General features: G+C 66.2%; 54 protein-coding genes, 7 tRNA genes and 1 pseudogene (1 of these 62 running past the window's edge). 23 read left to right on the top strand and 39 right to left on the bottom strand.

All coding sequences use genetic code 11. The annotated features are described in order from the left end of the window. The 3 genes in view from AC5P5W_RS14240 to AC5P5W_RS14230 are tightly spaced (each overlapping or abutting the next) and all read left to right on the top strand, a layout consistent with a single transcriptional unit that may run on beyond the window. A protein-coding gene (locus AC5P5W_RS14240) for a TonB-dependent receptor domain-containing protein (protein WP_197574758.1) crosses the window boundary here: on the top strand, positions 1-402 show its final stretch. The gene continues 2,070 nt to the left of window position 1, outside the view; 402 of the gene's 2,472 nt are visible here — the last part of the coding sequence; its start codon lies beyond the left edge, outside the window; the stop codon is at positions 400-402. Continuing rightward, a complete protein-coding gene (locus tag AC5P5W_RS14235) occupies positions 389-1,189 on the top strand; it encodes a ChaN family lipoprotein (RefSeq protein ID WP_197574759.1) in 801 nt (266 codons plus the stop codon). Before AC5P5W_RS14240 ends, AC5P5W_RS14235 begins: the two co-directional genes overlap by 14 nt. Continuing rightward, positions 1,182-1,895, top strand: coding sequence for an energy transducer TonB family protein (locus AC5P5W_RS14230; protein ID WP_142234909.1), 714 nt, complete (start codon positions 1,182-1,184; stop codon positions 1,893-1,895). Before AC5P5W_RS14235 ends, AC5P5W_RS14230 begins: the two co-directional genes overlap by 8 nt. On the opposite strand, the gene AC5P5W_RS14225 is transcribed toward AC5P5W_RS14230, so the two are convergent. From AC5P5W_RS14225 to AC5P5W_RS14190, 8 genes are all read right to left on the bottom strand, one after another. Next, positions 1,892-2,326, bottom strand: coding sequence for a Rid family hydrolase (locus tag AC5P5W_RS14225; RefSeq protein ID WP_197574760.1), 435 nt, complete (start codon positions 2,324-2,326; stop codon positions 1,892-1,894). The two genes, AC5P5W_RS14230 and AC5P5W_RS14225, sit on opposite strands and share 4 nt — an antisense overlap. A gap of 185 nt (positions 2,327-2,511) precedes the next feature. Further along, the gene (locus tag AC5P5W_RS14220) at positions 2,512-3,414 is read right to left on the bottom strand and encodes a cation diffusion facilitator family transporter (protein WP_032957286.1); all 903 of its coding nucleotides are present in this window, start codon (positions 3,412-3,414) and stop codon (positions 2,512-2,514) included. 28 nt (positions 3,415-3,442) lie between these two features. Then, a complete protein-coding gene (locus AC5P5W_RS14215; RefSeq protein ID WP_049440967.1) occupies positions 3,443-5,731 on the bottom strand; it encodes an Orn/Lys/Arg family decarboxylase in 2,289 nt (762 codons plus the stop codon). 20 nt (positions 5,732-5,751) lie between these two features. Further along, the gene (adiC, locus tag AC5P5W_RS14210; RefSeq protein ID WP_021204506.1) at positions 5,752-7,104 is read right to left on the bottom strand and encodes an arginine/agmatine antiporter; all 1,353 of its coding nucleotides are present in this window, start codon (positions 7,102-7,104) and stop codon (positions 5,752-5,754) included. Positions 7,105-7,180: 76 nt separating this feature from the next. After that, positions 7,181-8,614, bottom strand: a complete 1,434-nt coding sequence (locus tag AC5P5W_RS14205) for a DcaP family trimeric outer membrane transporter (protein WP_014647527.1) — start codon at positions 8,612-8,614, stop codon at positions 7,181-7,183. Positions 8,615-9,139: 525 nt separating this feature from the next. After that, on the bottom strand, positions 9,140-9,982 hold the full coding sequence (gene dsbG, locus AC5P5W_RS14200) for a thiol:disulfide interchange protein DsbG (protein ID WP_032957294.1): 843 nt from the start codon (positions 9,980-9,982) through the stop codon (positions 9,140-9,142). A gap of 30 nt (positions 9,983-10,012) precedes the next feature. After that, positions 10,013-10,816, bottom strand: coding sequence for a redoxin family protein (locus AC5P5W_RS14195; protein WP_041863574.1), 804 nt, complete (start codon positions 10,814-10,816; stop codon positions 10,013-10,015). An 81-nt stretch (positions 10,817-10,897) separates the two neighbouring features. Continuing rightward, a complete protein-coding gene (locus AC5P5W_RS14190; RefSeq protein ID WP_032957296.1) occupies positions 10,898-11,965 on the bottom strand; it encodes a GlxA family transcriptional regulator in 1,068 nt (355 codons plus the stop codon). A gap of 186 nt (positions 11,966-12,151) precedes the next feature. On the opposite strand from AC5P5W_RS14190, the gene AC5P5W_RS14185 reads away from it, so the two are divergent. The 7 genes from AC5P5W_RS14185 (at position 12,152) to AC5P5W_RS14155 (ending at position 13,464) form a co-directional block, all read left to right on the top strand. Continuing rightward, a complete protein-coding gene (locus AC5P5W_RS14185; RefSeq protein WP_134966268.1) occupies positions 12,152-12,550 on the top strand; it encodes a heavy metal-responsive transcriptional regulator in 399 nt (132 codons plus the stop codon). Positions 12,551-12,628: 78 nt separating this feature from the next. Continuing rightward, positions 12,629-12,704 (top strand) — tRNA-Ala (locus tag AC5P5W_RS14180). Between the two features lie 54 nt (positions 12,705-12,758). Further along, a tRNA-Glu gene (locus AC5P5W_RS14175) sits at positions 12,759-12,834 on the top strand. A gap of 184 nt (positions 12,835-13,018) precedes the next feature. Further along, positions 13,019-13,094: transfer RNA gene (locus tag AC5P5W_RS14170), tRNA-Ala, on the top strand. Positions 13,095-13,144: 50 nt separating this feature from the next. After that, positions 13,145-13,220, top strand: a tRNA-Glu gene (locus tag AC5P5W_RS14165). A gap of 45 nt (positions 13,221-13,265) precedes the next feature. Then, a tRNA-Ala gene (locus AC5P5W_RS14160) sits at positions 13,266-13,341 on the top strand. 47 nt (positions 13,342-13,388) lie between these two features. Then, positions 13,389-13,464, top strand: a tRNA-Glu gene (locus tag AC5P5W_RS14155). A gap of 101 nt (positions 13,465-13,565) precedes the next feature. On the opposite strand, the gene AC5P5W_RS14150 is transcribed toward AC5P5W_RS14155, so the two are convergent. Further along, positions 13,566-13,982 (bottom strand): GNAT family N-acetyltransferase, encoded by a 417-nt coding sequence (locus AC5P5W_RS14150; RefSeq protein WP_014647532.1) that lies wholly within the window; start codon positions 13,980-13,982, stop codon positions 13,566-13,568. A 76-nt stretch (positions 13,983-14,058) separates the two neighbouring features. Between AC5P5W_RS14150 and AC5P5W_RS14145 the strand changes: the two genes are divergently transcribed. Continuing rightward, positions 14,059-15,015, top strand: a complete 957-nt coding sequence (locus tag AC5P5W_RS14145; protein ID WP_164077347.1) for an SOS response-associated peptidase family protein — start codon at positions 14,059-14,061, stop codon at positions 15,013-15,015. A 123-nt stretch (positions 15,016-15,138) separates the two neighbouring features. Here the strand turns inward: AC5P5W_RS14145 and AC5P5W_RS14140 are convergent, their stop codons facing one another. Beyond that, complete coding sequence (locus tag AC5P5W_RS14140) at positions 15,139-15,519, bottom strand: response regulator (protein ID WP_197574761.1); 381 nt, start codon at positions 15,517-15,519, stop codon at positions 15,139-15,141. A gap of 132 nt (positions 15,520-15,651) precedes the next feature. On the opposite strand from AC5P5W_RS14140, the gene AC5P5W_RS14135 reads away from it, so the two are divergent. Further along, positions 15,652-15,737 (top strand) — tRNA-Leu (locus AC5P5W_RS14135). A 305-nt stretch (positions 15,738-16,042) separates the two neighbouring features. After that, a complete protein-coding gene (locus AC5P5W_RS14130) occupies positions 16,043-17,482 on the top strand; it encodes a GGDEF domain-containing protein (RefSeq protein WP_142234913.1) in 1,440 nt (479 codons plus the stop codon). Here the strand turns inward: AC5P5W_RS14130 and AC5P5W_RS14125 are convergent. Beyond that, positions 17,479-19,305, bottom strand: a complete 1,827-nt coding sequence (locus AC5P5W_RS14125) for a methyl-accepting chemotaxis protein (protein WP_197574762.1) — start codon at positions 19,303-19,305, stop codon at positions 17,479-17,481. The two genes, AC5P5W_RS14130 and AC5P5W_RS14125, sit on opposite strands and share 4 nt — an antisense overlap. A 580-nt stretch (positions 19,306-19,885) precedes the next feature. On the opposite strand from AC5P5W_RS14125, the gene AC5P5W_RS14120 reads away from it, so the two are divergent. The 3 genes from AC5P5W_RS14120 to AC5P5W_RS14110 all read left to right on the top strand — a co-directional run bounded on the left by AC5P5W_RS14120 (position 19,886) and on the right by AC5P5W_RS14110 (position 21,493). Beyond that, entirely contained in the window at positions 19,886-20,974 is a 1,089-nt protein-coding gene (locus AC5P5W_RS14120) for a DUF5694 domain-containing protein (RefSeq protein WP_046431270.1), read from the top strand. Positions 20,975-21,036: 62 nt separating this feature from the next. Further along, positions 21,037-21,327, top strand: coding sequence for a putative quinol monooxygenase (locus AC5P5W_RS14115; RefSeq protein ID WP_046431272.1), 291 nt, complete (start codon positions 21,037-21,039; stop codon positions 21,325-21,327). Positions 21,328-21,346: 19 nt separating this feature from the next. Then, positions 21,347-21,493 (top strand): hypothetical protein, encoded by a 147-nt coding sequence (locus AC5P5W_RS14110; RefSeq protein ID WP_153643295.1) that lies wholly within the window; start codon positions 21,347-21,349, stop codon positions 21,491-21,493. Between the two features lie 140 nt (positions 21,494-21,633). Here the strand turns inward: AC5P5W_RS14110 and AC5P5W_RS14105 are convergent, their stop codons facing one another. The 14 genes from AC5P5W_RS14105 to ppsR form a co-directional block, all read right to left on the bottom strand. Continuing rightward, a complete protein-coding gene (locus tag AC5P5W_RS14105) occupies positions 21,634-23,823 on the bottom strand; it encodes a PAS domain S-box protein (protein ID WP_014647539.1) in 2,190 nt (729 codons plus the stop codon). A 207-nt stretch (positions 23,824-24,030) separates the two neighbouring features. Continuing rightward, positions 24,031-26,418: a Tex family protein gene (locus tag AC5P5W_RS14100; protein ID WP_014647540.1), complete on the bottom strand. Its 2,388-nt coding sequence runs from the start codon at positions 26,416-26,418 to the stop codon at positions 24,031-24,033. Between the two features lie 207 nt (positions 26,419-26,625). Then, on the bottom strand, positions 26,626-26,841 hold the full coding sequence (locus tag AC5P5W_RS14095) for a hypothetical protein (protein ID WP_005410085.1): 216 nt from the start codon (positions 26,839-26,841) through the stop codon (positions 26,626-26,628). Between the two features lie 829 nt (positions 26,842-27,670). Next, positions 27,671-28,123, bottom strand: coding sequence for a hypothetical protein (locus AC5P5W_RS14090; RefSeq protein WP_169412771.1), 453 nt, complete (start codon positions 28,121-28,123; stop codon positions 27,671-27,673). After that, positions 28,120-28,323, bottom strand: coding sequence for a PspC domain-containing protein (locus AC5P5W_RS14085; protein ID WP_014647543.1), 204 nt, complete (start codon positions 28,321-28,323; stop codon positions 28,120-28,122). Before AC5P5W_RS14085 ends, AC5P5W_RS14090 begins: the two co-directional genes overlap by 4 nt. A 64-nt stretch (positions 28,324-28,387) precedes the next feature. Then, positions 28,388-28,756, bottom strand: a complete 369-nt coding sequence (locus AC5P5W_RS14080; RefSeq protein WP_053495886.1) for a YfeK family protein — start codon at positions 28,754-28,756, stop codon at positions 28,388-28,390. Positions 28,757-28,789: 33 nt separating this feature from the next. After that, complete coding sequence (gene phaC, locus AC5P5W_RS14075; RefSeq protein ID WP_046431281.1) at positions 28,790-29,857, bottom strand: class III poly(R)-hydroxyalkanoic acid synthase subunit PhaC; 1,068 nt, start codon at positions 29,855-29,857, stop codon at positions 28,790-28,792. Further along, complete coding sequence (gene phaE, locus AC5P5W_RS14070) at positions 29,854-30,933, bottom strand: class III poly(R)-hydroxyalkanoic acid synthase subunit PhaE (RefSeq protein WP_197575569.1); 1,080 nt, start codon at positions 30,931-30,933, stop codon at positions 29,854-29,856. The genes phaC and phaE overlap by 4 nt, the downstream gene beginning before the upstream one ends. Positions 30,934-30,955: 22 nt before the next feature. Next, positions 30,956-31,570 (bottom strand): CDP-alcohol phosphatidyltransferase family protein, encoded by a 615-nt coding sequence (locus AC5P5W_RS14065; RefSeq protein ID WP_014647547.1) that lies wholly within the window; start codon positions 31,568-31,570, stop codon positions 30,956-30,958. A gap of 455 nt (positions 31,571-32,025) precedes the next feature. Further along, positions 32,026-33,387: an MATE family efflux transporter gene (locus AC5P5W_RS14060; protein ID WP_032956100.1), complete on the bottom strand. Its 1,362-nt coding sequence runs from the start codon at positions 33,385-33,387 to the stop codon at positions 32,026-32,028. Positions 33,388-33,505: 118 nt separating this feature from the next. Next, positions 33,506-34,123, bottom strand: a complete 618-nt coding sequence (locus AC5P5W_RS14055; RefSeq protein WP_032956104.1) for a DUF2239 family protein — start codon at positions 34,121-34,123, stop codon at positions 33,506-33,508. A 124-nt stretch (positions 34,124-34,247) separates the two neighbouring features. Beyond that, on the bottom strand, positions 34,248-34,736 hold the full coding sequence (locus AC5P5W_RS14050; protein ID WP_049441664.1) for an NUDIX hydrolase: 489 nt from the start codon (positions 34,734-34,736) through the stop codon (positions 34,248-34,250). A 41-nt stretch (positions 34,737-34,777) separates the two neighbouring features. Then, positions 34,778-35,287, bottom strand: coding sequence for a DUF1249 domain-containing protein (locus tag AC5P5W_RS14045; RefSeq protein WP_032956108.1), 510 nt, complete (start codon positions 35,285-35,287; stop codon positions 34,778-34,780). Between the two features lie 178 nt (positions 35,288-35,465). Continuing rightward, positions 35,466-36,287, bottom strand: coding sequence for a posphoenolpyruvate synthetase regulatory kinase/phosphorylase PpsR (ppsR, locus tag AC5P5W_RS14040; protein WP_014647552.1), 822 nt, complete (start codon positions 36,285-36,287; stop codon positions 35,466-35,468). A 144-nt stretch (positions 36,288-36,431) separates the two neighbouring features. Between ppsR and ppsA the strand changes: the two genes are divergently transcribed. Next, positions 36,432-38,810 (top strand): phosphoenolpyruvate synthase, encoded by a 2,379-nt coding sequence (gene ppsA, locus AC5P5W_RS14035; RefSeq protein ID WP_014647553.1) that lies wholly within the window; start codon positions 36,432-36,434, stop codon positions 38,808-38,810. A gap of 145 nt (positions 38,811-38,955) precedes the next feature. Continuing rightward, a complete protein-coding gene (locus AC5P5W_RS14030; RefSeq protein WP_197575499.1) occupies positions 38,956-39,849 on the top strand; it encodes a mechanosensitive ion channel domain-containing protein in 894 nt (297 codons plus the stop codon). A gap of 129 nt (positions 39,850-39,978) precedes the next feature. On the opposite strand, the gene AC5P5W_RS14025 is transcribed toward AC5P5W_RS14030, so the two are convergent. From AC5P5W_RS14025 to AC5P5W_RS14005, 5 genes are all read right to left on the bottom strand, one after another. Then, a complete protein-coding gene (locus AC5P5W_RS14025; RefSeq protein WP_197576145.1) occupies positions 39,979-41,094 on the bottom strand; it encodes an N-ethylmaleimide reductase in 1,116 nt (371 codons plus the stop codon). Positions 41,095-41,301: 207 nt separating this feature from the next. After that, complete coding sequence (locus AC5P5W_RS14020) at positions 41,302-42,174, bottom strand: EcsC family protein (protein ID WP_197574419.1); 873 nt, start codon at positions 42,172-42,174, stop codon at positions 41,302-41,304. 170 nt (positions 42,175-42,344) lie between these two features. Further along, on the bottom strand, positions 42,345-42,917 hold the full coding sequence (gene orn / locus AC5P5W_RS14015; RefSeq protein ID WP_197574418.1) for an oligoribonuclease: 573 nt from the start codon (positions 42,915-42,917) through the stop codon (positions 42,345-42,347). Between the two features lie 74 nt (positions 42,918-42,991). After that, positions 42,992-43,516, bottom strand: coding sequence for a tRNA adenosine(34) deaminase TadA (gene tadA, locus AC5P5W_RS14010; RefSeq protein WP_197574417.1), 525 nt, complete (start codon positions 43,514-43,516; stop codon positions 42,992-42,994). Positions 43,517-43,591: 75 nt separating this feature from the next. Beyond that, positions 43,592-43,951, bottom strand: a complete 360-nt coding sequence (locus AC5P5W_RS14005; RefSeq protein ID WP_197574416.1) for a winged helix-turn-helix transcriptional regulator — start codon at positions 43,949-43,951, stop codon at positions 43,592-43,594. Positions 43,952-44,029: 78 nt separating this feature from the next. Here AC5P5W_RS14005 and AC5P5W_RS14000 point away from each other — a divergent pair, with 78 nt between their 5' ends. Further along, complete coding sequence (locus AC5P5W_RS14000; RefSeq protein WP_046431296.1) at positions 44,030-44,797, top strand: NAD(P)H-dependent oxidoreductase; 768 nt, start codon at positions 44,030-44,032, stop codon at positions 44,795-44,797. Between the two features lie 68 nt (positions 44,798-44,865). Further along, a complete protein-coding gene (locus tag AC5P5W_RS13995; RefSeq protein WP_169411848.1) occupies positions 44,866-45,303 on the top strand; it encodes an acetyltransferase in 438 nt (145 codons plus the stop codon). Between the two features lie 33 nt (positions 45,304-45,336). Here AC5P5W_RS13995 and AC5P5W_RS13990 read toward each other — a convergent pair whose 3' ends face one another. Then, on the bottom strand, positions 45,337-45,843 hold the full coding sequence (locus AC5P5W_RS13990; RefSeq protein WP_053495565.1) for a GNAT family N-acetyltransferase: 507 nt from the start codon (positions 45,841-45,843) through the stop codon (positions 45,337-45,339). A 260-nt stretch (positions 45,844-46,103) separates the two neighbouring features. On the opposite strand from AC5P5W_RS13990, the gene AC5P5W_RS13985 reads away from it, so the two are divergent. The 3 genes from AC5P5W_RS13985 to AC5P5W_RS13975 are packed head-to-tail and all read left to right on the top strand — an operon-like array spanning position 46,104 to position 48,782. Continuing rightward, complete coding sequence (locus tag AC5P5W_RS13985) at positions 46,104-46,760, top strand: hypothetical protein (protein WP_495221229.1); 657 nt, start codon at positions 46,104-46,106, stop codon at positions 46,758-46,760. A 43-nt stretch (positions 46,761-46,803) separates the two neighbouring features. After that, positions 46,804-47,457, top strand: a complete 654-nt coding sequence (locus tag AC5P5W_RS13980; RefSeq protein WP_197574414.1) for a hypothetical protein — start codon at positions 46,804-46,806, stop codon at positions 47,455-47,457. After that, on the top strand, positions 47,454-48,782 hold the full coding sequence (locus AC5P5W_RS13975) for an XVIPCD domain-containing protein (protein WP_197574413.1): 1,329 nt from the start codon (positions 47,454-47,456) through the stop codon (positions 48,780-48,782). The genes AC5P5W_RS13980 and AC5P5W_RS13975 overlap by 4 nt, the downstream gene beginning before the upstream one ends. Before the next feature lie 54 nt (positions 48,783-48,836). Here the strand turns inward: AC5P5W_RS13975 and AC5P5W_RS13970 are convergent, their stop codons facing one another. The 8 genes and pseudogenes from AC5P5W_RS13970 to AC5P5W_RS13935 form a co-directional block, all read right to left on the bottom strand. Then, positions 48,837-50,105 carry a hypothetical protein gene (locus AC5P5W_RS13970; protein WP_445391765.1) on the bottom strand — a complete coding sequence of 423 codons (1,269 nt, stop codon included), beginning with the start codon at positions 50,103-50,105 and terminating at the stop codon, positions 48,837-48,839. A 96-nt stretch (positions 50,106-50,201) separates the two neighbouring features. Then, positions 50,202-51,209, bottom strand: a complete 1,008-nt coding sequence (locus tag AC5P5W_RS13965; protein WP_075075582.1) for an XVIPCD domain-containing protein — start codon at positions 51,207-51,209, stop codon at positions 50,202-50,204. A 57-nt stretch (positions 51,210-51,266) separates the two neighbouring features. Then, on the bottom strand, positions 51,267-51,803 hold the full coding sequence (locus AC5P5W_RS13960) for a hypothetical protein (RefSeq protein ID WP_014647568.1): 537 nt from the start codon (positions 51,801-51,803) through the stop codon (positions 51,267-51,269). A gap of 490 nt (positions 51,804-52,293) precedes the next feature. Continuing rightward, the gene (locus tag AC5P5W_RS13955; protein WP_495221228.1) at positions 52,294-53,256 is read right to left on the bottom strand and encodes a hypothetical protein; all 963 of its coding nucleotides are present in this window, start codon (positions 53,254-53,256) and stop codon (positions 52,294-52,296) included. Between the two features lie 27 nt (positions 53,257-53,283). Continuing rightward, on the bottom strand, positions 53,284-53,451 hold the full coding sequence (locus tag AC5P5W_RS13950; RefSeq protein WP_321186030.1) for a hypothetical protein: 168 nt from the start codon (positions 53,449-53,451) through the stop codon (positions 53,284-53,286). Positions 53,452-53,720: 269 nt separating this feature from the next. After that, complete coding sequence (locus tag AC5P5W_RS13945; RefSeq protein WP_229653776.1) at positions 53,721-54,209, bottom strand: DUF4189 domain-containing protein; 489 nt, start codon at positions 54,207-54,209, stop codon at positions 53,721-53,723. 324 nt (positions 54,210-54,533) lie between these two features. After that, positions 54,534-55,079, bottom strand: coding sequence for a DUF4189 domain-containing protein (locus AC5P5W_RS13940; RefSeq protein ID WP_232463028.1), 546 nt, complete (start codon positions 55,077-55,079; stop codon positions 54,534-54,536). Between the two features lie 35 nt (positions 55,080-55,114). Beyond that, positions 55,115-55,583 (bottom strand): annotated as a pseudogene (locus tag AC5P5W_RS13935) (TrbL/VirB6 family protein); the annotation flags it as partial.

The raw sequence follows: 55,583 nt of genomic DNA, 5'->3' as shown, positions 1-55,583 counted from the left end.
GCCACGCTGAGCTGGACCCGCTCGCGCACCAGTGCGCCTGCCATCGAATTCGTCAACCTGGAAGACATCACCGCCCTGCCCGACCGCTTCTGGACGTTGGATGTCGGCGGCCGCTGGTGGCAGCAGCGCGTGCAGGCCGGCCTGCGCGCCGAATACTCCGGGCCCACCGAAGAAGGCTACGACTTCTTCCAGACCCGCAGGACCGGCGGTACCGGTGTACTGCTCGACTTCTACGCCAGCTTCAAGCCCCAGCCCAACACCACGCTGTGGCTGAACATCGAAAACCTGCAGAACAAGGCCTATGACAACAATACCTCGATCGACAGCATCTTCAGCCCGATCCTGGACCGCGGCAACGGCCGTGGCCGCACCGTCTCGATGGGCGTCAATGTGGCGTTCTAGCCGTCGCTGGCTGCCGCTGTGCCTGCTCGCACTGGCCGCAATCGCCAGCGCGCAGCCTATGCCCGGCACGGTGATCGACCTGGCCAGCGGGCAGCGCCTGGACGAAGCCGCGTTCGTGAAGCGTGCAGCGAACGCCCCGCGGCTGCTGCTGGGCGAACGCCACGACCTGGCCGGTGACCACGCCGCCCAGCGCTGGCTGCTGCACGCGCTGCAACGGCAGCGTCCACAAGGCGCGCTGGTGATGGAGATGATCGCCAGTGAACGCCAACCGCGCCTGCAGCGGGTGCAGCGCTGGCTGGCCAAGGGCAACCATGCCGATGGTGCGCGCCTGCAGGCGCTGCTGGGCTGGGATGCACGCTGGCCGTGGGCCACCTATGGCGGGCTGGTACAGGACGCCACCGCCGCCGGCATCCCCCTGTTCGGCGGCAACCTGTCGCGTGCCGAGGTCGATGCGTTGCTTGCCTCCAACACGTCGGTGCGGTTTCCGATGCCCACCGCCCGGCAACGCCTGTCGGCCGTGGTGCTGGCCCAGCACGCAGACGCCGCACCGATGCTGGAAGGGATGCTGGCCGTGCAACAGGCCCGCGACACCCGCATGGCACAGGCACTGACCGCAGCCCCTGCACCCGCGCTGCTGGTAGCCGGCCGCTGGCATGTACTGCGCGGCACCGGCGTGCCGGGCTACCTGCCACCGGAGGTACCGGCACTGGTGATCGCGCTTGCGTCACCCGACGAAGGCGTCGATGCGGCCGACGCCGATCTGCTGTGGGTGCCGGGCGATGAGTGAACGCGGCCAACACTGGCAGGCGATTGCCATCAGCATCGGCCTGCACCTGTTGCCCTTGCTGCTGTTGGTGCACTGGATGGCCGCGCCACCGTTGCTGCCGCCGCGTGAACAGGATGTGCGCATCAGCCTGCGCCTGCTGGCACCGGCTACGCCTCCCCAGCCGGTCGAAGAGCGCCAGGCCGACACCCCCAGCCAGGCGCAGCAGGCGCGCGCGTCGCAACCGGCGAAGTCGCCCCCTCCGCCAAAGCCCACCGCCGCACGCGAGGGCGAGGTGGCCGCCAGCGAGCTCGGTGGCCCTGGCCGGCAAGCCCTGCCGGTCGCCCCGCCTGCGGCCGTGACCGATGCGAGTCCCGCACCGGCATCGATCACGGCCGCGCCGCCCGCTCCCGACGCACCACCGGCGGACTTCCAGGCCGGCGCCGCCAGCGACCAGTGGGAAGCCCGCCTGATGGCGCGGCTGGAGCGTTATCGCTACTACCCCGCCGTCGCGCGCTCGCGCCGGCAGCAGGGAACGGCCTGGGTCAGGGCCAGCATCGATCGCGAGGGACGCCTGCAGGCCCTGCGGCTGGAGCAGTCCAGCGGCCAACCGATGCTCGACGACGCCGCACTGCAGACGTTCCGCCGCGCGCAGCCGCTGCCGCCCATTCCCATGGAAATGAAGGCACCGCAGGAACTGGTGGTGCCGGTGGAGTACTACCTGCGCTAGGCGGCGTAGGCCTCCGCCTCGATCTCGAACAGCATGCCGTCCAGCGCCAGCCGTGGCACAGGAATCAGGGTGCAGGTCGGCGCTGCGTCGTTCGGCCAACGCCGCCGTACCTGCCGGGCGATGATGCCCAGCCGGTCCTCGTCGTGGTCGACCACCAGGATGCGCAACCGCGCGACATCGGCCAGGCTGGCCTGCGCCGAACGCAATGCGATCTGCAGGTTGTCCAGTGCCTGCTCGACCTGTTCCCCGAAGCCGGGGGAGAGATGACCATCGGCATCCTCACCGCCCTGCCCGGCGATATGGATCACCCGCGCCGGCAACCGCACCACGGCCACGTGTGAGTACCCATTGGCGGCAGGGTCGTAGAGGCCGGGAGGATTGAACAGCTCCAGCAGGCCGTGACTGAGGTCCGGGGTGGTCAACAGGTTCATGCCGCATGCCTCGTGGGGGATGCGAGGCAGTCTGCGACCTCAACCAGAGTTGAGGTCAAACCGAGCCGCTGCAACAGTCCGGTCCGCCATGCGCAACGATCGTGCCCACGTGTAGAGCCGAGCCCACGCTCGGCTGCTCAGCGCGAATGGCAGCCGAGCATGGGCTCGGCTCTACCGTTCCCGGCTCACGTCCACGCCGGGTCTGCGGTGAAATCGATGGTCAACCAGAAAGTACTGCCCCGCGCATCCAGCCGCACCGCGATCTCATCGCGCATCGCATCGACTTCGCCTACCGACCCCAGCGGCGTGATCGGGTCAGCCAATACATGGATCTCGATGAAGCGCATCCGCCCCATCTTCGCCACATGGCTGGTGAAACCGGCATAGCCACGCTCGGCCACGAACGCCTGCATCACCTGCTGCACGCGCCGGTCCAGATCATCCGGCGCCACCTGCAGCACTTCGCGCATGGCCTTCCACGCGCTGCGCGCCGGCACCGGCAGCATCGCCAGGCTGATCAATGCCAGCACGATCGAATCCAGGTACGGCACCCAATGGTGCCACTCACCACCGTGCAGGACCAGCGCCAACACGAAGGCCAGCACCACTGCCAGGCTCATCAACCCGCCCAGCAGCCAGCCACGCACATCCAGCCATAACAGCGCCGAGCGCAGATGCCGCGCCCGCTGCGCAACGAACGCCGCCATCGCCAGGTTGCTGGCACTCAGCAGCGCCGCCCACCACAGCGCGGGCCCGAATTTCACTTCGTGCCCGCCCGTGGTCAGGCCGATCACCGCGTTGGCCAGCGCATACACGCAGGCCAGCGACAGGATCACACCACCCAGCGCTTCGACCATCGGCTCCAGGTGCCAGTAGCCGTACTGAAAGCGCGGGCTTTGTTCCCGCGCCACCAGCCGCAGCACCGACAACGACACCAGGGTCAGGGCGACGTCGACCAGGCTGTACACGCCGTCGAACAGGATGGCCTGCGATCCCACCAGCAGGCCACCGCCGAAGCCGACCGCGCTCACCGCAAGGGTGACCCCGATCGAGAACGTCAGGATGCGTTGCTCGCGCGCGGTATCCATCGTTCGCCGATGAGCCGACCGTTACGGGTCAGGCCTTCAGCACCTCCACCTTGTACGAGACCGCATCACCCTCCTGCTCGATGATGAGCCCGTGCACGTCCGATTCGAAGCCCGGGAAACGGGCGTTCTGCTCGCGGGCGATGCGCAGCGACTGGATGATCGGCTCGTCGCTGTCGCCGAAGCGCTCGCCCGGCATGATGGTCGGGATGCCCGGCGGGTACGGCACCAGCATGGTCGCCGCGATGCGGCCACTGATCTGCTCGATGTCGACCCGCTCGATCTCGCCCTTGACCAGGTGGTTGTAGGCATCGGCCGGGGTCATCACCGGCGTCGGCAGGTCCACGTACATCTCGCGCATCACCTTGGCCACGGCAAATTCCTGGTTGAACGCATGCAGCGCGTCGCACAGGTCACGCAGGCCCCAGCCGGCGTAGGCATTCGGATAATCGGCGGCCAGCGTCGGCAGTGCCTGGCTCAGCGGCGCATTGCGGTCGTACAGTTCCTTGAACGCCATCAGCTCGGTGACCAGGGTGCTCCACTTGCCCTTGGTGATGCCCATCGAGAACAGGAACAGCACCGAGTACAGGTTGGTCTTTTCCACGGTGATGCCGCGGCCCCACAGGAACTTGCTCAGCACCGCCGCCGGGATGCCCAGCCTGCCCATGCTGCCGTCCATTGCCAGGCCCGGGGTCAGCAGGGTCACCTTGATCGGATCGATCAACACATAGTCGTCAACCAGGTTCTCGAAGCCGTGCCAGTGCGCGTCCGGCCGCAGGTACCACTCCTCGCGCTTGGCCACCAGCGGTGCCGGCGTATCGCCCTTGTCCAGGCTGCGCTCGACCTGGGTTGGCTGCCACACGCTGAACCACCAGTCGTCGCGACCGAGATCATCGCGGACGTGCAGCATCGCGCGGCGGAAGGCAATTGCCTCGTCATGCATTTCCTGCACCAGCGAGCGCCCGGCATCGCCTTCCATCATCTTCGAGGCCACGTCACAGGCGGCAATCACCCCGTAGTGCGGGCTGGTCGAGGTGTGCATCATGAACGACTCATTGAAGCGCTCGGCATCAAGGTTGCGTTGCGCCGAGTTGCGGACGTGGATCATCGACGCCTGCGAGAACGCAGCCAGCAGCTTGTGGGTGGAATGCGTGGTGAAAATGATCGCATCCTGCTCACGCGGCTTGCCCTTGGCCATGCCGTAGTGGTTCTCGTAGAACGGGTGGAACGCGGCGTAGGCGTACCAGGCTTCGTCGAAATGCAGGAAATCGACTGCGCTGCCGATCTCGTCAGCGATCTTCTCGGCGTTGTAGCACAGGCCGTCGTAGGTCGAGTTGGTGACCACCGCGATGCGCGGCTTGGAACCGGCCTTGTACGCCTGGCTGGCCAGCGGGTTGGCGGCGATGCGCTGCTGCAGCGACTCCGGCGTGAACTGGTCCAGGCTGATCGGGCCGATGATCCCGTGCGCGTTGCGACTGGGCGTGAAGTACACCGGCACCGCACCCGTCATGATCAGCGCGTGCAGCAGCGACTTGTGGCAGTTGCGGTCAACGAACACCACGTCGCCGCGGGCCACCGTGCCATGCCAGACGATCTTGTTGGCGGTGGAGGTGCCATTGGTGACGAAGAAGGTGTGGTCGGCACCGAAGTTGCGTGCCGCCTCGTTCTCGGCATCCTTGATCGGGCCGGTGTGATCGAGCAGCGAGCCCAGCTCCGGCACCGAGATCGACAGATCGCTGCGCAGGGTGTTCTCGCCATAGAACTGATGGAATGCGCGGCCGACCGGCGACTTGGTGAATGCCACGCCGCCTGCATGGCCCGGCGTATGCCAGGAATAGTTCGACTCGGCCGCATGATGGATCAGCGCCTTGAAGAACGGCGGCAGCAGGTTCTTCATGTAGTCTTCGGCCGCGCGCATCACCTGCCGCGAGATGAAGCTCTTGGTGTCTTCGAACAGGAAGATGAAACCGTGGATGTACTTGAGCAGCTTGCTCGGCACCTTCTCGATGGTGCGGCGCTCGCCGTACAGGAACACCGGCAGATTGGCACGGCGCGCGCTCTGCTCGCGCAGGAAGGCGGTCAGGCGCTGGAACTCGCCATCCACCTCTTCGCTGCCATCGATCGAGATCAGCACCGCCGAGGCCGCCACGTAGGTGCGGGCACCGGCCCGGGCGTCATCCAGGTTCAGCCCGCACAGCACGCGCTGGTCGTTGCTGCGCAGCTCTTCCACCAGCGCACGGATCAGGATGCCACCGATGCGCGGCGACTCGTAGTCGTTGTCGATGACAATGACCGGGTAGTCCAGGGACTTGAAGTACACGTTGATTCTCCTTGTCGAACTCAGGAATGCCGGGCGCCGGCGCTGATCGCCGAGGCCTCGCGGGCGCGCTGCCGCTGTTGGCGGCGCTCCTCGCTGAAGAAGGGATAGAACACGGTGATGAACAGCACGAACAGGAAGGCGTACTGCACGATGGTCCCCGACGAGCCGTAGATCGCCCACAGGCAGTACACGACGGTCAGGCTGGTCAGCGTCCAGAACGCACCGGTGTGGACCAGGGTGTGCGAACGCTCGACCACGAAGTAGCACGCCACGCACGAGTAGATGTAGGGCAGCAGGGTCAGCACCACGGCCGCCGACGTGATCACGTCGAACTGGGCCGACGCGGTTTCCGAGGTGGAGGTCACCAGCACCGCCAGGGTCATCAGCACCGCCACGATCAGCACGCCCTTGACCGGCACGTCGTCCTTGTTGGTCTTGCTGAAGATGCTCGGGAACAGGCCGTCATCCGACGCTGCCTTGGCACTCTGCGCGGTCAGCAGGATCCAGCCACCCAGCGAGCCGGCGGCACCGATGAAGGCGCACAGGCTGACCAGCGCGCCGCCCCAGCCACCGACCGCCTTGGCCGCCGCCAGCGCGAACGGTGCGTCGGACACCTGCAGTTCCGCGTTCGGCACCATGCCCATGATCACCGACGAACTGGCGATGTAGGCGATGGCAGCCAGGAACACGCCGGCCAGCGTCGCGCGGGCGACGTTCTTCTCCGGATTTTCGACCACACCGGCAGTCACCGATGCAGACTCGACGCCGATGAAGGCCCACAGGGTCAGTGCCGCGGCGCTCGAGATCGCACCGAAGTTCGACTCGCCAGACACGTTGTAGGCGCCCTTGAAGATGTCGGCATCGAAGAAGAACCAGCCGAAAATGGCGATGCCCAGGATCGGCACCAACGCAAAGCTGGTTGTGACCGTCTGCACGCGGCTGACGAAGGCCGGGCCGATCACGTTGGCAAAGCTCAGCGCCCACACCAGCACCAGCACCGCGATGCAACGCACCAGCGGCTCGGACAGGATCGGGAAGAAATAGCTGAAATAGCCCACCGCCGCGATCGGAATGGCGACGTTGCCGATCCAGTTGGCGAACCAGTAGATGGTGTTGGTCTGGAAGCCCATGTACGGCCCGAACCAGTCGCGCGCGTAGGCATAGGGACCGCCCGCCTTGGGTGCGAGCTTGCCCAGCTTGGCGAACACGAAGGCCAGCAGCAGCGCACCGGCGGTGGTGATCAGCCAGCCCCAGATCGAGGCGGTACCGATCTTGGCCAGGCTGGACGGCAACAGGAACACGCCTGAGCCCATCATGTTGCCGGCGACGAGGAAGGTGGCTCCGACCACCCCGATTTTCTTTGCTTCTGCCATGACGATCTCCGGTACTGGCATGAGCCCGGCAGCACCGGGCGTGGGGACGGTTACGCTGGCGTACGACCGCTGGCGTCTATTTGATGAAGTTGTATTGCAGGCTGCCCTGCACCCGGACCGTGTCGCCGCGTGCGCCGCCCTGCTGTTCCAGCCGGCCGTACAGCAGCTCCATGCCCATCGTCCAGGACGGCGCCGGGCTCCAGATCAGGTTGAACACGCCGTAGCGGCTCTGCCGGAATGCATCAGCGGCGAGTGCGGCGTTGCGCTCCAGGGTCAGCTGGCCAAAGATCAGGTTGGAGCGCCACAGCGCGGACCAGTAATGGGTGTAGCCGACGAAACCGCCGTGCAGGTCCAACGCGGCGAGGCGGCCATCGGCACCGACCACTGCGTCCAGTCCGGAGCCGGTCAGGTCGGCGGTGTAGCGACTGAGGCCGCGCCCGCCGAGTACGCCGAACAGCAGCAGGTCGCGCTCGCCCACTGACGCCGAGCCGCTCAGCTGCAGGCCACCGGCCATGCGCCGGTCGCGCTCGCCATCGCCGTCGTAGGCCAGGCTGCGTGCCACCGCGCCCAGCTGCAGGTGGCCCCAGTCGCGCTCCAGGCGCGCGGTCACCGTCACGTCGGGCAGGCGGTTGACTGCCGTGCGAGCATCGCTGGCGCCGGCGAGTTCAGTCTTCGGGTCTTCAGCGGCGACGGTCAGGGTGTTGCCCTTGCCTATCGCAAAGCTGTGGTGGATGCCCGCCACCAACAGGTATCCGGCGCCGCCCGGCCCGGCGAAGTCAAGCGTATCGGGCAGGCTGTCCGGGTCCATGAAGCTGGAATAGCCATAGCCGGCATAGGTGTTGCCAAGCTGCCCATAGGCGTGTCGCAGGCGGAACTCATACCCCTCACTGCTGCCGAAGAAATCGTTCTCCAGGTAGAAACGCAGGTTGCCGTGCGTGGTCGGGCGCCGCGCCTCGAAGCTGAAGCGGGTCTGCTTGGCATGGATGTTGAAGTTGGAGACATCGCGATGGCTGCCACCCACCGGCATCGACGACGGAATGAACTGATCTTCGTCACCGGCCGCACGCGAATCGGCAATCGCATCGAGCTTGGCGTAGCCGCCGATGCGGATCACCGTATCGGTGCCGGGAATGGTGAAGAAGCCTTTCAGATCGGGGTCGGTCGGACCGGCTGCGCTGTCGGGACGCGACGCCGCCGTTGAGGGATCGGCCACCGATTCGCGCTGCGGCAGCACCGGTTGCGCCACGCCCGGCACCTGGGTCGGGTGCAGCATGCTGGCGCTGCCGCCCGCCGTTGCTGCCGGGGTCGGGGCCTGCGCCACGGCGGCAGGCGCTGAGCCCTCGCGCTGCTCAAGCCGATCCAGGCGCTGCTGCATGCCTTCCAATGCCTGGCGCATGGCAGCGATTTCCTGCCGCAACGCCTGCGCATCTTCCTGGCCATGCTGCTGCGCATACGCTGGCGCGATCGCCAGTGCGGTCGAACAGGCCAGACTCAGTACCGCCAAGCGCATTGCATCCTCCCTGGACAAACATTCGCAGCGCGCTGGCCGGATACAGGCGCACAGTGCCCTGGCCTCGCGTCGCCGTTGCTGGAAATGCGGATACTGCGTTGACGACACCGGCCAGCCTGCATCCGGCAGGCAACAGGACGATGACACTGCCCTGCCCGCACCGGTGTCGAGCCCATCAAGGCCGCGCTGCCAGAGAGGTGGCGACCGCAGCGGTCTGGGTAACAATCGGGGAGTGAGAGTGTCGTGAATGGCTGTGCCGACCGCCCTGGTTCAAGGCATGTCTGGCGCGGCATCCATGGCGTGTTGACGCTGTATTCCATGCGTCAACAGGCTAATCCGCCTGTCGTTTTTGACCTTGATTGGAATCAAGGCGCGATGCTTGATGTCAGTCACGATTCAGATGTGACGACGAACAGCTGCTGCGCAGCCCTGCTGCCCTCTCCGCCCGCCGCAGGAGCGCCGAAATGCAACAGGCCCGCATGCTGCCATGCGGGCCTGTCGGTTACATCACGACGTTGGCGGCGATCAGCGCGGACCCAGCACCGTCTGCAGGTCGGCGCCCTGCGGCAGGCCCGCGCGACGCTGCACCTGCCCCTGTGCATCCTGGAACAGGATGCCCGGCGTGCCCTGGAAGCCCATCTCGATCATCAGGACCTGGTTGGCATCAAGCTTGCCTGCGATCTCGCGGCTGATGCTCGGTAGCGCCTTGATGCCGCCACGGTCGAACTGGTGCTCATTCTCCAGCAGCGCCGCGCTCGGATCACGCGCGGCGAGGATGGCGGCGGCCTTGGCCGGGCTGTCCTCGCGGATCACGCCAACCATGATGTGGCGCAACTGCACCTTGCCGGCGTCAACCCACGGACGCGCCGCTTCCCAGAACTTGTGGCAGTACGGGCAGTTGGCATCGCTGAAGGTATAGACCACACGCGGTGCATCGGCCTTGCCGTCACGCACCCAGGCGCTGGCTTCCAGCTTGGTCCACATCTTGGCCGACATCGGTGCAGCGACCAGCTTCTCCACCGCCTCGGCGGCCACATCGTTGCCTTCGGCATCGAACAGGCTGCCCACCAGCACATGCTTGCCGTCGGCGGTCACGTACGCGGCGGCGGGCTGCTGCCCCCCCACCACGCCGGCGAAGCCACGCAGGCCACCCGGTGCATCAAACTCGGCAACGACTTCGAAGCCGTGCTTCTCGATGCCTTTCAGCACTGCGGGACGGTCCCCCTTGGCCGCGGTGGCCGGAGCGCCGGCGGCCGGCGCTGCCGCCGTCTTGCCCGGCGGGGTCTGGGCCTGGCTGCAGGCGGCCAATGCCAGCATGACCGGCAGCAACAGCACCGCCGGAGCGATGCGCAGGGAAGTCGACAACATGGGAACTCCGTAATGAGATGCCCGCGCAGGCTACCGCAGCCGGCGCAGTTTGTGTTCAAGACCCGCGGCCGTCAGTTCGCCAAGGTGCAGTTCACGCAGGCGACCTTCGGCGTCGAAGAACAGCGTCGACGGATAGGCCTGCACACCCAGCACGGTTGACGCCGAGGCGGTATCGTCCAGCAGTACATTGCCCAGCCGGAGCTGTTCGGATGCGATGAAACCCTTCACTTCGTCCAGGGTTTCCCCCTGGTTGAGGAACACGAACTGCACGTCGGTGTGGGTCTGCTGTGCGGATGCCAGCACCGGCATCTCGCGCCGGCAGGGCCCACACCAGCTGGCCCAGAGATTCAGCACCAGTGGCTTGCCCCGGAACTGCTGCAGGTCGATCACGCGCCCCTGCAGATCGGCCACCTGCACCGCCGGCAGCGGCATCCGCTGCTCCTGCCAGGCTGCCAGCAGGTGGCTGCCCACCACCCACGACACCACGCCCACCAGTGCGCCCGCCAGCACCGGCGCACGCAACGCGCGCCAGAGCCGCAGCCGCCAGGTGCCCCACGCCAGGCCCGCAGCCAGCACGACTGCAAGGTGATACCCACCGTCGGCGATCTGCAGGATGCTCCACGGGGCCTCACGGTAAAGCGCGAAGTTCAAGGCGACGAAGCTGATGCGTCCGCACAGCAGGCCGATCAGCAACATGTCCAGAACCAGGCTGGCCGCGGAAGGCACTGCCATTCCGTCTTTCCGACGCGGCCACAGGCGTGCTACCGCCATGGCCAGCAGCACGCACATCAGGATCAACACCACCGGCATCGGCACCGGTCCCACACTCGACATCAGCCCACCTGCCCCATCATCCGTTACCTGCATGGTCGAAGCGTCGCGCCCAGGTTGCAAGCGCGACGCCTACTGCAGGCATCAGGCCACGCTGCGCGGCATCTGCATGCCGGGCGCCGGTTGCAGCCCGCGCAGGCTGCCTGCCACCGATGACAACAGCGGCCGCTCGCGCCGCTTGTTGTTGACCAGCCGGCGATAGTTGGCCGGCGTCATTCCAACAATGCGCAGGAACAGGCGACGGAATGCGCTCTGGTCGGCATAGCCCACGCCCCAGGCCACTTCATCGATGCCCGCCCCCTGCTGCAACAGCGTCTGCGCCTTGGCGATACGCAACCGCTGGCAATACTCGATCGGGCGCAGGCCGGTGGCCTTCAGGAAGCGCCGCTGCAGGGTGCGCGGCTCCAGCCCGGAAATCTCACAGATCGCACCGAGCGTGGCGCCGCGCGCAGCGGTGGTATGCAGCCAGCGTTGCGCCTTCAGTACATCGCGATCGCCGTGGGCGAAGTTGGCACTGAAACGCTCGAGATCCTGCTGGATCGCCGCCGGAACCGTGATCCCCAGCTGCTGCGCCACGGAACTCGCCACGCCCTGGCCGTGCAGCCGGTACAGCAGGCGCAGGGCGAGGAAGCGCCAGGCCTGGGAACCGGCCACCGTCAGCAGGTCGCCGTCATCGACCAGCGCGCGCTCGCTGGGTACCCAGCTGGCCGACTGCCCCTGCAGGCCCGGATGGCGCCCGAGGTCCGGACCACTGACGGTGCGCCCAGCCAGCAGACCGGCGCGTGCCAGCATGCTGACACCGTCGCTGGCGGCAGCCAGCAGACTGCCACCGTCGTAATGCGCGCGCAGCCAATCCAGCAGCACCTCATCGGCGCGCAGGCAGACGCCCTGGCTGATCTGGCCAGGCACGGCGATCACGGCGGGGATGTCCGCCTCGAGCATCTCCGCGCCGGCAATGCGATGCACGCCGGTCTGGCTGGCCGGCACGATCCAGCGGGTCACCAGGACACGCTTGAACGGACGGCGCTGCTGCTGGGCAAGCCGGTTGGCGACATGTGCCATCTCGGTCAGCACGGAGGCGGCCGACGGGTCGCCTCCCGGGTATTCGACCACCGCGACCTCGACGAATCCTTCGTTCCTGAATCCTTCCACAGACCATCTCCTCGGTTCGTTGCAGGCCATCCAGCGGCCGGTTCAGGCGCAGGGTAGGAACTGCCACGACGGTGGGGCTATGAAGAAAGTTGCAAAGTGCGCTGAATGCGCCGTCAGCGACGGGACCTTGACCCTGGACCAGACTCAAGGCTTCACAATGAGCGGCAGCATCCGCAGGAATCCGCCATGAACATTGGTCAACTGGCGCGCCAGGCCGGCGTGCCGATCGATACGGTGCGCTATTACGAACGCCAGCAGTTGCTGCCCACGGTGGCACGCTCGGCCGGGGGCTACCGCATCTTCGGTGAGCAGGACCTGCGCCGGCTGCGCTTCATCCGCCGCGCCAAGACGCTGGGCTTCAGCCTGGAAGAAATCGCCGAACTGCTGGCGCTCAGTGACCGCCACTCACAGGACATGGGCAGTGTGCGCGACACGGCGCAGGCCCGACTGCAGGACATTGCACAACGCATGGCCGAACTGCAGCGCATGCACACCGCGCTTTCTCAGCTGGTCGACGCCTGCCCCGGCCACGGCACGCTGGATCAGTGCCCGATCCTGGCGGCGCTGACCGACGACGCGGCATAGCAACGCGCGTGAAGAAAAGTGCAACAAATGCTTGCCAACCCCCGGGGGCAAGGCTATTATTTCGCTCCTCAGCGACGTGGGGCCATAGCTCAGCTGGGAGAGCGCCTGCATGGCATGCAGGAGGTCAGCGGTTCGATCCCGCTTGGCTCCACCAATCTTTCGGCATTAGGCCGTCGAAAGGTCGCTAAAGAACATTGATGAGAATTGCGTCCCCATCGTCTAGAGGCCTAGGACATCACCCTTTCACGGTGGCGACCGGGGTTCGAATCCCCGTGGGGACGCCACTCATCACGAACAACGAGGACCCGGCCGATAACCGGGTCTTTTTTGTTCACCGCCTACCGGCATTCAGGTTGTGGCGTTGCGGTTCCCCTGCCCTCGTGGCGACGGTCGAACCGGAACGAAAAAAGTTCAAAAAAAACTTCCACAAACGTGAACACGCAGGTATGATAGGCGGCTCGGTAACACGGGGCCATAGCTCAGCTGGGAGAGCGCCTGCATGGCATGCAGGAGGTCAGCGGTTCGATCCCGCTTGGCTCCACCACTTTCGACATTAGGCCGTCGAAGGTTTCTACAACTTGAAGTTTTTCGTGCGTCCCCATCGTCTAGAGGCCTAGGACATCACCCTTTCACGGTGGTGACCGGGGTTCGAATCCCCGTGGGGACGCCAGTTTCAAAACGGACTCTGCTCCCGGCAGATCATCCGGAGTTTCATGGGGCCATAGCTCAGCTGGGAGAGCGCCTGCATGGCATGCAGGAGGTCAGCGGTTCGATCCCGCTTGGCTCCACCACTTCGACATTAGGCCGTCGAAGGATCTACAACTTGAAGTTTTCGTGCGTCCCCATCGTCTAGAGGCCTAGGACATCACCCTTTCACGGTGGCGACCGGGGTTCGAATCCCCGTGGGGACGCCAATTCTTGAAAACCCCGACTCCGGTCGGGGTTTTTCTTTGCCTGTGATTCCTGGGAAGGCCCTATCCACGCATGGTGTGGATGGCTTCACCCCGATTACGGCTCAGAACCGCCGATACATCCCGATCGATGCCGGTGCCGTGGGCGCGAAACCAAACTGTGCGTACAACCGATGCGCCTCGCCATCGGCCAGCAGGCTGACGTACGCCGATGGCGGCAGGTTGGCCTGCATCCAGCCATCCAGGCGCCGCATCACTTCCTTGCCCAGGCCCTGCCCCTGCAACCGCGGCAGCACCGCGATATCACAGACCTGCAGGTGGCAGCCGCCATCGCCGACGATACGGCCCATCGCCACCAGCTCAGTGCCCTGGTAGGCACACACGCCGAACAGCGTATTGGGCAGCGCGCGGGCGGCCGCTTCCCGGGCCTTGGCACTGAGGCCTGCAAGCACGCGCAACCGGCAGTAGTCCTCGACCGTGGGCACGGCTTCGCGGAACTGGCAGGTGATGGAATCAGTCATGCGGCATCTCCAGATGGGTCGGGCTATCCTGCCGCATCCACGTCGCAGCCGCTGCGACCCAGGCCCCCAGAGTCCCATGTGCTATTCCGCCCTGATCCGCGCTGACTACGCCAAGCTGGTACGCGAGTTCGGCGCCATCCTGTCGCTGGAGGAGTTCGCCGAACTGTACGCACACGATCCAGGCAAGAAGCGGCCGAAGACGCCGAAGGCGATGGATGACGGGTTCGCCGGTGCGCGTACCGAACAGGGCCGGGACATCGTGGCGAAGATCCAGCAATGGCATGCGCAGGAGCAGCAGGCGCTGGAGGCTGAACTGGTCCGGCAGCGCGAACGACGCGATATTGCCCATGCCACGCTGGCCACCCGGCCCACGCAGAAAGCGCGCAATGACCTGCGCGTGGCCGGTAACCGCATCGAGCGCGCGCAGGCCCGGCTGGACGACCTGCATCGGGTGCAGCTGCTGCCGCGCGACAACCGCATTTTCCCCGGCAGCTACGCACCGGTGATGGTCAGCGAGAACGGCCGGCGCGTGATCAAGCCGATGCGCTACCAGTGCCGGTTGCCGGACAAGCCGGCGCGCAACGACGTGCTGTACCCCGGCACCTACAACGCGCGGCGCGACAGCCTGGAAGGTTACTGGCGGGGTGCGTTCGGACTGCGCCACGGCGTGGTGGTGGTGCAGGCGTTCTACGAGCACGTGCCCCGCCACGCCATCGCCGGCCGCAGCCTCGATGCCGACGAAAAGGAGCAGGACGTGGTGCTCGAATTCCGCCCCGATCCACCCCGCGACCTGCTGCTGGCCTGCCTCTGGGCGGAATGGGAAGGACCGGAAGGCCGCCTGCTTTCGTTTGCCACGATCACCGACACACCGCCCAGCGACGTCGCCGCTGCCGGGCATGACCGCGGCGTGGTACCGATCCGCAGGGAACACCTGGACGCCTGGCTCAACCCCGAACCGGATGATCTGGCGCGCCAGTACCGCATCCTCGATGACCGCGAGGAAATCCGTTACGTGTACGAGGAAGCGGGCTGAGCGCCGGACGCGAATGAAAAACCGCGCGTGGGCAGGGCTCCTGGATCAGGGGTTGCCGCCGCGCATCGCAGACGTGAGGATTCAGCCCCCGCAGCTTCCCCCTGCCGGTGCGTGGCGAGCGGCTCAGGCCTTGGCGCTGGAGCGTCCCATCGCACGCGCCAGCGCCCGCGACAGATCGGCCGACAGGTACGGCTTGACCAGCAACAGGCCGGCCAGCATCGGCGCAGGCAGCTGCTCGGCCAGCATCCCGGTGGCCAGCACGAACGGAATGCCACGCGCCGAAAGCGCTGCAGCCACTGGCTCACTGGTCTCGTTGCGGGCCAGCCGGTAATCCAGCAGGGCCACGTCAGGAGTGCTCTGCTCCAGCAGCCGCAGGGCCTCGGACACACTCGCGGCAAGCCCGACCACAGTCGCACCGGCATGCACCAGCTGCATCTGCAGCAGGGCCGCACTCATCTCGTCGTTCTCGACCACCAGCACCCTCAGGTCCTGCAACACTGTCATCAGCTACCGCTCCTGGAGGCAATTGCACGTCGGGAGTATAGCTACCAAGGGGCCAATGCCGACAGGAACCGCCCTGATAGGCTCTCCTACTAGGCATCTCCTGCCGACCTCGGTTACACTCGCACGCTGCCTGCCGGTGTGGCGGAATGGTATACGCAGCTGACTCAAAATCAGCCGGGGGTGACCCCATGAAGGTTCGAGTCCTTTCACCGGCACCACTGCATCAAAGGCCAGGTCCATGACCTGGCCTTTTGCATTTCCCGGACCGGAGCGCCGACACTGGCGAGGATGCCCCAGCATGCCCCTCCCACGCTCGCCGACATACTGCGCGCCCATCGCCACGTGCGGGGGCAGCCCCGCGACTTCTGGACGTACGCCCACGGCAACGCCGTCGTGTCACCCCGATGAAACGAAAATGTGACAGCCGACAAGGTTGCGAATAGCACTAGCGCACACTTTTCTTGCCAGCCTCACCTACTTCTGCCTATCGTGATCCCAGCCGGATCTGGGGGCGGGGGAATGCATGACGTTGCGTGCGGCACTGTTTTTCATGGTCACGCACGCGCTCGTCATTGCCTTGATCGGCCCGCAGGACCCGGTTGGCTCCTACCTGATGCTGATCACCGCCCCCCTTCTGGCCGCTCTGGCCTGCGTGCGACGCGCGCGCGACAGCCAGGCGGCCTGCAAGTGGCGAACGCTGGGCGCTGCCGTCGGCCTGTTCTCGCTGGCCCTGCTGGCCCTGCTGTATCGCAATGCGGCCGGCCTCAGCCCTGCGCAGATGACCGCCTCGTCGCTGATCCTGTATGTGTTCTACCGGATTCCGCTGACCTACGTGGCCGCCAGCCCAGGCGGCGGCAACCGCTGTATCCGTGCGGTGGACCTGGCGGTCATCGCGCTGCTGTGGTTGCTGTACTTCGTGCATACGCGGGCGATGGCACACCTCAACACCGCATTGTGGACGCAATGCCTGCACACCCTGAGCAACGTGCAGAACAGCCTGGTGTTCTGCTTCGCGCTGATCCGCTTCCTGGCCGAGGACAATGCCGACCGCCGCGACTTCTTCCGCACGTTGACGATCTACGCGCTCGGCTACTTCCTGATGGCGCTCTACATCAATACCTGGCAGCCGCAGGTACCCGATGGTGGCTGGGGCGACCTGCTGATCAGCGGGCTGTTCGTGCTGCTGGCAGTGCTGGCCGGCAGCACGTACCGCCCACCGGCGGTGGCTGTGCCGCGCAACCTCCGCCGCATCGTCGATGCCGGCGTGCCGCTGATGCTGCCGTTGCTGCTGATGATGGTGGCGCTGCTGGTGGCACGCCTGCAGCCGACCCTGGCCACCGTGGGGTTCATCGGTGCCATGCTCGGCCATGCCCTGCGCAGCGTGCTCACCCAGGTGCAGATCCAGCGTGAGCGCGACGAGCTGGCGCTGCTGGCCCGGCGCGATCCGTTGACCGGGCTCGGCAACCGGCGCAACTTCGATGAAGCGCTCGGCAGCGCGCACGGCCGCGCCCGTCGCCAGGGCGTGGGGCTGGCGGTGCTGATGATCGATATCGACCACTTCAAGCGACTCAACGACACCTACGGGCATCCGGAAGGTGATCGCCGCCTGCAGGCGGTCGCCGCGATCCTCGACGGCTGCCTGCAACGCGGTGATGACCTGCTGGCCCGCTACGGCGGCGAGGAGTTCATCGCCGCCCTGCCCGCGCCCGACATCGGCCACGCCCTGGGCCTGGGCGAGCGCCTGCGCGCCGCCGTGGAAGCCGCCGCCCTGCCCGCCGCCCAGGCCCACGTGACCATCAGCATCGGCGTGGCCTGGCAGGCCGCGCATGATGAGGGTGACCCGCGCAGCCTGGTCGAGCGTGCCGACCAGGCCCTGTACCGGGCCAAGCATGCCGGCCGCAACTGCGTGCACGCCGCCCCGGCCGTCGAGGCCGGGGAACAACACGCCGACCGCCGCGCCTAGACCGCGCGCAGCACCGCCGCACCATGCATGTGCCCCGCCCCACCCTGCACGCGGAAGCTGGCCACCGTCTGCAGCAGCTGCGCCGACTGTTCTTCCATGCTGCGCGCCGCGGCCGAAGCTTCCTCGACCAGCGCGGCGTTCTGCTGGGTGCCCTGGTCGATCAGATCGACGGCATGGTTCATCTGCTGGATGTCGTCGCTCTGCTGCTGCGCGGCCGTGCTGATCTCGGACATCAGGTCGCTGACCCGGCGCACGTTGACCACGATCTCGTCCATGGTGCGGCCGGCGCTCTCAACCTGCGCGGTACCGGCACCGACATTGGCCACCGACGCATCGATCAGCTGCTTGATCTCCTTGGCGGCACTGGCCGAGCGCTGCGACAGTTCCCGGATCTCGGTGGCGACCACGGCGAAGCCACGCCCGTGTTCGCCCGCACGCGCGGCTTCCACCGCGGCGTTCAGGGCAAGGATGTTGGTCTGGAAGGCGATGCCGTCGATCACGCCGATGATGTCGACGATGCGGCGCGAGGACGCGTTGATCACCGCCATGGTTTCCACCACTTCGTGCACTACGTTACCGCCGCGCGCGGCGACATCGGCGGCACCACCAGCCAGCTGACTGGCCTGCCGTGCGTTGGTCGCGGTGCGCTGCACGGTCTCGGCCAGGCCCTTCATCGACACCGCGGTCTCTTCCAGCGACGCTGCCTGCTGCTCGGTGCGCTGCGACAGATCGCTGTTGCCCTGCGCGATCTCGGTGGCACCGACGGCGATGGTGTCAGCGGCGAACTTGATCTGGCCGATGATCGCGGCCATCGCCTCGACCAGCGAATTCACCCCTTCGCACAGCTCGGCGATCGGCCCGGTCTTGTCGGCGGTGGCCACGCGCCGGGTCAGGTCGCCCTCCTTGGCGGCCGCCACCACTTCACGGGTCTGCGCCACGGCACGCTGCATGGCCTGGTTCTCATGCACCTGCGCGGTGATGTCGGTGGCGTACTTGACCACCTTGAACGGCTTCCCGTTGAGGTCCAGGATCGGGTTGTAGGACGCCTGGATCCAGACCTCGCGTCCGCCCTTGCCGAGGCGCCGGTACTGACCGGCATCATATTCGCCACGGCCGAGCTTTTCCCAGAACTGCCGATACTCGGCACTGCTGCGATACTCAGGTTCGACGAACAGCGAGTGGTGCTGGCCACGCACATCATCCAGGCTGTAACCGGTGGCAGCCAGGAAGTTGTCGTTGGCCGACAGGATGCGGCCATCCATGCTGAACTCGATCACCGCCTGCGACTTGTCGATCGCCGCCAGCTGGCCGGCCGAGTCGGCCGCCTGCAGCTTCTGCGCAGTGATGTCAGTGGCGAACTTGACCACCTTGTACGGACGCCCCTGCCGGTCCAGCACCGGGTTGTACGAGGCCTGGATCCAGATCTCGCGCTGGTTCTTGCCAAAACGCCGGTACTGGCCCGCGTCATATTCGCCACGACCCAGCCGCGCCCAGAAGTCACGGTATCCGGCGCTGCGCGCCTGCTCGGGGTCGACGAACAGGGAATGATGCTTGCCCTGGATCTCCTCCAGCCGGTAACCCATCGCCTGCAGGAAGTTCTCGTTGGCCTGCAGGATGGTGCCATCGAGGGCGAACTCGATGACCGCCTGGACCCGGTGCAGCGCCGCGACCTGCGCCTCCAGCTCGGCACGGCCATCGGCCGCCGCCTCGACGCCGCTGCGGTGCTGCGGTGCCAGCGCGCCCAGCAGGGCGCGCCACGGCGACCAACGGGTATGCAGCTCGGCCGGCGCCTGCGCGCCCGCCGTAAAGCCTGGAATGAGCATTGTCTGATCCTCGGTGTCCGGTAAGCGGTTGCGACCCGACGGGCGGGATGCCCGGCGGCAACTTCAGTTGCTTGGGACTACAGGTACCGGCAGGCACCCCTCGAGCGGCTGGCAAGAACGTCTGGTGCGGGTGCGATCGGCATAGGGAGCGGCGGAACACACAGCGCGGGCCGCCCGTCGGGGGCAGCCTGGGGTCCTGCAGCGGGCGACTTGAGCGGGATCCAGAGGGAATATCGGCGATGCGATCGGTGGCTTTAGCCGGATTCCGCGACGTCCGTCGCATCTTCAGATGCTGCTGCAGGGATGCGGTAGACAATCGCGATGCACTTCACATTCTGCTCACGCGCGACAGGGGCACCTCCGAGCGGTTTCGCCAGGCGCCGGCTGGGCAGGTTCTGCTCGGCACCGGGTGTCGTCAGGGCATATGTCGCGCGTTGTCGCCGTCACTGGGCATAGCCTTGCCCGGCACGCGGATGCAGTTCAAGCGGAAAAGGTTTGCATGACCAACGGGAGATCCGGTGGTAGATGAAACTGGCCAGCATGCAGCGAACCGCAGGACGCTCACTGACACGGAGATCTCATGTTCCCACGCCTGGCCAGTTTCCTCATCCTGGGCCTGTGCAGCAGCGGCGCCTTCGCTGCCGACGCCACCTACCGCCCCAGCTTCCATCCCGACCAGCTGAAGGGCCCGCCTGCCGGGCGCCCGAACGAAGTGCTGGTACTGGGCACCCCCCACTTGTCCGGCCTGCCCAAGTCCTTCCAGACCGCCTTGCTTGAACCGTTGCTGCAGCGACTGGTCGCCTGGAAGCCCGAGCTGATCGCCACCGAAGACCTGTCAGGCCTGCAGTGCGATTTCATGCGTCGCTACCCGGCACGCTATGCGGAGAGCGTGGCCACCTACTGCTTCGACACCACCGCTGCGCAGGCTGCGACCGGACTGGACGTGCCTACGGCGAACACCCAGGCCGAGCACCTGCTTGCGACCTGGCCGGACGAGCCGACGCCCGCCCAGCGTCGTCGGCTCGCAGCATTGTTCCTGGCAGCGGGTGAACGCGGCTCGGCGCAGGTGCAGTGGCTGCGCCTGCCTGCGTCCGAGCGCAAAGGCGGTGATGGACTGACACCTGCCTTGGTCGAGATCCTCGAAAAAGGCCTGGTTCGCCGCAATGAAACCCACCTGATCGCCGCCGAGGTCGCCGCCCGCCTCGGGCAGGAACGCCTGTGGGCCGTGGACGACCACACGGCCGATTCGCCCACGCCCGCCGAGGATGAAGCGGCGGCCAGCGCGGCCATCACCGGTGCCTGGAACAATACGCACTCGCGCGCGCGGCGGGAGGCCGATGAACGCCTCGTGGCCGATCTGGACAAGCCCGGCGGTGTCATGGCGCTGTATCGGGACTACAACAGCCCGGCGGCGGCGATGGCCGCCTACCAGAGCGACTTCGGCGCGACGCTCGTCGAGCCGTCCTCCAAGGCGTTCGGCCGGATGTACGTCGGTTACTGGGAAACCCGCAACCTGCGCATGGTCGCCAACATCCGCGACGTGCTGAGCCAGCATCCTGGCAGACGCATGCTGGCCATCGTGGGTGCCTCGCACAAGGGCTACTACGAGGCCTACCTCAATCAGATGCATGACGTGCGGCTGGTCAGTGCGGACACGGTATTGCGTTGACGGGAACAGGTGCCGGCCATGCGCCGGCACTATCCTGCAAGACCCGATTCGCAGGTGCCGACATGCTGAAAGTGATCGCCGAGGATTTCATCCATCCCGATGCGGTGGACACCGTGCTTCCCCTGTACCGGGAGCTGGTGGCGTGCACGCTGCGCGAGCCGCGCTGCCTCGGCTATGAACTGTTCGTCGACCAGAAGGATCCGGGCCACTTCATCTTCATCGAGCTGTGGCCCGACCGCGCCGCGCTCGACCTGCACTGTGCCAGCGAACACTTCCAGCGCCTGGTGCCACAGATCAATGCCTTCCAGTGTGCGCCGTGCCGGTTCCTGCTGATGGATGCCGTACGGGTGTAGTGCCTGCAGCGGGATGCACATGATCGCTGCGGCCATGCCGCCACAGCAACAGGCAGGCCGCAACCGTGCAGGACAGGCTCAGGACCAGCAGCGCGACTGCACCTTGCTGCAACACGGGCAACAACGCCCGTGCGTGCAGGTCGCCGCGCAGCTGTTCGGCGCGTAGACAGGAGGCCAGCGCCAGGCACCAGCCGATCAGGGCCGGAATGAACTTGCGTACCGCAACCGGGTTCCAGGCATTCATGGAGGTTACCTGCGTGAGTGGAGTGCGCGCAGTATTCGCGCGCGTCCTCTCACAGGCTGAGATCAGTCCTCCGCGGCGTCGGGATCGTCACCCGGAAGCTGGGACAACTCGCCCTGCACCTGCACGTTGTTGCGCCCCATCGCCTTGGCCCGGTAGCACTGGGCATCGGCCGCAGCCACCGCCTGGTCCACGCTCATGCCGCCGGCCAGCGGCGCGATACCGATGCTGGCACCGATCCGCAGCCGGTCCTGGTCCCACGGAATGGACAGCGCGGCCAGGGTGTGCAGCAGCTCGCCCCCGATGCGGGCCGCACGCCGCGGCGTGCAACCGGACAGGATGACCGCGAATTCGTCGCCGCCCAACCGTGCCACCACGTCCGAATCGCGCACGCCATGGCGCAGCACGCTGGCCACCGCCCACAGCACGGCATCGCCGGCCAGATGGCCCCAGGTGTCGTTGACCGGCTTGAAGCGGTCCAGATCGATGTACATCAGCGAGGCGGCCTGGCCGGTGCGCTCCACGCGGGTGATCGCCTGCTGCAGGTGCACCTCGAAACCGCGGCGGTTGCTCAGTTCGGTGAGCGGATCGATCTCGGCCAGGTGGCGGGCTTCGCGCTGGCGTGCCCGCTGCTGGGTGTCGTCGCGCAGCACCCACACCGCGCCGCGCACGTGGCCTTCGTCATCGCGCAGCCAGGCGCGGGTCAGGTCCACCGGCACCGTTGCCGTGCCCAGGCGCAGCAGCAGGTCGGCGTGCAGGTCCACCGCGTTGCTCTCCGGGTCCAGCAGCACCGTCACATCCAGTACCGAGCCGGGCGCGTACTCGGTGGTCAGCGCCAGCACGTCCTGCACCTTGTGCCCGGCCAGCGACAAGGCGCCATCACCGGCCAGGGTGCGCACCGCAGCAGCGTTGGCGTAGTCGATGCGGCCATCAAGGCTGACGCTGAGCACCAGGTCGGCCACCGCATCCAGCGTGATTCGGCTGCGTTGTTCACTCTCGAACAGGCGCTGCTCGCTGCTGCGCTGGGCGGTAATGTCCTGGATCTGCGACACGAAATGCAGCGGTTCGCCATGCTCGTTGCGCACCAGCGACACCGACAGCCGCGCCCAGATGATGCGGCCGTCGCGGTCGAGGTAGCGCTTTTCCAGGTGATAGTGGCTGCGTCGCCCGGCCAACAGGTCCTGTACCAGGGCCAGGTCGGTCTGCAGGTCATCGGGATGGGTCAGGCGCTGGAAATCGACCTGCAGCAGCTCTTCTCGCGGGTAGCCCAGTATCCGGCACAGCGCGTCGTTGACATCCAGCCAGCGTCCTTCCAGCGACACCAGTGCCATGCCCAGTGCGGCGGAGGTGAACGCGCCAGCGAACTTCTCTGCCGAAAGTCGTGCTTCGGCGCGTGCCTGCAGGATCTCGGTAATGTCGATGGCCATGCCGACGTAGCCGATGCGCGTTCCATCGGCACTCTCCATGCGGCTGATCGACAGGCGTACCTGGCGTGACTGGCCATCCTTGCGCAGCAGCGTCCACTGCCGCGAGTAGGTCTGCCCGTCGGCACGCGCGCTCAGCGCCTCGAACACGCCGGGAAGATTGCCATCAGCATCAGCCAGCGGCTGCAACCACGCTTTCAGTTCGGCTGGATCGTGGAAGGCGTCGAGCCGGCGCTGGCCGACCACCTCCGCCGCGCTGTAGCCCAGCAGGCGCTCCGCCCCCGTGTTGAACAGGGTGATGGTGCCATCGGTATCGGTGGCGATCACCGCCACCTCATCGGACGCATCGACCACGGCCTGCAGGCGTTGCCGGGTCTCGGCCGCGTCCTGCCTTGCCTGCTGCAGCTCGGTGACATCGGCATGGGCACCGGCCATCCACAGCGGCTTGCCCTGCCCGTCCCATTCAAAGACCCGGCCACGGTCCTGGATCCAGATCCACTGGCCGTTCCTGTGGCGCATGCGCAGCAGGCAGGCGTAGTTGTCGCTGCGCCCTTCGAAATGGTCGTCCAGCGCTGCATCGGACAGCGCAATGTCATCGGGATGGACCAGCTTCAGGAACGTCTTCTGGCAGATCGGTTCCAGCTCATCCAGGCGATAACCGACAATCTCGGCCCAGCGCGCATTGACCCGCATCTCGCCGGTCTGCACGTTCCATTCCCAGGTACCCGCAGCGGTACCGTCGATGATCATCGCCAGCCGGCGACGCTCTTCAGCCAACGCCTGCAGGCGGCGCTCCAGCAGTCCATTGCCGTGGGTGCCCTGGCCCGGCATCACTCCGGTCCCCTGCCGGCACGGGCAGGCGCCGACCGCAGCGAAGCACTGCGGCCTGCAACGAAGACGGCGGGTCGTGCTGGCGTCATGGTCCTCCCCAGCGACAGCGGGGAGGCCAAACGCCCCCCTCAGGCGCAAGTGTGCGCAATCACGGGGAAAACCGACAAGCCCCCCGCCCCGGATCAACCGTGACGGGGGGCACGATCCTCAGCTGCGCTTGGCCCGGGCAAAGGCTTCGGCCAGGGCATTGTTGGCCGGCGGCGCAGACTGGGCCGGACGGCCGCCAGCGCCCTGGCCGCGGTTCGGTCCACGGTTCTGGCCGCCAGCGTCACGGCGCGGCCCTTGGCCCTGGCCCCGCTCATCGCGCTGGCCCGGGCGGCTGGTGGCCTGGCCCGGGGTATCGTCCAGGCGCCGGGTCAGGGCGATGCGCTTGCGCGCCACGTCCACCTCCAGCACCTTCACCTTGACGATGTCACCGGCCTTGACCACGTCGCGCGGGTCCTTCACGAAGGTATCGGAGAGCGCCGAGATGTGGATCAGGCCGTCCTGGTGCACGCCGATATCGACAAAGGCCCCGAAGGCGGCCACGTTGCTGACCACGCCCTCCAGCACCATGCCCTCGCGCAGGTCCTTGATGTCCTCGACGCCCTCGGCGAAGCGCGCCGCCTTGAACTCCGGGCGCGGGTCGCGGCCCGGCTTTTCCAGTTCCTTCAGGATGTCGCGCACGGTCGGGACGCCAAAGGTGTCGTCGGTGAACTGTTCTGCCTTCAGGCCACGCAGGAAGCTGCCGTCACCGATCAGCGCCTTGATCGGGCGCGCGGTGCTGGCCACGATGCGCTCAACCACCGGATAGGCTTCGGGGTGTACCGCCGAGGCGTCCAGCGGCTGGTCGCCATCGGCGATGCGCAGGAAGCCGGCGCACTGCTCGAAGGTCTTCTCGCCCAGGCGCGCGACCTTCAGCAGGTCCTTGCGGCGCTTGAACGGGCCGTTGTCGTCGCGATGGCGCACGATGTTCTCGGCCACCGTGGCCGACAGGCCGGACACCCGGGACAGCAGCGCGGCCGAGGCGGTGTTGACATACACGCCGACCGCGTTCACGCAGTCCTCCACGCGCGCGTCCAGCGCCCGCGCCAGGCGGTACTGGTCCACGTCGTGCTGGTACTGGCCGACACCGATCGCCTTGGGTTCGATCTTGACCAGTTCGGCCAGCGGGTCCTGCAGGCGACGAGCGATCGATACCGCGCCACGCAGCGACACGTCCAGCCCCGGGAACTCCTTGGCCGCGAACTCGGAGGCCGAGTACACCGAGGCGCCCGCCTCGCTGACCACGACCTTCTGCAGCTTCGGGTTGGCGGCAGCCTTGATCGCTTCGCCGGCCAGCTTGTCGGTTTCGCGGCTGGCGGTGCCATTGCCGATCGCGATCAGCTCCACGTTGTGCTTGGCGCACAGCTGCTTGATCGTCTGCACCGACTGGTCCCACTGGCGACGTGGCTCATGCGGGTAGATGGTGTCGGTGGCGACCAGCTTGCCTGTGGCATCGACCACGGCGATCTTGCAGCCGGTACGGATGCCAGGGTCCAGGCCCAGCACAGTCTTCGGGCCGGCCGGTGCGGCCAGCAGCAGGTCCTTCAGGTTGTCGCCGAACACCGCGATGGCTTCGGCTTCGGCCTTTTCGCGGGCCTGGTTGAACAGGTCCAGCAGAAGATGGGTGTGCAGCTTGGCGCGCCAGGTCAGGCGGCAGGCATCCAGCAGCCAGCGGTCGGCGGCACGCCCCCGGTCGGCGATGCCGGCCTTGCGTGCCACCCGACCCTCGGCGTACTGGTGGCCCGCTTCGGCATCGCTGCCCGGGTCCAGTTCCAGGAACAGGATCTCTTCGCGGCGCGCGCGGAACAGCGCCAGCAACCGGTGCGAGGGAATCTTCGCCAGAGATTCGGCATGTTCGAAATAGTCGCGGTACTTGGCGCCTTCGGTTTCCTTGCCCTCGGCCACGCGGGCACGGATCACGCCGGTCTCGCCCAGCCAGGTGCGCAGCTCGCCAACCAACGCGGCATCTTCGCCCCAGCGCTCCATCAGGATCGCGCGGGCGCCTTCCAGCGCGGCCTTGGTGTCGGCCACACCCTTGTCGGTATCGACGAAGGTGGCCGCGAACGTCTGCGGGTCCTGCGTCGGATCGGCCAGCAGGCCATCGGCCAGCGGCTCCAGACCGGCCTCGCGGGCGATCTGGGCGCGGGTACGTCGCTTGGGCTTGTAAGGCAGGTACAGGTCTTCCAGCCGGCTCTTGGTATCGGCGGCCAGGATGTCATTGCGCAGCTCGTCGCTGAGCTTGCCCTGCTCGCCGATGCTGGCCAGCACCGCCGCACGGCGGTCCTCCAGCTCGCGCAGGTAGGTCAGCCGGGTTTCCAGGTTGCGCAGCTGGGTGTCGTCCAGGCCACCGGTCACTTCCTTGCGGTAGCGCGCGATGAACGGAACGCTGGCGCCCTCGTCGAGCAGGCCGACGGCGGCGCGTACCTGGGCGGACTGGGCACCGATCTCGTCGGCGATGGTCTGGGCGATCTGCTGGGCGAGCGCGCTCTGGGCGTTCTTGGCGTCGTGCATTGCTTCAGGTCTGAGCCGCGTTACGGGAAGACCCCATTCTGGCAACCGACGACGGAGCCGGACAAGGCATTGACAGGGGACGAGGTACAGCGGCGTAGCCGGAGTGGACGCCGGCATCCTGGCAAAGAGCGGGCCCGGACTGGCCCGGGGCTGGGATGCCGGCGCGGGCGCGCGATGGTGGGCGCGCCCTGCCGCGTGTTGCGAAGGTCAGCGGTAGTGGCGGGCAGCGCGCTGCATGACGATCTCGTCACGCATGCCTTCCAGGGCCATCAGGCGGACCTTGCCGACACCCTGCAGTTCCATGAACCGCTCCGTGTAGAACTCCGGCCCCAGCGCGGTGTCGGCGCGGGATTTGCTGAAGCCGTAGGGCACCACGCCCTTCTCGCCATCCTTGCTACCACCGACATAAAGAACGATTGCCATGTGATGTATTCCTCCAAATTGCTACTGCGTACTGCACTCGATGAGCGATGCTGCGAGCTCATCGGGGGAGAGCTTACCGCGTCGAACCTGACTGGAACGTCACGAAGGCTAATGACGATCGGTTGCATGCAGATGACTGCGGGATCGCAGCAGAATGCTTACGGATCCTTAACTTCCGGCTAACGAATCCGTTGGGGATTCCCGCCAACGGCGCAGCCCCTCGTGGGTGGTCGTGTAACGCGTTTGATGTGATTGGGCCGGGCGAGGTGGGTGCGCGGGACACGCCGTGAACCCGTCCCTGGGGGCTCGATGGCGCCATCCATGGCGCCAACGGTCCCGCGCACCCACCCCGCCCGACCCCCGACAGTTTTCGGGCACGTCCAGCCACGGAAAAGAAAAAAGAAGACCAAAAGCAAAAGCGGAATGGCCGGCTCGCTTCTTGTAGAGCCGAGCCCACGCTCGGCTGCTTTCCGGCCAGTCCGCGAAGCCGAGCGCAGGCTCGGCTCTACACGAGCAAGCGCAGCGCGCGACCCGCTTCTGCTGTTCTTTATCTCTTCCGTGGCTGGACGCGCACGGAATCTGTCAGCGGCCGGGTGTGTGGGGGTGGCGGGGTATCCGCGGCATGGGTCGGGCGCATGCGCCCGACGGGTTGGGCAGGACGCCCAACCCCGGTCTTGCCGTGTGCGCAGGACAGCGCACACGTGCAAGCCGCGGCCAAGCCCCCATGGATGGGGTCACGGCGTCCGCGCTGGCCCCAGCCACCCGGCCAGCCCCCAGGAAGCAGGCATTCCGCGCCCAAGCCACGAGGGGCTGTGCCGTTGGCTGGAAACTACGGCCACCAGCCGTGCCCGAACCGGGCGAAATGATCGGCCGCCCGCTCGAACGGATTGCGCGCACTCACCCCGCCACACAGCAGGTACACCGGCAGGTACAGCGGCCCCAGCACCATGTACTGGTAGACATGCGCACGCTCATGGTCGTCCAGCCGGATCAGCGGCTCCACGCCCCACCCCGCCTGATGCGCGTAGGTCCGGCAGGAAATGCCAAGATCGTGGCCCGTGTGCAGGATCACATTGCCCAAGGTGATCGCCCCACCCGGCCCCCACGGCCAACGGTCGAACACCAGCGCGCAGTCACGCCCGCTCCAGCGCAATGTCGCGCCGCCGAGCATGCCGGCCAACCCACCCATCAGGCCGATCAGGGTGTTGGGCAGGGTCCACACCGCGCCCAGCACCTGCAGCGCGCGCAGCCAGATCGGCCAAGGCCGGGAGGCGGTGTTCAATCGGCCTCGTTCGGCATCAGCAGCCACAGGATCAGGTAGACCAGGATGCCGGGGAAGGCCGCCGAGGCCAGCGACAGCAGCACGTAGACCACCCGCAGGAGGGTGGCATTCCAGCCGAAGCGATGGGCAATGCCACCCATCACGCCGGCGATCATGCGGTCGTTCAATGAACGCGACAGTGTCTTGGGCGTGGTGTTCATGGCGGCGGCTCCGGGCAACGGACAGGGCAGTCGAGCGTGGCTCGACTCTACACTCTGCCCATGTCTACGGCGTGCGGTGACGCAGCGCCTGCAGGCGCGCACCGAACCAGGCGGCTGCGGTCTGTTCAGGCTGCCCCGGGCACTGGATGCGATAGGGTTTGCCGCTCATGCTGCTCTGGCTGGCGGCGCGCTCGATGAACTGCTCGGCGCTGTCCACCATGTCCTTCTTCAGCAGATAGTCGTACTTGCGCTGCAGATGCGCGCGCGCATCGCCGCCGTCGTACCAGCTGCCATTGCGCTGGAACCGGCACTGGGAGCCGTCCAGGCTGGCGATCAACTGGGCGATCTCCCGCCGTGCATCCGCACTGGGTGCGGCCTGGGCAAGGGGCGCTGCCAGCAGTACCGCAAGAATCAACAAAATCCGGTACGTCATCATCCCTCCAAGTCAGTCGAGCAGGGCTCGACTCTACAGGTCGCGCGCCTTCAGCCAACCATCGATCGTGGCCGGCACTTCGCGCTGCGCGCGCCCGGACACGTAGATGCCGATATGGCCACCGCGGAAGCTGGACTCGGTGTAGTCGTCCGTGCCCAGGCGCCCGCGCATCGCGCGCGAGGCGTCCGGCGGCACCAGATGATCCTGCTCGGCGTAGATGTTCAGCACCGGCAGCGTCACCTGCGACAGGTCCACTGCTTCCTCGCCGATCCTTACCGTGCCCTTCATCAGGCCATTGGCCTGGTAGAACTGCTTGATGAAATCGCGGAACGCCTCGCCCGCCAGGTCCGGCGAATCGAAGATCCACTTCTCCATGCGCAGGAAGTCCTCCAGCGCCGCCTTGTCATCGAGGATGTCGAGCAGGCCGACGTACTTCTGCACGTTCAGGCGGAACGGCTTGAGCATCAGGTAGCTGGCGTTCATCAGGTCGGCCGGGATGTTGCCCAGCGTATCGACCAGCAGGTCCACGTCCACCTGCCGCGCCCAGTGCGAGAGCATGTTGTCGGCGGTCTGGAAATCGACCGGGGTGACCATGGTGATCAGCTTGCCCAGCTTCTGTTGGCGCAACGCTGCGTAGCAGAGTGCGAACACGCCGCCTTGGCAGATGCCGAGCAGGTCGACCGGGCCACCACTGCGCACGCGCAGCGCATCGACCGCTCCGTCGATGTAGCGCAGCAGGTAGTCCTCCAGGGTCTGGAAGCGTTCGGACCGGTCCGGGTAGCCCCAGTCCAGCACGTACACGTCCTGGCCCAGCGCCAGCAGCTTCTGCACCAGCGAACGGTCGGCCTGCAGGTCGACCATGTACGGCCGGTTGACCAGCGCGTAGACGATCAGCAGCGGCGTGCGCCGGGTCGGCGCCTGCTCACCGACGAAGCGATACAGCACCACCTTGCCGTCGCGCCAGACTTCCTCGCGCGCGGTCACGCCATAGTCCACGTCTTCCACCTGCGGCAGCAGCTTCAGCCCTTCCATCAGCTTGCGCTGCATGGCCAGGCTCTCCTGCATCAGGTCATCGGCGTTGAAGCCCAATGGTCCCTTCATCGGTCACGCGCCCGAGCGGAAGCGCGAGGTGCGGCCTTCTTCGCAGATGTCTTCTTTGCAGATGTCCTCTTCGCAGGCGCCTTCTTTGCCGGCGCGGCCTTCTTCGCGGCCTTGCGCGCAGTTGGCTTCACCTTCGCCGGCGCCGGCTGCGCCACCGGATCGACCTCAGCGGTTCCAGCCAGCACAGCCACCTGCGCCTGCAGGCGGCGCAGGCTGCGCTCCAGCTCGGCGATGCGGCGGTGTGCGGCATCCATCTCGCTCCGGGTCGGCAGGCCGATCCGTTCACTCATCTGTTCCACCTCCCGCTGCAGGCCGGCGCGCAGGCGCATCTGCGCGTTGCCCAGCGAGGCGTACACCTGCTGGAACGGTTCGGACATGGCGACCTTGGCGTAGGCCTCCTCGGCAACTTCGATCCACAGGTCGAACATCGCGCGGGCGCTGGTCAGCTGGCTGCCGGGCTGTTCGTGCTCGGCCAGGCGCTGCTCGAACAGCGCAAAGGCTTCGTCCAGTGCCTGCTTGATCTGATCGACATAGGCGCGCGAATGCTGCTGGTATTCCTCCTGCGCACGCAGCAGGGCCTGCCAGCGCGCCTGGTGCTCGCGGCCGGGGCCGAATGCCGGGCTCTGCAGCCACGGGCCCGCCTGCAGCTGGAGCTGCTGCAGCCAGGCGGCGAATTCGGGTACCGCGGCGCCGGCGTGCGTGCTGCCACGGGCGCCCTGCAGCATCCACTGGAGCATGCCGTCGCCCTGCCCCTGCACCGCCTCGCGCCAGGCCTGGGCCACATCGGCACTGCTGGCGTCGCGGCCCGCAAACCGTGCGGCGACCTCCTGCATGGTGCCGTACCAGCTGCCCGCCTGTTCGCGGAACCGGCGCACGGCATCTTCCGGCGCGCCCTGCGCCTGCTCGGGCAACAGCTGGCCCCACCAGTCGAACAACCGCTGCCAACTGCCGGGATCGTCACCGGCGGGTGCGCCGGGCGTGCTCGCATGGCGCAGGGCATCGCCCCAGGCGCCGAAATACTGCCGGGCCAGGGTTTCGAAATCGCTGCTGCCGGTGTCGTGGGCCGAGCTGGTCATCGCAGGCCTCCGCAGGGCTGGCTCATGGCTTGGGAATACGCAAGGTCTTGCTGATCATCAGCGACCCGGACAGGGCGAACAACAGCACCATCGGGTGCAGCTGCCACGGGCCGATCTGCCACTGGCCGAACCAGATGTTCTGGCCGATGGCATCGGTGCCGGCGGCAATCGCCAGTACGATCACCAGCACCAGGCTGGTCGGGATCGGGGTGCCCTCGAAATACGTGACCTTGCCCTCGTCGCCGGCGAGCGCCTCGGCAGTGACGTTGTAGCGTGCCAGGCGGCTGACGCCGCAGCAGACGAAGTAGCTCAGCACCAGCCAGTCCCATCCGCCCTGCATGCCGCAGGCATAGGCCAGCGCCGCCGGCGCCACGCCGAAGGAGATCACGTCGGACAGCGAGTCCAGCTCGCGGCCCAGGGTGGAGCTGGACTTGCGCCAGCGCGCGATGCGCCCGTCGAGGGCGTCGAAGATGAAGGCCAGCGGGATCAGCGCCATGCCGAACAGCAGATAGCCGCGCTCGCCGTCCTGCAGGAAGCGCATCGCGGCAAAGACCGCACCGGTGCCGCAGAAAGCATTGGCCAGGGTGAACCAGTCGGCCAGCTGGAATTCGCGCAGCATCGAGAAGTGACGTTTCATGGGGTCTCACGGAGCATCAAGGCCCACAGGTTACCGCGAGCGCCGCCGCTGGCGACAGCGCTGGCTCAGCCGATCCTTCACCGCCCCCTCACCCGTCGTCACCGGCGGTGAATTTTTCGCCACCCATCTTGACAGCCTAGGGGGGTGGCGCCTGTAGGGGCTTATCCACAAAGTTGCCCACGCGTAATCCACACCCCCTGTGGACAACCAGATCTCACCGACTGCGACGGTGGACATTTCCTCATCACTCTTCCGCGGGGTTTCCCTACTTCCCAAGCCGCAGAGTCGGCGCTATGGTCACCGGCGGGCCCGCCGCCGCCGCGTCCGATTCCTGGTGACGGGCGGCGATGATGCCGGATGCTTCCACCTGCCGCTGGCGCAGCGGCCCTGAAGTGGTAGAGCCGGCCGCTGGCCGGCTGCCCCGACCGTTCCGCGTTGCCGGCCAGCGGCCGGCACTACCCAGCCTGCACCCGCCGCCAGCGCTCGAAACAGAACACCTGCATCACCAGCATCGCCAGCAACCCCAGCGGCCACGCCCACCACACGCCGGCCAGCCCGTGCTGCGCCTGCATCCACATCGCCAGCGGCAGCTCCAGCAGCAATACCGCCGCCATGCCCAGCAGCGCTGGCCGCCATACCGTGCCACTGCCGCGCATCACTCCTACCAGCACGGTGCTGCCGCCCATCGCCAGCACGCCCCATGCCACCGTGCGCAACTGCAGCGTCGCCAGTTCACGCGCTTCGGCAGCCACCAGGATCAGGCCGGTCAGCCAGGGCGCAAGCGCCATCACCAGCAGCACCACTGCACTCAGCATCGCCAGTCCAAGCAGCACGCCGGTGCGGGCGATGGCCGGCAGCCGTGCCGTACGCCCTGCACCCATCGCATGCGCCGCGAGGATGGTGGCGGTAATGCCCAGCGACATCGCCGGCAGCTGCACCCAGCTCATCAACTGGTTGACCGCACCGTAGGCGGCCGTGGCCGTGTAGCCGTAGCGGTTGATCCAGCCCAGCAATACGATCTCGGCAATGGCCAGGCTGAGCATCTGCAGCGAAGACGGTACGCCGATGCGCAGCATCGCGCGGATGAGCGCGCCATCGAAACGGATGGCACGCAACTGCTCGCGCCGTGGCGCCAGGGGATGTCCTACCCGATGCCAGCGCCACAGCAACCAGCCCAGGGCCAACAATGAGGCAAACGCCGCCGATACAGCCGCACTGGCCGACCCCAGCCGCGGCAGGCCGGTCCAGCCCAGGATCAGCAGCGGCGTGCACAGCAGGCCGACCACCGTGGCCAGCAGCAGCGCCTGCAGCGGCGTCTTTGCATCGCCCACTGCGCGGCTCACGGCAGTGGCCAGCCACAGCAGGAAGAACACCGGAGCCGCCAGCAACAGCACGCGCGCGTACACGATGGACTCGCCGAGGATCGCTGCCGGCGTGCCCAGTGCCGCCAGCAGCTGTGGCGCGAAACCGCCGCCCAAGGCCATCACCAGCACCGACAACAGCAGGATCAGCGCCACCGCGCTGCCGGCCACCGCGCGCGCCTGTTGCGGGCGGCCCGCGCCCCAGGCCTGGCCGATCAGCACCATCGCGCCCGTGGCCAGGCCCATCACCAGGGCCAGCAGCAGGAAAAAGACCGGGAAGAACGCCGCGGCCGCAGCCACCGCCTGTGTGCCAAGCAGGTGGCCGAGATAGATGTTGTCCAGCGTGCCTGCGGCCAGCTGCAACGCATTGGTCAGCAGCATCGGCAGCAGCAGCGTCAGGTAGGTGCGCCACAGCGGGGGTGCTGCCGGAGGTGTCGGATGTACAGGGGGGCTCATGGGATTCTCTGGGCAAGGCGCCGCCCTGCCCGGCGTTTCCGCCAGCAAAGCAAGCACAGGGGAAGCGGGCCGCGGCCCGCGATCAGATGACGCCGTCGCTCAGCAACGGCGCGATGGCTCAGCCGTCAGCGTCTTCGAACGCCAGGCGCAGGGCGTGGTCGCGCACATCCCTGGGCCAGGAATGCAGCGCCGCTTCCAGGCCCGCGCGGTCATGCGCGAACAGCACCCGAATGGCCTCCTCGAAGCCCGGCAGGTCACCGGCGATGGCCTGCAGGAAGTGATAGGTACGCTCGCTGTGGCGGCGCTGCCGGTCCTCGTCGGCACCGGCACGGCTGGCCGCTTCCACCAGCCTGCGCAGCACCACCGAGGCCCCACCCGGCTGTTCGGCCAACCACGCCCAATGCCGCGGCAGCAGCGTCACTTCGCGGGCGACCACGCCCAGTCGGGGGCGGCCACGGCCACGCGGGGTTGCGGGCGCCTCTCCGGTAGTGACGTCGGCATCCGCCTCCACGGCGGAGGGAAACGCTTCGGTCACCCGCGCCAGCAGCTCTGTGTCGCTGCCGCGCGTGTCGAAATCGCGGGTTCGCCCGCTGGCGTTGTCGAACACCAGCAGCGGACCGGCTGCGTTGTCGGCACGCAGCTGTTTCAACGCCAGCGCTGCCACTTCCGGGGTACCGGAAGCGACCAGGCGATGGCCGTCGAAACAGCTGAAGGGAGGAAGTCGGGACACAGGCATGGCAATGGCATCAGAGGCGATGCGCGAATATTGCCCGGGTAATTTCACCGAGTCAATATTATCCGGGTATTAATTTGCCAGAAGAGCGTGCCAACCAAGGTTGGCACCCACCCGATTCGTCACCTCACAGCCGGCTGTAGGACCAACTGACCATGCGGCCGTCCTTGTACGGCATCACGCCGTGGAACGGGCGCGGGTCGGCGTCGAACACCAGCGGCAGGAAGTTGCGGTCGCCCTCCCACATCGGCAGCGTGTCCAGCTTGTCCAGGTCCACCCACTCCAGCGTGCCCTCGTGGTTGCCGCCGTGCGGGGTGCCTTCGAAAGTATCGATGACGAACACGAAGCCCAGCCAGTCTTCACCGTGCTTGCCGAAGCCCGGCCAGCTGAGGGTGCCGCGCAGGCGCATGCCGGTGCAGTCGATGCCGGCTTCCTCGGCGATCTCGCGACGCATGCTGGATGCCACGTCCTCGTCCGCTTCGATCTTGCCGCCCAGCCCGTTGTACTTGCCCAGGTGGTGGTCACCCGGACGGGTGTTGCGGTGGATCATCAGCACCTGGCGACGATCAGGCGACAGCACGTAGCCCAGGGTGGCGACGATCGGGGTGTACGGCATGGGCGGCATCCAGCGGCAGGTCAGCCGTGGATTATGGCCGATCAGCGCACCAGCGACAGGCGGCGCTCGGCGGGTGTGCCTGCGCCATCGGGATCGCGGCGCAGGGTGGCCACGCCGTGGCCGCGCTCAGCCAGGTATTCCAGCCACTTGCCGAGGAAGGTGTTCATCCGCATGCGGTGGCTGATCAGCTCGGCCGGCGGCGGGTACAGGCCCATCGTGTCCTGCCAGCGGCGGCCGACGTAGCAATGGGTGGTCTCGGCCTGGCGTGCGTCACGGTAAAGGCGCACATACGCCGAGGGATCCGGCTCACCGGTGACCGGGTCGGCCAGGTCGTAGGTCAGGCGCAGTTCCACCGTGTAGCGGTGGCACTCGATCACGTCCAGGCGTACGTCCAGGCCGTCGCCGATCGAGGAAATGTAGCTGCCCGCCACCAATCCGGCCGGTTCGAACAGGCGCACCAGATGGCGGTAGTTCTCCGCGTACAGGCCCATGAGCCAGCTCAACCGGCTCAGGCGGGGAATACGTTCGGTGCGGGGCGAGGCTTGGGCCATGGGTCGATCCTACACGTTGGTGCTTCAACGTGGGGGCGCCTCAAGCCACAGCCAACCCGACAACGACGATCCCCGTGTAGAGCCGAGCCCATGCTCGGCTGCTGTTCGGGAAGAACCCGGCGGCCCAGCCGAGCGTGGGCTCGGCTCTACAGGGCGAAGTGCGGCGCGCCGGAACGGATCAATACAGCTCGCGCTGCAGCCCCAGCGTGGCCAGCACCTTGCTGGAAATCTCCTCGATCGAGGTATGCGTGGTGCTCAGGGTCGGGATCCGCTCCATGCGGAACATGGTCTCGGCCGCAGCCACCTCGCGCTTGCAGGTCTCCAGGTTGGCGTAGCGCGAGTTCGGACGGCGCTCCTGGCGGATCTGCTGCAGCCGGTCCGGATCGATGGTCAGGCCGAACAGCTTGCGCCGGTAATTGCGCAGTCGCGGCGGCAGGCGATCGCTTTCCAGGTCTTCGTCGGTCAGCGGGTAGTTGGCCGCGCGTACCCCGTAATGCAGGGCCAGGTAGATGCAGGTCGGCGTCTTGCCCGCGCGCGACACCGCCACCAGGATCACGTCGGCATCGTCGTAGTTCACCGCGATGCCGTCGTCATGGGTCAGGGCGAAGTTCATCGCGTTGATGCGACGGTGGTAGGTATCGAAATCGACCATGCCGTGGGCCTGGCCGACCCGGGCCAGGCGCGGGCTGGCCAGTTCACGCTCCAGCGGCTCGATGAACGGCGCGAACACATCCAGCATCAGCGCCCCGCTGTCGGCCAGGATCAGGCTCAGGCTCTGGTCCACGCAGGAGTTCACCACGATCGGCCGGACCTGGTAGCGCTCCCCTGCCGCCTGGATCCGGGCACAGGCTTCACGCGCTTTTTCGGGGTCGTCGACAAACGACATGCGGTCGGTAATGAAGCTGAACCCGGAGAACTGGGTCAGCAGGCTATGCCCAATGGTTTCAGCGGTGATACCGGTTCCATCGGAAACGTAGAACACCGGACGGATGGTCGACATGCGCGCTTTTACCCCCTACGAAGCTTAAAAAGGCCGCCAGCACAAGCTTGTGCCGACGGTGCTCTGCCCGGCATCATATCGGCTTCTTCCTACGGACGCGGCCACTCAGCCCGCCTCGGGCGATGGCCAAACGGAGCATCGCGCTTGAACGAGAACATCCTGTGGTTGCACGAACTGCGTCTGGCCGATCTGGCCCGCGTAGGCGGCAAGAATTCGTCGCTGGGCGAGATGATCGGCAACCTAGCCGGTCTGGGCGTTTCGGTGCCGGGCGGTTATGCCACCACCGCTGAAGCCTTCAAGGACTTCATTGCGCACAACGATCTGTCCAAGCGCATCTTCGACAGGCTGGCCACGCTGGACGTCGAGGACGTCAACGCGCTGACCGCCGCCGGCAAGGAAATCCGCAGCTGGGTGATCGATGCGCCGCTGCAGCCGCAGCTGGACCAGGACATCCGCACCGCTTACGCCAAGCTGAGCGCCGACAACGGCGGCGGCGATGTGGCCGTGGCCGTGCGTTCCTCGGCCACCGCCGAGGATCTGCCGGATGCCTCCTTCGCCGGCCAGCAGGAAACCTTCCTCAACGTCACCGGTGCCGACGACGTCGTGCACAAGGTCAAGGAAGTGTTCGCCTCGCTGTACAACGACCGCGCCATCGCCTACCGCGTGCACCACGGGTTCAAGCATGAGGATGTGTTCCTGTCCGCCGGCGTGCAGCTGATGGTGCGTTCGGGCGTCGGTTCGTCCGGCGTGCTGTTCACCTTGGACACCGAGTCCGGCTTCCGCGACGTGGTGTTCGTCACCTCTTCGTTCGGCCTTGGCGAAATGGTCGTGCAGGGCGCGGTCAATCCCGACGAGTACTACGTCTACAAGCCCACCCTGCAGGCCGGCAAGCCGGCGATCCTGCGCCGCTCGCTCGGCAGCAAGGCGATCCGCATGGTGTATTCCGATGTTCCGGGTGAGCGCGTCAGGATCGAGGACACCCCGGCCGAGCTGCGCAACACCTTCTCGATCAGCGACGAGGACGTGCAGGAACTGTCCAAGCAGGCGCTGGTCATCGAAAAGCACTACGGCCGCCCGATGGACATCGAGTGGGCCAAGGACGGTGTCAGCGGCAAGCTGTTCATCGTGCAGGCGCGCCCGGAAACGGTGAAGTCGCGCAGCCACGCCACCCAGATCGAGCGCTTCGCGCTGACCGAGAAGGGCGGCAACGTGCTGGCCGAAGGCCGCGCCGTCGGCGCCAAGATCGGCTCGGGCGTGGCCCGCGTGGTGAAGACGCTGGACGACATGAACCGCGTGCAGCCGGGCGACGTACTGATCGCCGACATGACCGATCCCGATTGGGAACCGGTGATGAAGCGCGCTTCGGCCATCGTCACCAACCGTGGCGGCCGTACCTGCCACGCCGCGATCATCGCGCGCGAGCTGGGCGTGCCGGCCGTGGTCGGTTCGGGCAACGCCACCAAGGTGATCGAAGATGGCCAGCTGGTCACCGTCAGCTGCGCTGAAGGTGATACCGGCTTCATCTACGAAGGAAAGCTCGGCTTCGAGCGCACCACCACCGATCTGGGCAACATGCCGCCGGCACCGCTGAAGATCATGATGAACGTGGCCAACCCGGAACGTGCCTTCGACTTCGGCCAGCTGCCGAACGCCGGCATCGGCCTGGCCCGCCTGGAAATGATCATCGCCAGCCACATTGGCATCCACCCGAACGCGCTGCTGGAATACGACCGCCAGGATGCGGCGACCAAGAAGAAGATCGACGAGAAGATCGCCGGCTACGGTGATCCTGTCAGCTTCTACGTGGACCGCCTGGCCGAAGGCATCGCCACGCTCACCGCCTCGGTTGCACCGAACCCGGTGATCGTGCGCCTGTCGGACTTCAAGTCCAACGAGTACGCCAACCTGATCGGCGGCAGCAACTACGAGCCGCACGAAGAAAACCCGATGATCGGCTTCCGCGGCGCCAGCCGTTACGTCGACCCGAGCTTCTCGGCCGCCTTCGCGCTGGAGTGCAAGGCCGTGCTGCGCGTGCGCAACGAAATGGGCCTGGACAACCTGTGGGTCATGATTCCGTTCGTGCGCACCCTGGAAGAAGGCCGCAAGGTCGTCGAGGTGCTGGAACAGAACGGCCTGAAGCAGGGCGAGAACGGCCTGAAGATCATCATGATGTGCGAAGTGCCGTCCAACGCACTGCTCGCCGATGAGTTCCTGGAGATCTTCGACGGCTTCTCGATCGGCTCCAACGACCTGACCCAGCTCAGCCTGGGCCTGGACCGCGACTCGTCGATCGTCGCGCACCTGTTCGACGAACGGAACCCGGCAGTGAAGAAGCTGCTGTCGATGGCGATCAAGGCCGCACGCGCCAAGGGCAAGTACGTTGGCATCTGCGGCCAGGGCCCGTCCGATCACCCGGATCTGGCCGAATGGCTGATGCAGGAAGGCATCGAGTCGGTGTCGCTGAACCCGGACACCGTGGTCGATACCTGGCTGCGCCTGGCCAAGCTGAAGGCCAACGGCTGATGCCGTGATGGGCTGACGTCGCTTTCATCGACGTCCGCCCATACTGCTGCTGCACGCAAGCCCCGCCTCTGCGGGGCTTGCTGTTTCTGGCGTCCACGCACGCCCTGCCCCACGCAGACATCGCTACGCAGCAAAGGACTTCCGCATGATCGCCGCCGCACCTCCCGCCCCCGCCGCAACGCCCTGGTTCCACTCGCTCAACTGGCAGCGCCTGCTGGAAACCTACGGTGTGCCGTTACTGGCCGCCATCGTAGTGCTGCTGGTGGGCCTGTGGGTGGCGCGTCGCCTGTCCAATGCGATGCCGCGCGCCACAGCGCGCATGGGCGTGGACCCGATGCTGGGCAGCTTCCTGCGCAACGTGGTGTACGCCGCATCGCTGGTGATCGTGGTGGTGCTGGCCATCGGCACGCTGGGCGTGCAGATCACTCCGCTGCTGGCCGTGCTCGGCACCGCCGGCCTGGCCGTCGGCCTTGCCCTGAAGGATTCGCTGTCCAACATCGCCTCGGGCGTGATGCTGGTGACGCTGCGGCCGTTCCGCGTGGGCGATGTGGTCACCGTGGCCGGACAGACCGGCACGGTGCGCGAAGTGCGCATCTTCCAGACCGTCATCACCGGTGCCGACAACCAGCACACCACCATTCCGAACACGCTGATCACCGCCGCACCGATCATCAACCTCACCGCCGAGCCGACCCGCCGCGTCGAACTGGTGATCGGCATCGGCTACGAAGACAACATCCAGCTGGCACGCGACACCGCGCTGGCGCTGATGAAGGCCGACCCGCGCGTGCTGCAGACGCCGGCACCGGACGTGGTGGTGTACGAGTTGGGTGCGCACGCGATCAACCTCGGCATCCGTTGCTACGTGAAGTCGGCCGACTGGTTCGGCACCAAGGTCACGCTGCTGGAGCAGCTGAAGCTGGGCTTTGACAAGGCCGGCATCAACATCCCGTACCCGCAGCAGGACATGCACCTGTACCTGCATGGAAAGGATGGCGCTGTGGTCGAGGCCGATGCGCTGGTGCGCGACAAGCCCTGATCCATGCCGGTAGTGCCGACCAACGGTCGGCACCCACCCATCGGCGATACGACATTGAAATGCCGGCCAGCGGCCGGCACTACCCCTCGCCCACTGATAGTGCCGGCCGCTGGCCGGCCGCGCCCAGGATCAGGCCGCGACGCTCTCTTCCAGCGTCGGATAATCGGTGAAGCCCGCCGCGCCACCGCCAAAGAATGTCGCACGATCCGGCGGATTCAGTTCCGCACCCAGGCGCAGGCGCTCAGGCAGATCCGGGTTGGCGATGAACGGGCGACCGAAGCCGATCAGGTCGGCCCAGCCTTCAGCCAGTGCCTGCTCGGCACGTTCGGCGGTGTACTTGCCGGCATAGATCAGCGTACCCGGGTAGACCATGCGCAGCGCCTCCTTGAACGCCACCGGCATCAGCGGTGCATCATCCCAGTCGGCCTCGGCGATGTGCAGGTAACCGACGCCGAGCTCACCCAACAGGTGGGCTGCCGCCAGATAGGTCGCCTGCGGCGTATCGTCCACCGCGCCCTGCAACGTGGTCAGTGGCGCCAGGCGCACGCCGACGCGATCACCACCGGCCACCGCAACCACCGCCTGCACCACCTCGCGCAGGAACCGCAGGCGGTTCTGCAACGCGCCGCCATAGCCGTCGGTGCGCTGGTTGGCCTGCGAGTCGATGAACTGGTTGATCAGGTAGCCATTGGCACCGTGCAACTCCACGCCATCGAAGCCTGCGTCCAGCGCGTTGCGTGCCGCCTGGGCGTAGTCGGCGACGATGCCCGGAATCTCGTCTTCGCGCAGCGCGCGCGGCATCGAATGCTGGATCATTTCGCCCACACCCGCTTCCGGGCCTGCACCCGTCGGGTCGACAAACACCTTCACGCCTTCGGCCAGCAACGCCGACGACGACACCGGTGCGGCGCCACCGGGCTGCAGGGCCACGTGCGAGACCCGGCCCACGTGCCACAGCTGGGCGTAGATGCGACCGCCAGCGGCGTGCACGGCATCGGTCACCCGGCGCCAGCCCTGCACCTGTTCCGGGCTGTGGATGCCCGGGGTCCAGGCATAACCCTGGCCCTGCGGGCTGATCTGGGTACCTTCGCTGACGATCAGGCCGGCGCTGGCGCGCTGCGCGTAATAGGCGGTCATTTCGGCAGTGGGCACGTTGCCGGCCGACGAGCGCGAGCGGGTCATCGGCGGCATCACGATGCGATTGGGCAGGGTCAAGGCGCCCAAGCGGTGGGGAGTGAACAACATGGCGGCGATCTCTTGCGGGGGGAGTGCCGCCAAGAATGGGGATGGCGCCCGCCAGGCAACAGGCACGCACTGGCAAAACAGTTGTTCCCCCAAGGCAAGGATGACCGGCCGGGGGGCAGAGCCCCTTCCTGGAGAACGGGATCCGACCCCGCGCGCAACCGGGGTCGGATCCCTTTGCAACGCAAAGGGCTCCGACCCCGAAGCCGGTTACAGCGTGGGCTCGATCAGCACGCCGCCATGCGCCACGCGGTCATAGCAGGTGCGCACCACATCTTCCCCATACTTCAACTCCAGCCGGCGCACGATGAAGTGACCACGCGCCATGTCCTGGTAGTAGTCGGTGAACATGGTGTTCAGTGTTGCACCGACGGCGGCACCGACGATCGGCACCGCCTGCGCAGCGAATTTCTCGGTAACCACCACGCCGAAGCGCGCCGCCACCTTTTCCACCATCTTCGCCAGCAGCTTGCCAGCTTCCTTTGGCGCCACGCCCAGGGTCAGGTCGCGGCCGGTCACCACGCGCCCGGCCAGCTCGGCCGACAGGTGGCGCATCACATCCGTGGTGAAGCCGCGGGCCAGGTAGTAGCCGGTCTCGCTGGCATCATCGCGCGGCGAGTTGCCGCCCAACGCGAACACCTCCAGGCACGCCTGGCGGGTGCTGAACTCGGACAGGTCGAAGCCCTCGCTGCGGGCCACGTCGGCCACCGCACGCATCATGATGGTGGTCGACACCGGCAGCTCGATGAACAAGGCCGCGAAGCCGAAGGCCCCACCGACCGCGCCCGAGGTGGCCGCCGCCAGTTTGTGCCAGCGGGTGGACGCCCCCTTGCCGGGGGTGTTGTCCATGCTCCACAGCGCGGCCTGTGCCGATTTGCTCAGCGCCGCCTGCACGGCGCCGTGGATGCGGTTGGAGACCGAGCTGGGCAGCGCCTTCACCGCGAACTCCAGCGGCGTGCCGACCAGGTTGGCCATGCGCGCGGTCAGGGTCGGCGCTTCCAGCAGGGCCACCGCGCGCTGCAGGTCGGACCAGTCGCGGGCGTCATGGGCGATGTCGCGGGGGAGCAGGATCGGCTCGTTCATGGCGCCGATCTTAGCGCCAGGAAGTTGAACGGTTCGTCGCGGGGTACGACAGAGGGGTCAGAGCCCTTTCCGCAGGAAAGGGATCCGACCCCGGCGCCTTGCCGGCCAGCGGCCGGCACTACCCGTTGGCGTGTCATCCGATAGCGCCGGGCCATGCCCGGCGTCGTTGTTCAGGCAACCGGCAGCCCCGACAGCGCTCCCATGAACTGGCGGTAGTGGCGCAGCTCAGCGATCGAATCGTGCACGTCGCTCAGCGCAGTGTGGTTGCTGTTCTTGCCGACGCCGGCGGCCACGCTCGGCGCCCAGCGCTTGGCCAGTTCCTTCACCGTAGACACGTCCAGGTTGCGGTAGTGGAAGTACTTCTCCAGTCGCGGCATCTGGCGGTGCAGGAAGCGGCGATCCTGGCAGATCGAATTGCCGCACATCGGCGACAGGCCGGCCGGGATCCACTGCGCCAGGAAGTTCACCGTCTGCGCCTCGGCCTGGCCCAGGGTGGTGGTGCTGTCCACGACGCGCTGCCACAGGCCAGAGCGGCGGTGCTGGTTGCGGTTCCACTCGTCCATCGCTTCCAGCGTTTGCAGCGGATGGTGGATGGCGAATTCCGGCCCTTCGGCCAGCACGTTGAGCTGGGCATCGGTGACCACGGTGGCGATCTCGATGATCGAATCGTTGTCGGTATCCAACCCGGTCATTTCCAGGTCGATCCAGATCAGTCGCTCGTTGGCCGCGCCGTTGTCCGCCATGTGTCGCCTCGTTGCTGGGCAGGCGCGCGGCCTACCGGTGATGGAAAGAGGCGCCCATCATACCCGTTCGCCCCTCAGGCCTCGCCGGCATGGCCTTCCAGCAGCAGCGGCGGCTTGCCACGCTTGGCACGGAAATAATTGGTCAGGCGCATGCTGGCCTCCTTGGCCAGCACCCCACCGTGGATCTCCACCCGGTGGTTGTGGCGGGCATCGCCCAGCAGGTCGAACACGCTGCCGCAGGCGCCGGTCTTGGGGTCGCTGGCGCCGTAGACCAGGCGGGCAACGCGTGCATGCACGATGGCCATCGCGCACATCGCGCACGGTTCCAGGGTCACGTACAGGGTGCTGCCGAGCAGCCGATGATTGGCCAGCCGCGTGCCACCGACCCGCATGGCCACGATCTCGGCATGCGCACTGGGATCGTGCGAGGCGATGTTGAGGTTCCAGCCCTCGCCCAGCAGCTGGCCATCGGCGCCCACCAGTACCGCACCAACGGGGATCTCGTCGTACTCGCGCTGCGCACGCTCGGCCAGCGCCAGCGCATGGCGCATCCAGTGTTCATCGGCGTCGTGCACCGGTACACCCAGGGCGTCGGTCATGGCGGTTCTCGCGTGTCTGCAGGGCCAGGATGGCCGCCGGGGCCGCATTGTACGCCCGCGGCCGTGCAGGCGCCGCTAACGCGTGTCGAAGCGCTCGCGGGCAGCGTCCAGCGCCGGGAAATTGTGCTCGGCCCAACGGTCCAGGACGGACAGCGTGTCAACCAGTCCACGTGCGACCTCGGTCAGCCGGTATTCCACATGCAGTGGCTTGCTGCCCAGATCACACCGCTCGACCAGGCCGTTGCGCTCCAGCTGCCGCAGGGTCTGGGTCAACACCTTCTGCGAGATCCCTTCGATCTTCCTCAGCAGCGCGCCATTGCGTTGCGGGCCCTGCGCCAGCGCCGGCAACAGCAGCATCACCCACTTGCCGGAGATCAGCGCCAGCGCATCGCGTGCCGAGCAATCGGCGGCATAGACATCGCCCGGATAGGCCATGGTTACCTCAAGGTGCGTAATTGCCGGGGCATACCGGCGCCGCGAGGATGGTCGCACACTCCTCGAACACCTCGCCCCATGCGCGCCCTGATCCTGCTTGCCCATCCCGAACCCCGCTCCTTCAACGCCCACCTGGCCGCGCAGGCCGCGGAGCAGCTGCGGCATGACGCGCTGCAGGTGGACGTGGTCGACCTGTATGCAGAGGGCTTCGATCCGCTGGAAGCGGCCCACCATCATTCAAGTCGCCTGCAGCCCGGCCGTTTCGATGCCCAGCGCGAACAACGCCACGGCGCCGAACAGGGTCGGCTGCCCGCCGATGTGCAGCGCCATCTGCAGCTGCTGCAGGCCGCGGATCTGGTCATCCTGCAGTTCCCGCTGTGGTGGTTCGCGCCGCCGGCAATCCTCAAGGGCTGGCTGGATCGCGTGCTGGTTTACGGGCCGATGTACAACAGCCGCCTGCGCCACGAGCACGGCGCGATGCGCGGCAAGCGTGCGTTGCTGAGCGTCACCACCGGCTCATCGGCACGGGCCTGCGCCGTCGACGGCCGCGAGGGAGATACCCGGTTGTTGCTGTGGCCCTTGATGTACAGCCTGCGCTACGTCGGCTTCGACGTGCTGGAGCCGCATCTGGTGCATGGCGTGCGTTCCGGGCTGGCAGCGGAGCGCGTGCAGGCACACGACGAGGCATTGGCTGCAGCAACCCACTACTACCGCGAACGCCTGGCGCAATGGCCGCGGTGGCCCACCGTGCCCTTCAACGACAGCGGCGATTTCGAGGATGGCGTGGTGCTGCGCGCGGAGGCCACTGCCTACAGCCCCTTCATCCGCCATCGCAACACCGGATGAATCCACGCCTGCGCGCTGGGTCGGGACGCGCCATACTACGCGCTCTTTGCAAGCACCTTGGTGAACCCATGACCACCCTCCGTCCCTCGCGCGCCGACGACGGCGCCGCCCTCGTCGACCTCTGGCGCCGCGCCGTTGACGCCACCCACGACTTCCTCAGCGCCGAGGACCGCCAGGCCATCGATGCCGAAGTCGCCGGTTTCCTGCCGCAGGCTGCGATGACCGTGGCCGTCGACGCGCAGGACCATCCCCTTGGCTTCATGCTGATCGACGATACGCACATGGAAGCGCTGTTCATCGATCCGGACGTGCGCGGCACCGGTATCGGCCGGCAGCTGCTGCAGCACGCGCTGGCCCTGCATCCGCAGCTGAGTACCGACGTCAACGAACAGAACGCGCAGGCCGTCGGCTTCTACCAGCGCATGGGCTTCGTCGAAACCGGACGTTCACCGCTGGATTCGCAGGGCCGCCCGTATCCTCTGATCCATCTCCGGTACAACGGCTGACATTCGACGGATGTTCGAGGCCCGCCCCGATCATCAGGCCGTGGCCTCGAATGCCGGCGAGTACTGCACCTCTCCCTGCGCCATCGGTGGCCGCAGGCACAGCGCCTGGAAGTACTCTGGCGGCACACCCGGCAGCACCAGGCCCGGCTCGGCGCGGAATCCGAATCGACCGTAATACGCGGGTTCTCCCAGCAATACGCAGCCCTGTGCCCCCTGCTCACGCAATGCGCCGAGCGCCGCGTGCATCAGCGCCGCACCGATGCCCTGCCCCTGCCATCCGGGCAGTACCGAGATTGGCCCCAGGCCAAACCAGCCGGTGCTGCCATCGCTGATCGTCACCGGCGACAAGGCAACATGTCCGACGACCTCCCCGTCCTTCTCGGCGACCAGCGAAAGACTCAGCGCTCCACGCGAACGCAGTGCATCCACAATGAAATGCTCGGTGTGGCTGCTGTGCGGGGCTTCGCGGAAGGCCGCCTCGGTGAGTGCGTGGATGACCGCGTGGTCTTCGCGGGTTTCAGGGCGGATCGTGCAGTTCAAGGACAACACCTTTGATGAAGTGATGGACATGTGAATGATCGATTCCGGTCACGGATTCAGCTGCGAACCTGCGTCCGGCGTCAGAGCCAACGCGACGATCGGATGCCCTGTGCGGCAAGCGATCCGCCGGCGGCGCGCCCCGGGAGCGTCAAAAATCCGTCTCCAAGGGGTGGCACAGGGCTCCCGGCACGTTCCATAATCGAGAAACCTGCCACCCAGGAAGGATAGATGGACATGGACGCACGATGCAGGATCGGGCCATGGGTGTAGCGCACCTCGCACACAGGGGACGGCCGCTGCTGGCAGTGCTCGCCCTCGTCCTGCTGGCGGCATGCTCGCCCTACGCCGATGCCGAGCGCGACGTCGCCGCGGGTGGACGCGGCCTGGCCAAACTCAACCCGGCGCCGAAGCAGGCCTATGAGCTGGTGCTGACACTGAAGGGCGCGCCAGGCCCGTTCGCGGTTGTTGAGGGCGTGGCCCAGTATGACGTGAGCAACTACGGAGACTGCGGGAGGGTCATCTGGTCCACCGGCACGGCCAGCCGCATCACCAGCCAGGAACCGGTGGAACTGCGCAGGACGGGCGAGAACGAATACCGCGGTACGTTCTACCTCGACCGCATGCAGGACCAGGACTATTACGATCGCGGTACGTGCCACTGGACGCTGACCGGCGTTGGCGCGATGTTGCGTGCCACGCCCGGCGAAGGTGATACGCGATTCCTGACGTTCATCGACAAGAAGCGCATGGACGCGGGATCGCCGTTGACTCTCTACTATCCGAAGACTGCTTATCCCCGCGCCGAGCTCGCTGCCAACTTCCCTGCCAGCGGCAAAGAAGATCCGTCGGCCTACAAGGAGGAACTGCGCGACGCGCTGTTCTCGACCACAACCACTGTGCGGACGCTCGCGCCATGAGCTGCCAGTGCCACATTTCCCCCTACACACCAGGAGGCCGACATTGCGCCACAAGATGATTCCGTGCCTTGCTCTGCTTCTGTTGACCGCCTGCCATCCGGAGACCGCCATGAACCAGGAACGTGCCGCTGCTGAAGCCGATGTCGCCCAGGGTGGGCGCGGCCTCGCCAAGCTCAACCCCAGCCCGCGCAAGGCCTATGAACTGGTGCTGCGCCTGAAGGACGCCCCGGGCGATTTCGCGGTGGTCGAAGGTGTCGCGCAGTACGACGTCACCAACGAAGACCAGTGTGGCTATATCGAGCCGGCCACCGGCACGGCTGCACGGATTACCAGCCAGGAACCGGTGGAACTGCGCAAGGTCGCTGATGGCGAGTACCGGGGCACTGTATACATCGACCGCATGCTGGATGAGGATTACTACGGTCGCGGTGTCTGCAAGTGGGAGTTCACCGGTGCAGGCGCGATGCTGAAGGCGACGGGGGCCGAGGGCGAGACGCGTTTCCTTTCATTTATTGAAGCAGCGCCATTCGTGAAAGGCGAGACCGAGACTCGCCACTATCCTCGTTCGGACTATCCGCGCGTGAGCGAGATTCCTGACTACGGCGCAAGCGGCCAAGAAGACCCCACCAAGTTCCGCCCTGAGCTGCAGAATTCGCTGTTCTCGGCTTCACTTGAAGCCAATGAGGTCCGCCAATGAGCCTCAGCAGCCAAGACTATGCGGGTATTTCCGACGACGTGTACAAGGACCGTGCGGTCGGTCGACGCGCTCCCGGCAAGGAAGAGCTCGTAGCGATCAACGGGCATGAGTACAAGATCCTCGAGCACGTTGATAATCGATTGAACGGTTATCAGGGAACGATCTACCAGCGAGTCGACACCAATGAAATTGTCGTCGCACATCGCGGCACCGAACAGATCGCCCGCGATGCGATCCTGACCGATGGTGGCATGGTTGTCGCCCGCACCAACGTCCAGGCACCGGACGCCATCGCGCTGACCCAACGCGCCCTGGCCTACGCCAAGAAGGAGGGGCAGGATCTCGGACAGCGCCCACCCGAAGTCACCGTCACCGGCCACTCTCTCGGTGGCGCGCTGGCCCAGATCACCTCGCACCATTTCAATGTCAAGGGCGAGACCTTCAACGCCTATGGCGCGGTCAGCCTCAGCTACCGCATCCCGGAAGGCGGCAACACCATGATCAACCATGTCATGGCCTCCGATCCGGTCAGCTCTGCCTCGCCGCACTTCGGCCAAGTGCGCATCTACGCCAAGCCGGATGAGATCAAGACACTCGCCGCAAACGGCTTCAGCAATCACTCGTTGCGCGCCCTGATCCCTGACCGGCCGATCATCGCCGCAGGCAGCTCGTTCGGTGCGCACAAGCTGGGCAACTTCCTCGGCGACGGCTCGGTGCTGAAACACCCGGAAACGCAGAAGCTGGCAAAAGACAACGCCAGGATGATCGAGGAGTACCGCGACGACGTTGAATCACTGCGCCGTGGTGTCACCCGCGCGGCGCGGGGCATTCCGGGCGGCGCCGTCGATCTGTACGACCACATCCGCGGCCCGCTGCAACCCGGTGAGCCGGCACGCCGCGAAGCGGAGAAGAACGGCCATCACACCAGCATGCTGCGCATGGACGACGCCAACCATGTGGGCAACCCACTGTTCAACGACGCGATCCGTGGCGTGCACGCGCAGGACGTCCGCGTCGGCCGGGTACCAGACGTAATGAGCACGCAACTGGCCGGCAGCCTGGCCGCCGAAATGCATGCGGCGGGCGGCAAGCGCATCGACGAAGTGGTCATGAATGCCGATGCCTCGCGCAGCTTTGCCGTGCAGGGCCAGGGCGGTGACCCGGCCCACCTTCGCGTGTCAGTGGATACGGCGGTGGCGATGAACACACCGCTGGAACAGAGCAGCCAGCGCATCGACCAGCAGGCCGCAGGTCAGCGCCTTGCACTGGAGCGCGACCAGCAGCTGGAACAGCAGCAGAACCAGACCCGCAGCCTGCAGGCCTGATGGACAGCACGGGAGCCGGTCTTTCCGGCTCCCGTTGTACATCGGCACTCTGGTTCAGGGGCTGGAGGCCGCCACCGGCAGCGATGCTCCGGCCGTCACGAACAGATCCGGCCCGGAATCCGGGAATCCACCGCAGGCGCGATCGCCGGGCGCCACCGGATCACAGGGCCACTGCGCCCGCGCGACTTTGTCGCGCAGCTCGAAGCGATCGCCGGTCCAGACCACGAACGCGATGTGCTCGCGGTTCCAGTCACCGTAGGCGCGCGGACCACCCTTCTGCGCCGACTCCGGATACTGCACGAACCAGCGCATGGCCGGGCCATACTGCAACTTGCTGTGGTCCAGGCTGATCCGTCCCTCACGCGAGAGCTGGCGCGCACGATCAGCTTCCGCCTGCTGCGGCATGACCGGCATGGCATCGGTGGTTACATCCCTCGGCGCCGCATCCCCGCGGACCTGGTACACACGCTGGGCCACATAGGCCTCGCGGCATTCACCCGCTGGCACGCGGACCGGCTCCGCGCCGTACTCATCCCGGTTGGCGACCTGGTCGCTGCAGGTGAACGGCGCCGACACCAGGTAGAACGTGCTGTCGGCGTCGCGCCCTTCCAGCGAGCGCACCCAGATGTCGCCCATCCGCACGATGAAGTCCGGGCGCTGGCCATAGCCCGGCACGGCCTTGAACCAGGCCTTCTGCCGCACCTCACGCTCGCGCCAGCCGCGCGGCAGGTGGATGTCCTGTTCGGGCAGCGCGACCAGCAGCGCGGCCAGATGCGCCGGCATCGTGCCCTGGCAGGCGCCGATCAGCAGGTCGCCCTGGCTCGCCAGCCGCCCGGCCAGATCCACCGGGCAGCGGGCACCGAGCGCACGCTCGGTCGCCTGCTCGGGCGGCAACGGCACGATGGCCAATGCAGGCGGTGCCGGCGCTACCGCCGGGACCGCTGACTCGACGACTGTAGGCGGTGCAGCCACAGGCGCCGCCGCTGCGGGCGGAACGGGCGCAGGCGCCGGGTCCGCAGCCGGCGCCGGCTGCGTGTCCACCACCGGTGTCGCAGGGGGTGTCGCGGCAGCCGGTACTTCGGGAGCCGGCGCCGCGACAACGGCGTCGGCCGCCGCGGGCGCTGCAACGGGCGCCGCCCCTGCAGGCGCCTCAACGGTAGCCTCGGCAGCGGGGCGCGTCTCCACGACGGGCGCCGCTGCCTCCTGGGCTTGTGCCGACGCTGCGGCAAGTCCAAGTGACAGCAGCCAGAGCGGCGGCAGGCGACGCACGGGTGCATTGCAGCGGGCAGCGGCGTGGCGGGCATTCGGGGGAACGATTCGCATGTGGTGTCCTTACGGGTGGGTTTCCATGTCGGCGCCACAGGGCGCCACGCGTCGTACGTAAAGCGCCAGCGGGCACCCTGCCCGCCGGCATCGGTGTTACAGGGATCGAGAACGCTGCTCCTGCTCGCGGGCGAGCGCGGCCGCCGGGTCCTGCTGGGCGACATTGGCAGCCAATTGCTGGCTGCTCTGCGCCAGCGGCTGCTGCGCCGCCTGTTCGCGATCGACCGATGCGCGCAGCATGGCCGGATCGCCCAGCGCGCCCTGTACAGCAAACAGCGTGCGACCGTCATTACCCGCCAGGAGATGATCGATGCGCGACATCCCCGCCTTCTGCGCGCTCAGCGCCAGTGCGCCGGCGGCATTGTCCAGTTCCTGCACGCTGCGCAGACCGCTTTGCGGCCCCATCTGCTGCAGGTGCTGGCGCGCTCCCGAGAACAGCGTGTATCCCGGCTCGCCCGGTTGCGACATGTCGCGTCCCGTTGTGGGCTGGGCAGGCGCCCCCACTTCGCCACGCTCCAGGCGCGCCATCACATCGGGGGTCAGCTTCTGCTGCCACACGTCAAAACGCTGCTGGCGGGCTTCGATGCCGTTGAGCGCGCCATTCAGGGCACGCGTCGCTTCGCGCACGTCCTCGCGCGCCGCTTCCGGCACCCGCGTCTGCCACTGCCACACGGCAATACGGCCTGCGTGCTCGGGTTGCGCGGCCAGCTCCGGCTGATTCACCAGGTCCAGGTCCAGCGCCTTGCCGGCACGCTCGTAATTCTCCTTGCCGACCAGCGGCAGATAGCCACGGCCGTGATACTTCAGTGCATCACCGGGCGCGTCATTGCCCATGCGCCCGCCATACATCAGTTCGGCCAGGTTCTCCGGCCGCCCACGCAGCGCCTCCTGGCGGGCGCTCTCAAGCGCGCCGTTGCCATTGCGCCACGCTGCTTCCACCGGGATCTGCGAGATGCCCCGGGTGAAGTTGAAACTCTCGTTGAGACGGCTCAAGCCACGGGATTCATGCCCGGCCTGCGCCATGAAGTTGGCCAGTTCCCGGGACGAAGTCATGCCGGCCTCCGTGGCCTGCCGCAACAGCAACGACTCCCTATCCTGCGACACGGTGAAACTCCTGCTCGATCATCGTTGGATACTCCCGCCTCCTCACAGGCATGGCACTCAAGGCAAGCTCACGTCGGCGACGACGGACGGATCGAAATCCTCGAACCGCACCCGGCCAAGCTCGGCCGCGGAGAAATCGCGCGTGTGGGTTGCTTCGGTTTCGGTGTCCACCACCTTGCGCTGCACGCCATGCACCCAGCACGCCTGCTCGGCAGGTGCATACCGGAAGGTGTAGATGCTGCTCCAGCGTTCGCGGCTCCCGCCGTTGGTGATCACGCTGAACGCGCCGTCTTCAATCGTCACGTAGGCGAAGGGATCACCGGCAATGCCACCGCGCGTTGAGCACGGCACCAGCTTGTCGTTGCGTGCCGCCAGCTGCCAGCGGCCCGTGGCATCGCCCAGCAGCAACAACAGGACCCGGTTCGGTCCGTGCTCGCCGGGCAGCAAGCCCTCCGGAGGAGGTTGGTCGATCACCAGGAGCTGGTCCTGGAAACCATTACCGGTCAGATCGCCGCGTACGGCTTCCAGCAGGTTCGCGCCGGACGGAACGAACGCCAGGGCATTGTCCATGTGCGTGCCACTCCCCTTCTCCATCCCCTGCAACTCCTTCAATCCCGTCTTGCCAGTTCCCGAGCGGAGGCCGGAAACGGGGCGATGCCTCGCACGTGCCCTGCGGCCGCCATGGCGGATGATAGCCCCGAGCCCACGGCAACCGCGATGGTGGCAAGCGTCACCCGCACCGCGGGGGGACACAGTCCTCATGGACGGAAAAGCTCCTGTGTTCGATGGCACCGGCGCGTCGGGATTTTGACGCGCACGCAGCTTACTTCGAGGAGGCAGCGCTCGTCGAAGGGTGCTTGGGATGAAAAGCGCACTTGATCACAGAAACAGCGCGGTTAACGTGAATGGTGGCTTATCCGACAATCAGACACGCGGTGGATGGCACCGCAGGTATGGCTCGCATTCCCACATACGGTCTGGTCCGGCCGGGGCGATGTTGCACGGAAAGCCTACGCCGCTTAAGTCGACGGGTGCGGGACCCAGCACAAGCCATGCTTCCTCGCGTCGTGGCCAGCAATCGCGCTCAGCGCAACTGCTGGGCGCATGCGGCCCCCTGTGTGGCGTAGTCGCGGACGTAGCCGTCCGTCGTCAGCACCGTGATATCGCATCGATTGTTTACGTCACTGACGACATGCCCATAAGCATTCAATCCCTGCACACGCTCGCCACGATGCAGGTACAACGTGCGCGAACCATCGGCCCCGTTCTCCACACGATCCGGTGGGCCCCACGTCGGCACGAATTCCTGCTCTGTCTTGCCGATCCACAGGTCCATGAGATTGTTACGACCCACCCGGTTGGCTGCGCGTCGCGACTCATCCAGAGCTTTGCTGGTTTCACTCTGGCCGCGCGCCACAGCCGCTTCCAGGCCACGCACAGTACGATCCATTTCAGCGTCGCTCGGCAGATAGGTGAATGCTGGACGTTTGCCGTCCTTCCACAGGCTGGCCCAGATGAAATCCACAGGCGATTGCCCGACGTCACCGATGGAAAGGAAGCCACGCTTCATCATTTCCGCTGGCACCTTGGCCTTGGGATCAGGCCCAACTAGACAGGCAAACCGCACCAGTTGCACCTGCCAGGGAGCAATCGCCTCGGCCTGCGGTTCGAACTTATCCGGCGGGACGTTCTCCATTGGCCGATCGCGCCACTGGATCAGGCTCGTCCTGATGGCCACGCTGTTCTGCGAACAGTTCACCCAGTACTTTCTGACCAGTCGATTCGGTTTGGTCGCGTTCTCGTAGACGGTATTGACCTGGATTTCGTACACCGGCTCCGGACCCGCAACTGGGTCACCGGGCTTCGCCGGCTTCCTGCGGCGCAACTGCTTCAGGTACGCGTTCTGCTCTGCCGCATTTGTCGTCTGCGCAGGTGTATAGCTGCCCGGCGGCTGCCCATTCGGACCAGGCGCCGCCGCAGGGCTGCCACCTATCTGCGAATATTCCACGAAGCCACCCAGCATGCCCTGGAAGAACATGGCCGCCATTGAGGGTCAGAATCAAGGTCGTCAGGATCAATCCATGCCGCCCTGCTGCATCGCCTGACTGGTCATACCGTCACTGGACGCGCCCATGAGCGGGGACTTGTTCACAAGCGGCGTCATCCAGAACGAGGCAGACACGCGGATCACCATGTCCAGCGCGATCGAGACCATCGCCGCCAGCACCGCCATGGAGAACATGGTTCCAATGCCGTAGAACAGCCATCGTGGGAACAGCTGCTTGGTTTGTTGAACAGCAGCGACATTGAACTCACAGTCACTGCTGGGCCACCCGTGCCGGGGGCGATTAATCGAATGACCCGAGCCTTGTCCTGCTGAAGTCCGGAATCACTCAGATGATTCATGCAGTCGAAGTTTGACGTAGCCCCGTGTATCGACGCCAGGCGCTCTTCGATCTGCAAATCCCGGCTACTTGTCGTTTCCGACCATAGCAGCAGCCGAAACCTAAATCAGAATTTCTCAAACTCTGGCTCGGTGCACCCGGAATAAATGACCTTGCAACCGTTACTTCCCTGTCTCACGCAAGCATCCACAGCCATCTTGCTCGCAGCATCGACAGAAGCCGCACGCGCAAACGTAGAGCCACCAAACCTTGCGTCACTGGGTGATACGAATGCAGCGCATTGATTATTGAACGCCAACACAACCTTGCAATCCGTTGCCCCACGCTGTCCACAATTGGCAAGCGACTCAGAAGCTGCGTCTCCCTTCTTTCGTTTACCAAGAGCTACTCCTACGTCCCCGCCCTTGGCCAAAGCGATGGCGCCCCAAGTTTTGATCCAGCGCCCCGTTGCAACTGGCGCCGCCGATACCGTTCCAGTGTTACCCCCCGGAATGGGTGCGCAGCCACCCACTCCCTGACCACCAATTGGATACTGACCGGGAGGACATCTTCCTTCCGCACTGGCCGTCTGTGGCAGGCTGGCAATGACTCCCATACCCAGAAGGAGTACTGCAACTGAATAGACACGAATTGACTTCATTTCCGGCTCCTAATGTGAAGCTAAGCCTTTACGGCCAGTATCAGAATTTCCTGACCCGACTGTGGAGTTACTGCCCGTCACTACGACATTACTCCCAACTGAAGTCGAACCGCCCGATTGACTGCCACCGCTCGTCGAAGGCTTATCCGGCGTGTCATTCCTCCACAAACGTTGGTGAAGACTGCAGGAATTTCCTGAGTAGGGCCACTGAATTCACCAACTGGTCGAAAGTCAATCCATGACTGACCGCATGTGATGCGCTCTTCGCCCCAACTACGATTAAAAGCTCTCAAAAAGCGGCTTAGTACAAGCACTGTACAGTTTGCTGCACCCCGCACTACCCCGCGTGGTGCAGGTCTTCATCGCCAACTGAGTAGCGACCTGCTCGGTTTCCGCACTTGAGATCACAGAACCTCCGCGCTCAGATGTAGTTGGCGAGATCAACGCAATACATTGATTTTTATAAGCCTGCGCCATTTTGCAATCACGGCCACCCAACTTGACGCATTGAGAAACTGCTTCCTTGGCTGCATCAGACTTTGAGAGCTTCTCAATTGCCACGCCAACTTCGCCAGTTGAGGACGTTGCGATTGCACCCCAGGTTTTGATCCAACGTCCTGTTGGTCGTGCCTCCTGGGGCGCGCCACCGCCGCTGGCGATTGGCGCACATCCCCCGACGCCTTGTCCGCCAATGGGATACGAACCAGGAGGGCAACGACCCTCTGCGCTCGCAACAAGCGGAACACTCAATAGTGCAATGCAACCAATTGCAAGCACCATAATGACTTTCCGCAGCATTGCAACACTATAAGGACGTTGGATCATAGGAATACACCTTACCTAACTTTGTTTGCCAGACCCTAACGACCTAGATCAATTTCGGATTGGCCTGGAGATGCCCCCTGCCCCGACACCCGCGAGGATACATCAGCCTGTGTTGTCGTAGTCTGAGCCGCATTAGCACTCGGCGCCGGCGGCGTATAGGAGCCCGGCGGCTGACCCTGCGGACCTGACTGAGCTGCCGGGGATCCACCTATCTGCGAATATGCCATGAAGCTACCCAGCGTGCCTTGGAAGAACATGGCTGCCATTGGGGGAGCGGTCAGGATCAGGGTCGTGAGAATCAGGCCCATGCCGCCCTGCTGCATCGCCTGGCTGGTCATGCCGTCGCTGGAGGCGCCTTCGAGCAGGAACTTGTTGACCAGGGCGGTGGACCAGAACGCGGTCGAGACACGGATCACCATGTCCAGCGCGATCGATACCATCGCTGCCAGTACCGCCATCGAGAACATCGTGCCGATGCCGTAGAACAGCCATCGCTGGAACAGC

This window comes from Stenotrophomonas sp. YJH_SMC_123 (assembly GCF_059368215.1).
This window is presented reverse-complemented; position numbering and strand designations above follow the sequence as displayed.

Bases quoted from the DNA above. Each gene is read 5' to 3' on its own strand.
- AC5P5W_RS14230 (WP_142234909.1), top strand. From the start codon at position 1,182: ATGAGTGAACGCGGCCAACACTGGCAGGCGATTGCCATCAGCATCGGC.
- adiC (WP_021204506.1), bottom strand. From the start codon at position 7,104: ATGGCAGAAGCAAAGAAAATCGGGGTGGTCGGAGCCACCTTCCTCGTC.
- AC5P5W_RS14080 (WP_053495886.1), bottom strand. From the start codon at position 28,756: ATGACGTACCGGATTTTGTTGATTCTTGCGGTACTGCTGGCAGCGCCC.
- AC5P5W_RS14195 (WP_041863574.1), bottom strand. From the start codon at position 10,816: ATGTCGAGTGTGGGACCGGTGCCGATGCCGGTGGTGTTGATCCTGATG.
- ppsR (WP_014647552.1), bottom strand. From the start codon at position 36,287: ATGTCGACCATCCGTCCGGTGTTCTACGTTTCCGATGGAACCGGTATC.
- AC5P5W_RS14120 (WP_046431270.1), top strand. From the start codon at position 19,886: ATGTTCCCACGCCTGGCCAGTTTCCTCATCCTGGGCCTGTGCAGCAGC.
- AC5P5W_RS14145 (WP_164077347.1), top strand. From the start codon at position 14,059: ATGTGCTATTCCGCCCTGATCCGCGCTGACTACGCCAAGCTGGTACGC.
- tadA (WP_197574417.1), bottom strand. From the start codon at position 43,516: ATGACCGACGCCCTGGGTGTACCGGTGCACGACGCCGATGAACACTGG.
- AC5P5W_RS14115 (WP_046431272.1), top strand. From the start codon at position 21,037: ATGCTGAAAGTGATCGCCGAGGATTTCATCCATCCCGATGCGGTGGAC.
- AC5P5W_RS13995 (WP_169411848.1), top strand. From the start codon at position 44,866: ATGACCACCCTCCGTCCCTCGCGCGCCGACGACGGCGCCGCCCTCGTC.
- dsbG (WP_032957294.1), bottom strand. From the start codon at position 9,982: ATGTTGTCGACTTCCCTGCGCATCGCTCCGGCGGTGCTGTTGCTGCCG.
- AC5P5W_RS14185 (WP_134966268.1), top strand. From the start codon at position 12,152: ATGAACATTGGTCAACTGGCGCGCCAGGCCGGCGTGCCGATCGATACG.
- AC5P5W_RS13970 (WP_445391765.1), bottom strand. From the start codon at position 50,105: ATGCGAATCGTTCCCCCGAATGCCCGCCACGCCGCTGCCCGCTGCAAT.
- AC5P5W_RS14130 (WP_142234913.1), top strand. From the start codon at position 16,043: ATGACGTTGCGTGCGGCACTGTTTTTCATGGTCACGCACGCGCTCGTC.
- AC5P5W_RS14025 (WP_197576145.1), bottom strand. From the start codon at position 41,094: ATGTTGTTCACTCCCCACCGCTTGGGCGCCTTGACCCTGCCCAATCGC.
- AC5P5W_RS14045 (WP_032956108.1), bottom strand. From the start codon at position 35,287: ATGGCCCAAGCCTCGCCCCGCACCGAACGTATTCCCCGCCTGAGCCGG.
- AC5P5W_RS13950 (WP_321186030.1), bottom strand. From the start codon at position 53,451: ATGTTCTCCATGGCGGTGCTGGCGGCGATGGTCTCGATCGCGCTGGAC.
- AC5P5W_RS14150 (WP_014647532.1), bottom strand. From the start codon at position 13,982: ATGACTGATTCCATCACCTGCCAGTTCCGCGAAGCCGTGCCCACGGTC.
- AC5P5W_RS13940 (WP_232463028.1), bottom strand. From the start codon at position 55,079: ATGATCCAACGTCCTTATAGTGTTGCAATGCTGCGGAAAGTCATTATG.
- AC5P5W_RS13960 (WP_014647568.1), bottom strand. From the start codon at position 51,803: ATGGAGAAGGGGAGTGGCACGCACATGGACAATGCCCTGGCGTTCGTT.
- phaC (WP_046431281.1), bottom strand. From the start codon at position 29,857: ATGAAGGGACCATTGGGCTTCAACGCCGATGACCTGATGCAGGAGAGC.
- AC5P5W_RS13945 (WP_229653776.1), bottom strand. From the start codon at position 54,209: ATGGGAGTCATTGCCAGCCTGCCACAGACGGCCAGTGCGGAAGGAAGA.
- AC5P5W_RS14005 (WP_197574416.1), bottom strand. From the start codon at position 43,951: ATGGCCTATCCGGGCGATGTCTATGCCGCCGATTGCTCGGCACGCGAT.
- AC5P5W_RS14125 (WP_197574762.1), bottom strand. From the start codon at position 19,305: ATGCTCATTCCAGGCTTTACGGCGGGCGCGCAGGCGCCGGCCGAGCTG.
- AC5P5W_RS14225 (WP_197574760.1), bottom strand. From the start codon at position 2,326: ATGAACCTGTTGACCACCCCGGACCTCAGTCACGGCCTGCTGGAGCTG.
- AC5P5W_RS14095 (WP_005410085.1), bottom strand. From the start codon at position 26,841: ATGGCAATCGTTCTTTATGTCGGTGGTAGCAAGGATGGCGAGAAGGGC.
- AC5P5W_RS14030 (WP_197575499.1), top strand. From the start codon at position 38,956: ATGATCGCCGCCGCACCTCCCGCCCCCGCCGCAACGCCCTGGTTCCAC.
- AC5P5W_RS14050 (WP_049441664.1), bottom strand. From the start codon at position 34,736: ATGCCGTACACCCCGATCGTCGCCACCCTGGGCTACGTGCTGTCGCCT.
- AC5P5W_RS14055 (WP_032956104.1), bottom strand. From the start codon at position 34,123: ATGCCTGTGTCCCGACTTCCTCCCTTCAGCTGTTTCGACGGCCATCGC.
- AC5P5W_RS14235 (WP_197574759.1), top strand. From the start codon at position 389: ATGTGGCGTTCTAGCCGTCGCTGGCTGCCGCTGTGCCTGCTCGCACTG.
- AC5P5W_RS14205 (WP_014647527.1), bottom strand. From the start codon at position 8,614: ATGCGCTTGGCGGTACTGAGTCTGGCCTGTTCGACCGCACTGGCGATC.
- AC5P5W_RS14110 (WP_153643295.1), top strand. From the start codon at position 21,347: ATGATCGCTGCGGCCATGCCGCCACAGCAACAGGCAGGCCGCAACCGT.
- AC5P5W_RS14060 (WP_032956100.1), bottom strand. From the start codon at position 33,387: ATGAGCCCCCCTGTACATCCGACACCTCCGGCAGCACCCCCGCTGTGG.
- AC5P5W_RS14065 (WP_014647547.1), bottom strand. From the start codon at position 31,570: ATGAAACGTCACTTCTCGATGCTGCGCGAATTCCAGCTGGCCGACTGG.
- AC5P5W_RS14105 (WP_014647539.1), bottom strand. From the start codon at position 23,823: ATGCCGGGCCAGGGCACCCACGGCAATGGACTGCTGGAGCGCCGCCTG.
- AC5P5W_RS13985 (WP_495221229.1), top strand. From the start codon at position 46,104: ATGGGTGTAGCGCACCTCGCACACAGGGGACGGCCGCTGCTGGCAGTG.
- AC5P5W_RS14020 (WP_197574419.1), bottom strand. From the start codon at position 42,174: ATGAACGAGCCGATCCTGCTCCCCCGCGACATCGCCCATGACGCCCGC.
- AC5P5W_RS14085 (WP_014647543.1), bottom strand. From the start codon at position 28,323: ATGAACACCACGCCCAAGACACTGTCGCGTTCATTGAACGACCGCATG.
- AC5P5W_RS13955 (WP_495221228.1), bottom strand. From the start codon at position 53,256: ATGGCGGCCATGTTCTTCCAGGGCATGCTGGGTGGCTTCGTGGAATAT.
- AC5P5W_RS14100 (WP_014647540.1), bottom strand. From the start codon at position 26,418: ATGCACGACGCCAAGAACGCCCAGAGCGCGCTCGCCCAGCAGATCGCC.
- AC5P5W_RS13975 (WP_197574413.1), top strand. From the start codon at position 47,454: ATGAGCCTCAGCAGCCAAGACTATGCGGGTATTTCCGACGACGTGTAC.
- AC5P5W_RS14140 (WP_197574761.1), bottom strand. From the start codon at position 15,519: ATGACAGTGTTGCAGGACCTGAGGGTGCTGGTGGTCGAGAACGACGAG.
- orn (WP_197574418.1), bottom strand. From the start codon at position 42,917: ATGGCGGACAACGGCGCGGCCAACGAGCGACTGATCTGGATCGACCTG.
- AC5P5W_RS14000 (WP_046431296.1), top strand. From the start codon at position 44,030: ATGCGCGCCCTGATCCTGCTTGCCCATCCCGAACCCCGCTCCTTCAAC.
- phaE (WP_197575569.1), bottom strand. From the start codon at position 30,933: ATGACCAGCTCGGCCCACGACACCGGCAGCAGCGATTTCGAAACCCTG.
- AC5P5W_RS14220 (WP_032957286.1), bottom strand. From the start codon at position 3,414: ATGGATACCGCGCGCGAGCAACGCATCCTGACGTTCTCGATCGGGGTC.